This window comes from Saccharothrix tamanrassetensis (assembly GCF_014203665.1).
GTDB classification, from domain to species: domain Bacteria; phylum Actinomycetota; class Actinomycetes; order Mycobacteriales; family Pseudonocardiaceae; genus Actinosynnema; species Actinosynnema tamanrassetense.
Genome location: NZ_JACHJN010000008.1, coordinates 55,117 through 111,477, shown reverse-complemented (window position 1 = coordinate 111,477; position 56,361 = coordinate 55,117). Strand labels below are relative to the sequence as shown.

The window sequence follows — 56,361 nt, the reverse complement described above, 5'->3', positions numbered from 1 at the left end:
GGTCCGCCGTGCCCGGCGGGTACGGGCCTGGCCGGTACTGCTGATCGCCCTGGGCGCGTTCGTGGCCATCTGGGGCGGATGGGTGGAACTGGGCAAGCTCACCGGCTTCGGCGAGATCACCCCACTGCCGGGCATCGCCGACGACTGGACCATCAATTCGGCGATCACCCTGCCGCTGGGGGTGGAGGCCTACGCGGCGTTCGCGCTGCGGGTCTGGCTGTCGGAGTCCACCGGTTCGGTCCGTGCACGCGGGTTCGCCAAGTGGTCCGCCCTGGGCGCGCTGCTGCTGGGCGCGGCCGGACAGGTGGCCTACCACCTGATGAACGCCGCAGGCCTGACCGCCGCACCCTGGCAGATCACCACCGCCGTGTCCTGCCTGCCCGTAGTCGTCCTGGGCCTGGGCGCAGCCCTGACCCACCTCATGCACAACGACACCACCGAGGAGGTGACCCCATGACCACCACCGCCAACACGACACCCGATCCCGACGAGGTGCCCGACAACGTGCTGCCGTTGCGGCGCACTGGAGATCCCCCGGTGGGACCGGTCGTGCCGGACGAGGCGATCGAGGGCGAACTGCTGACGGCGGAACAGTCGGCGGAGTTGGACCGGCGGTTGGCCGCGCGGCGGATGCGGCAGGCCGCCGACAGCGTCGGACAGGTGGTGCGGGTGGTGCGCGCATCGCCCGCCACCGGCCGGGTGGCGCGCGGGGTGCGGATCGGCGCGCGGGCGGGCTGGACCGTGGCGCAGGGCCACGTGTCGTGGGCACGGCGGGCGACGCAGGCCGCCACCTACGGCCATGTCCGCGAACAGATCCGGCTGGCCCGGCTGGCCGGTGACCCGCTGGCGCTGGCGGAGTGGACCGAGCGGCTGGACATGCTCAAGAACGGTCGGGCGCAACGGTTGCGGGAGCTGCCCGGCACGCTGTGGGCGGGACTGCGGGCGGTGTTCGTCGCGGTCACCGTGCTGGCCGGGGTCGCGCTGCTGGCCGGGGTGGCAATGCAGTTCACCCCCGGCGGGTGGGACTGGGCCACCTGGTGGGGCCTGATCGGGGACGTGCTGGGCGTGGCCGGTCTGGTGGTCACGATCGCGGTGCAGGTGGTGCTGTGGGGCACCGGACCGGCGCTGCTGGTCGCGGCGTGGCGGGAAGGCCGCCGTGCCGCCGTGGTGCCCCGGTGGCTGGTGTCCGAACAGGAACGCGCCGAGATGGACTCCGAGATCACCCCGGACCTGATCACCCGCGCCCTGGCCCACGTCAAGGTCACCGCCCTGACCAAGTACCTCAAGGAAGGCGGCCAACTGGAATACCTGGTCCAGCCTCGCGAACAGGGCGGCGGCACCTACACCCAGATCCGGCTGCCGCTCGGGGTGGTCGCGGCGGACCTGCTGCCCACCGGCAAGGCGGAGCTGCTGGCGGGCAACCTGGGACGGCACAAGCACGAGGTCTGGCCGCAGCGCGACCCGGCCGCCGACGCGCGCGTGCTGGACCTGTGGATCGCGGACAAGGGCACCATGGACAAGCCCGCACCGCCGTGGCCGCTGCTGGACGACGGCGAGTTCGACGTGTTCCGTGACCGGCTGCCCTTCGGTGTGACCATGCGTCAGGAGCAGATCAGTGTCGGGATGCTGCAGAAGCACTGGCTGATCGGTGCGACTAGCAAACAGGGCAAGTCCACCGTCATGCGGCTGCTCGCGCTGGGCCTGGCCCTGGATCCGACGGTGGAACTGCTGGTGGCCGACCTCAAGGGCGACGGCGACTGGAAGATGTTCGTGCGCCGCGCCTCCCAGTACGTCGAGGGCTCCACCGACGAGCACGCCGGACGGGCCTGCGACATGCTGGAGTGGGCCGTGGGGGAGATGGAACGCCGCTACCAGGCCAAGTCCGATCAGGGCATCGTCGGGCCGATCCCGCGCGAGCTGTCACGGCGCAAGGGATCGGGGTTCCACCCCGTCTACGTGTTCGTCGACGAGTGCCAGGTGCTCTACGGCGCGCCCCACCCCGTCGGCGGCACCAAGGACGACTCCCGCGCGGTCAGGGCCGCCAAACGGCTGCACGACCAGGCCCGCGCGGTCAACATCCACCTCGCCCAGGCCACCCAACGCCCCGACGACCGGACCCTGCCCGTCCGCGTCCGCGAAGGCGCGCACGTGCGCTGCGCCCTCAACGTCCCCAACGAGGGCACCGCCCGCATGATCCTGGCCGACGCCGTCGACCGGGGCGCACGCCCCCAGGACCTGCGCCCCGGCGCCGACGCCGGCACCGTCGTGGCCACCGGTGAAGTCGAGGACATCCCCGCCGGACAGGCGTTCGTCATCACCCGCACCAACTACGTGTCCACACAGGACGCCTACCGGGTCATCGACCGCGCCATGGCCATCCTCGCCCGCCATGGCCGCACCGTCGACCCCGCTGGCGACACCACCGAACCCGCCGCGCCCGTCGACCACCTGGCCGACATCGAACGCGCCATGCGCGACGAGCCCTACACCCGCACCACCCTCGTACTGGCCCGCCTCATCGAGGACAACCCGGAGATCTACGAGGACTGGAACGCCGAACGGCTCGCCGAAGAACTGCGGCGCTGGGAGATCCCCATCCGCAAGATCAGCAACAAGGTAGTCCACTCTGACGATGTCGCCAACGCCATCACTCGGCGTGACAACGGCGAACTGACCGGCGACCCCGCCGACACCGACGAGGACGACCGGTAACACCCGCAGAACCCCTAGGGACCCGGCCAGGGACCCTCCACCGGACAAGGGACTAGTCCCTACCGGGGTCCCTGAGCCGGGTCCCTAGGCCCCACCAGCACGAACACCGCTCAAGGGACCCGGAGCGCGTCTCCGCGCGCACCAGCGGAAACACCTCCACCGGCATCACCGGCACCCCGTCACAGGGGTCCCTGGCCGCGTGCCGAGCCCACCGGCCCACAGCCCGCACGCGCAGCGCGGTTGCGCCCTCGCACACCCATTGACCACTACTCACAGTGACTGGAGATGTCGTGTCCGACGACAACCTGATCCACCTCGAAGTCTCCCGCAGCTGGTGGACCGGCAAGTCCACCACGGCCTGCGGACTGACCATTCCCGACGCCGAAGGCGTCTGGACCTGGTTCACCGACCGCAAGTGGTGCCGCGTCTGCGAAGCCGCCGACAAGGCCCGCAGGTAGCAGGCCACGAAGGGGACGTGACATGTGCCGTACCGGCGGGCGCCGCTGTAAGGGCAGCAAGGCCAGCAGCCGCGCCACCCAGACCACCCGCAAAGCAGTCTCCCGCGCACGCAAAGCCTTACGTGAGGCCAAGGCCGGCGGCGATCCCGACGCCATCGCCGACGCCCGACAGCGGCTCGCCGACGCACGCGCGGAACACGCAGCGGCCAGGACGCGGGCAACCCACGAGGACACCACCATGCGCCACAACGACCAGGACACCGCAGGTCACAACGGGGACGTGACTGACGAACCACCACGTGAGCAGCTCCGCGCGGGTGGTATCGGCCACATCGCCGCCACCACCGTGACCCACATCGACAGCCCCACCGGCCCGGTCAACCTCGGTTCCGGCAACCAGTACACCGCCGACAACGTCACCTTCGGCCCCGGCAGCACCCTCTACTTCGGACCAAGCGGAGTCACCACCACACCGCCGACGCCCCGTGAAACCCCTGGCACACCGGGGGACCTGACAGGCGAGCCCTCCTCCGGCGGACCCACCACCAACGTCGTGAGCCACGGCGGACGCATCACCCACCACACCACCACATCCGACCAGGACCCCGGCGACACCGCAGGCCACACCGGGGACGGGACCGCACCGACCGGCAACCGGTCCGTCCCGCCGCGCGATGCCGCGATCACGGCCCTGTTCGACATGCTCGAACAGCACGGCGTACCCGGCCGGTTGCCGGTCGACAGGTCGGACCCGGCAGTGCGCTACGGACTCATCCCACCCGACCTCGTACCGGGCCGACACGGGGACGTGACCGGCAGCCCACGTCGCGCCCGCCGGGACACCACCCCACCCGCCGACCCTCCCGCACCTCCCGGCCAACACCAGCGCAGCGGCAGCCGGCGGGATGCCGACCACGGGCAACGACCCGAACACACCACCACCAGAACGCCTCACATCACCGTCGTCAACACCAACATGACCAGCGGCAACGCCACCGTAGGCAGCCAACACGACGTCATGGGCGACCTGGGCCAGGTGGACGGACAGCGCGTGGCCGACCGTGTCCAGCGCGCGATCAAGCGCGCCAAGCGCGCCACCGAACAAGCCCGCACCAGCACACCTGGCACCACCCACAACACCGCCTCCGGCGATGACGACGTCAATGTCCAAATCGGATTCCGGATCGGCGACACCCACCACCACGGCGACACCGACTGACCACAGAAGCGGCAGCCCACACCGGGGACGTGACCACCCCCGTCCCCGGTGTGGCCACCGGCCGACCCTCCTTCACTGTCCAGAGGGGACAAGGAATGGACTCGAACACGATCGACCGTGACATGGCCGTCAACCGCGCGTTGGACCTGGCCGCCAAGGGGTTCCACGTCTTCCCCCTGCGGGTCGGCACCAAGAACCGTCCGGCGTTGCACGGCGCGCGGGCTTGCCCCCGTACCGGGGTGTGCCGCGACGGACACCGGGGCTGGGAACAGCGCGCCACCACCGATCCCGACCGCATCCGCGCCTGCTGGTCGGTCGCGCCCTTCAACATCGGCATCGCCTGCGGACCGTCCGGGCTGCTCGTGGTCGACCTGGACATCCCCAAGTCACCCGACGACGTGCCCCCGGAACGCTGGAGCCGGAGGGGGGCGAGGACCGGGCGGGACGTGTTCGGCCTGGTCTGCGCCGACGCCGGACACCCCGTGCCGGACACCCTGAGCGTGTCCACCCCCAGCGGCGGTGAACACCTGTACTTCCGCGCACTCGCCGGCGCGCAGCTGCGCAACACCGGGGGAGAGCTGGGCAACGGGCTGGGCTGGAAGGTCGACACCCGAGCCTGGGGCGGCTATGTCGTCGGCCCCTGGTCGACCACCGAACACGGCACCTACGAGTCCAGCGGGGACGGTCCACCGGTCGACCTGCCCACCTGGCTACACCGGCGACTGGCCCCCAAGCCGCGTACGACCCGCACAGCGCCCATCGTCAGCGCCCCTGAGCGGCTGCCCGGCTACGTGGCCGCAGCGGTCCGGGGCGAACGGCAACGCGTCGCACAGGCCGCCCCAGGGGCACACAGCAGCACGCTGTTCATCGCCGCGTTCGCGCTGGGGCAACTCGTGGGCGCAGGACTGCTCCCCTCGGCTACAGCCGAATCGGAGTTGCACGCCGCCGCCATGGGCATCATCGGCACCCCCGGATGCCTCTGCACCGACCGGGAGATCATCCGCACCATCACCAACGGCCTACGTGAAGGAGCCGGGAAGCCGCGCCGCGTGCCGGCCGCCACCAGCGGGCGGCGTGCGGCATGAACGGCCTGCGCATCGGATCGTTGTTCAGCGGCTACGGCGGCCTGGACATGGCCGTGCAGGCGGTCCTGGGCGGGGAGTTGGTCTGGTACAGCGAGATCGACCCCGGCGCCTGCGCGGTGCTGCAACGCCACCACCAGGTACCGAACCTGGGCGACGTCACCGGCGTGGACTGGTCGGCCGTGCCGCCGGTCGACGTGCTCACCGGCGGGTTCCCGTGCACCGATCTGAGCACGGCCGGCGCGGGTGCCGGACTGCGGCACGGCACCCGCTCCGGGCTGTGGTTCCACATGGCCCACGCCATCTCCGTGCTGCGTCCGCCGCTGGTCGTGATCGAGAACGTGAGAGGACTGCTCAGCCGTGAAGCCGATAGCGACCTGGAACCCTGCCCGTGGTGTCTGGGAGATCGAACAGAGGTCCCTGTTCTGCGGGCACTCGGAGCCGTACTCGGCGCCCTGGCCGACCTCGGGTACGACACACGCTGGCACGGCCTACGCGCTGCCGACATCGGCGCACCACACCCCCGATACCGCATCTTCATCACTGCTACCCACACCGACCGCGTCGGACGCGAACGGTCCGGGCCACCACGGAACCGGGTCGCTGGACCTGCGCACCACGGTGCAACTCCTGCCCACACCACAGGCACGGGACGGGGACGGCCGGGGAGCCTCACACCCGCACCGGCGCAAGGAGCTGAACCCGAAACGGTCCGGGCAGTTGGACGAAGTGGCGGTCCACCTGCTCCCTACACCGACCGCACGGGACGGCAAAGGACCCAACCAGCGCAACGACACCACCTGCCTGCACGGAGCGCTGGTGTCCAGTGGGGCCACTACGCACCCGCCGTCCACCGCTGGGAAACCGTCCTCGGACGCCCCGCACCCGCACCCACCATCCCCGGACGCACCGGCCCTGTTCTGAACCCAATGTTCGTGGAATGGCTCATGGGCCTTCCCGAAGGCCACGTCACCGCCACACCCGGACTGTCCCGCAACCAGATGCTCCGCATCCTCGGCAACGGCGTCGTCCCCCGACAAGGCACCGCCGCCATCCGCCACCTGCTCCCGGACACCGACACCGCAACCGTGACCAGGTGGGCGGCATGACCGCCCCGGCACCCCACCTCACCGACCCGGCCACACCCCTGGTCGCCCTGGAAGGCGGACTTAAACGCCGCCGGGTCTTCCATGCCGACCGGCTGACCACCCGCAGTACCGGCCATCGACACGGCCATGCGCCGGACCACCCGTACGGCTCGGATCGCCGCTACCCCCGGAGGACATCATGACCGACCCGCGTGAGCTGCTCACCGTCGGATGCGGCGCGGGAACGCAGTCCGAAGCGATCTTCTACCTGATCCGGGACGGGGTCGTCGAACGCCCCGACCACGTCATCTTCGCCGACACGGGCGGCGAGCCCGCACAGGTCTACGCCAAGCTCGCCCACCTCCGCGCCGGCTACGAGTCCCTGGGCATCCCGTTCCACGTCGTGTCCCGCTTCCAACCGGTCACCGACATCCACACCGACGTACTCGACCCCCACGTCTACGCCACCATCCCCGCCTTCACGGTCATCGAACGCACCGTGCACGTCCCGCTGTCCTGGCGACGCTGCACCTGCGACTGGGCACGCATCTTCGGCATCGCCGGACAGAAAGGCACAGCCAACCTCGCCCGCTTCGCCCCCGGCACCACCCCCGACGAGATCACCCACCACCACCGGGTGCACATCACCGACACCGACTGCCCCCTGTGCACCACCGGCGACGAGGACACCGCGCCCGCCGACACGCGCACCGCCCTGCTGCACCTGTCCGAAGCAGGCCTGCACACCGTGCCCGCACCGCACCCCGAGTGCGGCAACGCCGGACGGATCGCCACACGCCACCACACCTACACCAAACAGGAACGCGGCCGGATCACCCGCCACTGCACCGGCAAATACAAAATCGAGCCCATCGAGCGGAAGATCCGCGTACTGCTCGGGGCCCGCGAATGGAACGAGCCGTGCCGCTGGTGCCAGGCCACCGGCATCCGCGTCCCACCCTGGCAACCCGACGCCGGCGAAGGACCGTGCTCGGTCTGCCACGGCACCGGCAGCCGCCACCGCGTCGGCAAAGCCCCCAAGGGCTCCCGCGTCCGGCACATCATCGGATTCTCCGCAGACGAGTACCTCATGCGCGTGTCCGAAGTCGGATTCCCCTCCCACACCACACCCGTCTACCCCCTGGCGGAACGGAACATCACCCGCGCCGACTGCGAACGTCTCATCCGCGCCAACGGACAGAACCCGGTGCGCAGTGCCTGCAACGGCTGCCCGAACCACGGCAACGCCGAATGGCGCGACATGAAGGCCAACCGCCCCGACGAATGGGAACAGGCCTGCCGATTCGACGGAGCCATCCGCGACGTCCCCGCCATGCACGCCAAGCGCTACCTCCACCACAGCTTCACCCCACTCCGCCACGCCAACCTGACCAAACCCTCCCGCCAGGAACGCAAAACCGCCCAACACGACCTGCTCCAACTACTCGAAACCGGCATCGGCGGCTGCTCCCCCCACGGCTGCCGAAGCCACGAACTCGACAACCACTACCCCACCCTCACCACCCTGCCCACCCCCACCTTCCGGAACGCGGCATGACCACCCCACCGACACACCTCATCGACCCCGCAACACCCCTGGTCGCCCTGGAAGGCGGACCCAAACACCGCCGCTGGTTCTTCTACACCGACTGGCTGACCGCACGCCGCGCAAGCCGCCTGCACCGCTACCCGCTCAACCACCCCTGCGGCTCGGAACGCTGCTACCTGCCCACCGACCGCCACACCGACAACCCCGACGAACTCATCACCCAACGACACGGCCAAGCCCGCGTCTGGACATGGGTAACGCCGGAGCAATGGCAGCGCTGGGGACGCGAATACCTCACCCCGGAAGAGCGCATCAGTGACGCCACCGAGAGGACCACTCGATGACCGCCTCGGCACTACACGTCGTCCCACCGACGCAGTCCATGCCCGCCGCCGCCATCCTTGACCGCATCGCAGAGATGTTCAGCCGGTTCGCGGTCCTGCCCAACAAGCATTGCGCCCCGATGCTGGCCTTGTGGGCGGCCCACACGTGGGTGGTCGAGCACTTCTATGTCACGCCGAAACTGTTGTTGTCCTCCGCCGAACCCGAATCCGGCAAGACCCGCGTACTGGAGCTGCTACGTCACTTCACCCGCCAGCCGGAAATCACGGTGGGCGGCAGTGCCGCAGCCCTTGTCCGCATGATCGCAGCCGAACCTCTTACGCTGCTCATGGACGAGGTGGACACCGTCTTCGCGGCCGGCGGAAGCGGAAACGAGGACGTGCGCCAAATGCTCAACAGCGGTTACAAGCGCGGAGCCACCATCCCCAAGACGAAAGGCGACGCAAGCGGCGGTTTCGTGGTCGAACGCCTTCCCGTCTTCGCCCCTGTCGCCCTGGCGGGCCTGGCAGGGAACTTCCCGCCCACCATCACCACCCGAGCCATCACCGTACACATGCGCAAACGGCGTCACAACCAGGATGTCGAGTCCTACCGGGAACGCAAATTCGAGCTGGAAGCCGCGCCGCTGCGCGATGCCCTGATTTCCTGGCTGGACAGCATCGGTGAGGACTTCGCCACCTGCGAACCCGACATGCCACCCGGCATACGCGACCGCGCAGCCGAAGCCTGGGAATGCCTGCTCGTCATCGCCGACCATGCCGGTGATCACTGGCCCGGCACCGCCCGGAACGCGTGCACCGACTTCGTCCGTCAGGGTCGCAACACTCCGTTGTCCGACGGAACCCGACTACTGACCGACCTGCGCGACCTCTACCGGGCCTGCGGCACTGACCGGATGCACACCAGCGACATCCTCAACCACCTCAACAACCTTGACGACTCCCCCTGGGGCGAATACCGCAACGGCCGACCGCTGAACGCCCGCCAACTGTCGAGCTTGCTGGCCGCGTACTACGTGGCACCGATCTGTGTGGAGATCAACGGCAAGAACACCCGGGGATACGTCACCTTCCCGACCGCCACGCAACGCGACCAGGTGGGCCTGATCGACGCGTGGGACAGGTACCTGCCCGCAGACACGTCCGGCGACGACAAGGGGGAGAGCCGATGAACACCGAGCCCGACACCGTCATACCGGTGAGGAAGTACCTCTACAAAGTGTCCGAAGCGATGGAAATGCTCTCGCTCAGTCGGAGTGTGTTCTACGAGCAGATGCGCGCCGGACGCATCAAGTACGTGAAGCAGGGCAGGGCCACCTTCATCCCGTCGTCGGCAATCACCGCGTACGTGGAACTCCTGGAACGAGAGGCAGGGATCGGGTATGGCGAAACGGCGTAGCCGAGGGGACGGTGGTCTCCACTGGGACGAGAAGCGGCAGCGGTGGATCGCAACCGCGACGATCGGTTTCAACGCCAAGGGCAAGCGGATCACCCGCAAGGCCAGCGGCAGGACGAAGACCGAGGCCAAGGACAAGCTCAAGGAGATTCTTCGGGACCTCAACGACGGGTTGCCCGTCGCACCTCACGACTACAAGGTCAAGCAGGCCGTCACCACGTGGTTGAAATACGGCTTGCGCGGGCGTGACGAGGAGACGGTTAAAAACTACACCTACCAGGCCAACGGCCACATCATCCCTTACCTCGGTCTGCGCAACCTCCGCGAGCTGAGCGCCGATGAGGTGGACGAGTGGCTTGAGGAACTGGCGCTCACGCTGTCCACACGCACGCTGCGGCTGGTGTTCTCGATCCTCAACCGGTCGGTGCGCATGGCGCAGGCCCGGGACAAGGTGAAGCGCAACGTCGTGCAGTTGTGCGAAGTGCCTACCGGGCAGTCCGGTCGCCCGTCGAAGTCCCTCACACTCGAACAGGTGGCCGCAGTGCTGGACGCCTCCGAAGGCACCTCGATGCACGCCTACATCGTGCTATCGCTGCTGATCGGTGCCCGCACCGAGGAACTACGGGCGCTCACGTGGAAACACGTGGACTTGATCGGCAAGCCAAACGCGGAACCGGTCGTGTTGCCGTCTATCTCGGTGTGGCGGTCGGTGCGCGAAGGAGGAGACACGAAGACCCGGAAGTCACGGCGGACCCTCGCCATGCCGACACGGTGTGTCGAGGCCCTGAAAGCCCACAAGGAGCGTGAGGACGCGCGGCGGAAGCTCGCGGGCGCGCGGTGGCAGGAACACGGCCTGGTGTTTGTTTCAGAGGTCGGAACCGAGCTGGACTCCCACAACGTCCGGCGCGCGTTCAGGCGCGTACTGAAGGCCACGGATCTCAACCCCAAACAGTGGACACCACGGGAGATGCGACATAGCTTCGTGTCCGTGCTTTCGGCATCCGGGGTCAAGCTTGAGGACATCGCGCGCCTGGTTGGCCACAGCAGCACCACCGTGACCGAGACCGTCTACCGCCATCAGATCGTGCCGGTGATGGTGGAGGGAGCCACCGCAATGGATCACATCTTCCCAAAGGCTGGCTGACTCGCATCGGAGGCTGAGGTGCTGCCCTCGTGCTCACACCAGGCCAGCATCTCCGCCTTCAGTGCTTACTACCCACAAGCGTATTGAGCGTCCCCGCTACGCCGAGCGCTGTGAGCATGCCTGCGGCCATCCCAGAGAGTACGCCCACAGTAACGCCCACCCCGACGCCAGCAGCCTGCGCGGCGCCGATTCCGGCGGGTATCCCTGCCGCCAAGCACGCAAAGAAGCCGATCACCATAGCCAACGCCAGGATGGTCAGGCTTCGAACCGAGAACAGCGTCACCTGTCCTCCGCCGGAGCCAGCGTCCGGTTGGACTGATTTCGTGACGGCGCGTAAAGACTCCACAGTCATAACATCCCTTCCTCCACGACGCGTCCCCCTCACCTTCACCATCTCCACGTACCCCTTGAAGACGGAGCAGAGATGGAGGACGTGCGACATTCTCGAAGGAGTTTGCCGTACACCAGCGTTGTCGAGGATGTACCTAGTGAACGCCACAGATCCGCGACGGTCACGTCTCCTCACGCTTACTGGTGCCGTTTATGCACGTCGACAACGAGGGCTAGCAGGAGCACCTTGGGGCGCCACGTCGAGGTGCAGAGCCGACGAACGTCGCTCCCTCCCCGCCGGGTCCGCCCCGTGCTCAGCTCGCTGACACCAGCGTGGGGTGACACACCTCAACGGCAACAGTCACTCAGTTAGTCACTCAGGTCCCCAAACGGTCCCCACGAAGATCACAACCAAGATCCAAACCCGGCAATGCGAAAGAGCCGCTGACCAGGCATTACGCCTGAGCCAGCGGCTCTTTGCGACCGTCGGGACGACAGGATTTGAACCTGCGACCCCTTGACCCCCAGTCAAGTGCGCTACCAAACTGCGCCACGTCCCGGCCGCATCCCGTTGTGGGGTGCGCGGATAGCTTAGCGCACTCGCAACGGACCCCCGACACGGCCCCCTGAGGGCGTCGAACAGCGGGCTGAGCTGGGGGTTTGGCGGAGGTCCGCGCTGGGCGGACCTCCGCGTTCCCCTCGGTCGACTTGCCGCTCCCCCGAGCTTCGACGCCCTGCCACTATGCGTTGGCGGGGTTTCGTGCACTACCGCCTAAAGTCGAGTCATCTGCGTCAACTTTCGACGGACCGGAGGGTAGGTCGGCTTCGACCTCCCAGCTGCCGTCTTCGCGCGGCGTGGTCTTGAGGGTGCCGCCGACCAGGCGCACTCGTTCCGAGAGCCCGTGCAGGCCTGTGCCGCCCGGATCGGTTGACGTCGGCGGTTCCTGGGCCGGGCCGTTGACCACGGACACCCGCACTCGTCCGTCCACTTTCGACAGTCGTACCTGGACGGCTGCACCGGGCGCGTGTTTGGTCACGTTGGTCAGGGCCTCTTGGACCACCCGGAACGCTGCTCGGCTGATCGACGGGGGCAGGTCGCTCGTCCTGTCGTCCAAGCGGATCGTCAGGCCGGCTGCTTTGGCGCGTTCGACCAGGTGCGGGATGTCTTCGTGGCTTTGGGTCGGTTCGGTGTTGAGCAGGCCTAGGGCCGCTCGCATCTCGGACAGCGCGTCCTTCGCGAGTCCTCGCAGGCGTCGGGCCGTCGCCTTGACTTCCGGGTTGTCCGTGGTGGCGGCCAGCGCTGCCGACTCGACCGCGATGAGGGTGGCATGGTGCCCTACTGCATCGTGGATCTCGCGGGCGATTCTGGCTCGTTCGGACGCCCGCGCGTTGGACTCACGGGCTTCGAGTTCCGCTTCACGGGCCCGCGCCGCCTCGGACAGGCTCTCGGTGAGCTCCTGCCTGGTGGCGATTAAGGCACCCAGCGCCGTCGGAGCACCCGACATGAACAGGCAGAACGAGTACGTCAGCAGGATGCCGCCCACGGTCAGGTCCTGGGTCAGCACCACCAGCGTCGCCGGGAGCGTCGTGGTGAGGAGTACGCCGCCGATCATCACCCTGACGGATGACGTGCGGCCCAGCCGGTAGAGGGCTACCACGGTGGGCGGCCAGCCGAGACCTCCCAGCAGCGCCGGCAGGCAGGCCAGCACCGCGAGCCACGGCAACCACCGGCGCACCGGCAGCAGCGCGCAGGCGGCCAGCGCGGTCGGGATCGACCACGTGTACGGCACGCCGTCGGCCAGCAGCACCATCGCGGCCGGGACCGTGACGGCCAGGAACTCCAGCAGGATCACCACGTGCCGCCCACCTGGTGCGCCACCAGGGCCGCCTGCACGCGGTTCTCCACTCCGAGTTTCGTCAGCACGGTGGACACGTAACTCTTCACCGTCGCCTCGCTCAAGCCCAGGCCCGCCGCGATGGTGCTGTTCGACTGCCCGCTCGCGATCCGCGCGAGCACCTGCTTCTCCCGCGCGCTCAACGTGTTGAGCTGCGGGTTCTCCCGGAAACGACCCGCTTCGCGCAGTCGGGGCAGCAGCCGCGCGGTGATCCGCGGGTCCAGTACCGCGCCGCCCGCGGCCAGGTCCACGACCGCCCGGACCAGGGTCTCGGGTTCCGCGTCCTTGAGCAGGAAGCCCTGCGCGCCCAGCTCCAGGGCGGTCGCCACGTAGTCGTCCAGGTCGAACGTGGTCAGCACCGCCACGGCCGGCGGATCGGTCCACGCCAGCAGCGCGCGCAGCGCGGACAGGCCGTCCATCCCCGGCATCTGGACGTCGACCAGCGCCACGTCCGGCCGGTACCGGCGCACGGCTTCCAGCAGGGCCGCGCCGTCGGCCGCTTCGGCGACGACCCGCACGCGGCCGTCCGCTTCCAGCAGCACGCGCAGGCCCCGCCGCAGCAGGGCCTCGTCGTCCGCGAGGACCAATCGCACCGGCACGACGTCAGGCAACCGCATTCCGCCTGCCGGGGCAACCGATCACTTCTTGGCGCGCTTTTCCCTGACCCGCACCGAGATCCGCACCGGGCTGCCCGCGAAGCCGAACTCCTCGCGCAGCTTGCGCTCGATGAACCGCCGGTACCCGGCCTCCAGGAAACCGGTCGTGAACAGCACGAACGTCGGCGGGCGGGTGGACGCCTGGGTGGCGAACAGGACCTTGGGCTGCTTGCCGCCGCGCACCGGCGGCGGGGTGGCCTGGATCAGGTCGTTCAGCCACGCGTTCAGCCGTCCGGTGGGTACCCGGGTGTCCCACGACTCCAGCGCGGTCCGCAGCGCCGGGGCGAGCTTGCGCACCGCGCGACCGGTCAGCGCCGAGATGTTGACCCGCTCCGCCCACGGCACGCGCACCAGGCCGCGTTCCAGCTCACGCACCATGGCGTGGCGCCGGTCCTCGTCCACCAGGTCCCACTTGTTGAACGCCAGCACGCACGCCCGGCCCGAGTCGACGACCATCGACAGCACCCGCAGGTCCTGCTCGCTGATCGGCTCGGACGCGTCCAGCAGCACGATCGCCACCTCGGCGGACTCGATCGCGGCCTTGGTGCGCAGCGACGCGTAGTACTCGGCGCCGCTGGCGAAGTTCACCCGCTTGCGCAGCCCGGCGGTGTCCACGAACCGCCACAGGTCGTCGTCCAGCTCGACCAGCGAGTCGACCGGGTCCACGGTGGTGCCCGCCACCGCGTCGACCACCGAGCGCTCCTCGCCGGTCAGCCGGTTGAGCAGCGACGACTTGCCGACGTTCGGCCGGCCGACCAGTGCCACTCGCCGCGGGCCACCCGCGTTGGAGCCGAACGTGTCGCGGGGCGACTCGGGCAGCGCTTCGAGGATCTTGTCCAGCATGTCGCCGGACCCGCGGCCGTGCAGACCGCTGACCGGGATCGGCTCGCCCAGCCCCAGCGACCACAGCATGGCGACCTCGGCCATCAGCCGCTCGTCGTCCACCTTGTTCGCCACCACCAGCACGGGCCGCTTGGAGCGCCGCAGCACCTTCACGGCGGCCTCGTCGGTGGTGGTCGCGCCGACCGTCGCGTCGACCACGAAGACGATCGCGTCGGCGGTCGCCATGGCCAGCTCGGCCTGCGCCGCGACGGACGCCATCATGCCGGTGGCGTCGGGTTCCCAGCCCCCGGTGTCCACCACGGTGAACTTCCGGCCGTTCCACAGCGCGTCGTAGGCGACCCGGTCGCGGGTCACGCCCGGCACGTCCTGCACGACCGCCTCGCGGCGGCCGATGATGCGGTTGACCAGCGTCGACTTGCCCACGTTCGGCCGGCCGACGACGGCCAGCACCGGCTGCGGGACGGCACCGCCGTCCTCACCGCCGTCCGACTCGTCGTCGAACGCGCTCCAGTCGGACTCGTCCGCCCAGGTGCCGTCCAAGTCCGTCATCCTGCTTCTCCACTCACGCTTCGCTTGCTGTCGAGCTCGGCCACCAGCGTGGCCAAGCGGTCGCGGACCTGCTCGGTCGCCTTCTCCAGCCCCTGCCGACCCTTGTCGGCGGGCGGCTCGAACGGCTCACCCACCAGCACGTCCACCACGGGCCGGAACCGGCGCCCGGAACCGGGGGGCCGCAGGGTGCCCCGGCACGCGACCGGCACCACGACGGCCCCGGTCGTGCGGGCCAGCCACGCCGCGCCCTGCTGGGCCTGCGCCACGTCGCCCGCGCCACGCGTGCCCTCCGGGAACACGCCGACCACGCCGCCGCCGCGCAGCACCTGCTGGGCCGCGAGCAGTGGCGCCCGGTCGGGCACGCCGCGCCGGACGGGCAGCTGGCCGATCCGCCGCAGGCCCCAGCCCGCGAGGCCGCGGAACATCTCCTGCTTGATCAAGAAGACCACAGGGCGGGGCAGGACCCCGAACAGGATGGGCCCGTCCACCATCGAGCTGTGGTTCGCGACCAGCACGACCGGCCCGTCCGCGGGCAGGTTCGAACGCCCGGAAGCCCGCACCCGGAACGCCCAGGAGAACGGTCCGCGCGCGAACCACCGGCCGAAGTCCAGCAGCCGGGGCAGGGTGCCCGGGGGCAGCTGTCCGCTCACCCACCCACCGCCACGACGCGCAGCCCGCGCTGCTCCACCAGGTCCACCAGCGCCGCCAGTACGCCCGCGAGGTCCAGCGACGTGGTGTCCAGCTCCACGGCGTCCTCGGCGGGCCGCAGCGGCGACACCGCGCGCGACGAGTCGTAGGCGTCCCGCCGCTGCACGTCCGCCAACGTGGCGTCCACTGTGGACGTACGGCCGGATGCGTTGTCCTGCCTGGTGCGCCGCTGCGCGCGGGCCTGCGCGTCGGCGGTCAGGTACACCTTCAGCTCGGCGTCCGGCACGACGACCGTGCCGATGTCGCGGCCTTCCACGACGATCCCGCCCGCGTCTTCCAGCGCGGCGGCGATGATCGCCCGCTGCTGCGCCACCAGCAGCTCGCGCACCTGCGGCACGGCCGACACCGGCGACACCGCGAGCGTCACCTCGGGGCCCCGGATGTCCGTGCCGACGTCCGTGCCGTCCAGCGTGGTGGTCGAGCGCTGCGGGTCGGAGCCCTGCACCAGCCGGAGCGTGCGGGCGACCTCGGTGACGCGCTCGGCGTCCGCCGGGTCGACGCCCGCGCGCAGCACGGCCAGCGTCACCGCCCGGTACATCGCGCCGGTGTCCAGGTAGCGCGCGCCGAGCGAGGCCGCCAGCCTGCGTGCGGCGGAGGACTTGCCGGTGCCGGACGGCCCGTCGAGGGCCACCACGCCGCGCAGCTCACCGAGTCCCACCGGGGTTTCCTCCTCAACGCGACCGGACCGTCAACCTCTTATTGTGCCTGGTGTGGCCCATCACACCGGAACCGGGCGCTGGACCCGGCCGGCTGCCCGACGGCCGGCGGGCCAACCGGCTCGGGCCGGCCGGCCTTCTTCCGGCGTCGGTCTCCTTCCGGGCCGATCTGATCAGTCCAGGTCGGCCAGCAGCAGACCGCTGCGCGGCTTGGGCGTGAAGTACGTGCTCTTGCGCGGCATCCGGCCACCCGCCGCGTGCACGGCCAGCACGTCGGCCACCGGGACCGGCGCGATCTGCAGCAGGGCGTCCGCGTCCAGGGGCACACCGTTGGTGACCGGGCGCACGTGCGGGCTCTCCGGGTCCAGCCCCAGCGCCTTCTCCAGCAGGTTCGACTCGACGAACGCGTGGTCGATGCCGGACGACGGCAGCTCCACCCGCAGCGCCCGCGCGCCCGACACAGCCACCACCACACCGGGCGACGGGCGCACGGACACGTCGACCTCGTCCACCCGCAGACCGATGCCGCGCCACGCGGACGCCAACTCGTCCAGTGCCAGGCCGGTGCCGACCAGGGCGCGGTGGATCGGACCCACCCGCAGGTCCGGACCGGCCGCGACCAGCGCCAGCAACCCGGTGAGCCCGGCCGCCGCGGCCGCCGCCACCCGGTGGTTGCCGTCCGCGACCATCAGCGGGTGCGCGCCGGCGGCGGCCAGCAGGGCGTCCTGCCGGCGGCCGGGGCCGACCAGCCACAGCCAGTGCCGCCGCCCGCTCGGGTCCACCATGGACACGGCCGGCTCCTCGTCCACCTCCGCCACCAGCCGGGTCAGCTCGGACGGCGCGGCGACACCAGGCCCGGCAGCACGGACCGGCCACCCGAGGCCGTCGCCGGCGGGCACCGGGACGAGCAGCGCGGCACTGGTCACGCAGCCCAGGCCGGCCAGCACGCGGGCGCGTTCGGCCACCACGTCCGGGTAGACCTCCTCGGTGTGGCCGACCGCCGCCGGGTCGGCCAGGCACAGCAGCCCGTACGCCGTGCCGTCCGGCCCGTCCACCCGGTAGGGCGCGACGACGTCGGAGACCTGCCGGTAGGCGGTCCGGCACAGGTAGGTCAGCTCGGCCCGGGCGTCCGGTAACGCGTCGAGCAGGCTCAACCCGGCTGCCAGCGCCTTCGGCGTGCGGTGCGGGTGCTGCACCGCCAGCAAGGTGCCGTTGCGCGCCCCGGCCAGCGCCCGCACGACCCGCTCGGGCTCGGCGAACTCGTCCACGTCCGGACCCGGCACCCGGTCCCGGACCACCCACCCGCTGCGCACGGCGCGAACCCGAACAGTCATGTTGATTATCATGCAGGTATGAACGTCGAGGTCACGCCCTTGCCGGGAATCGGTACCCGTCAGGACTTCATGATCCGCGCGGGCCGCCGGATCGGGGTCATCACCCACCGCGACGGCAAGTTCGAGCTGATCGTGTCCAGTAAGGACGACCCGGACGACTGCTCGGCGTCCATAGCGCTGACCCCGGCCGAGGCGGGCACGCTGGCCGGTCTGCTCGGTTCGCCGCAGCTGGTGGCGCACCTGGAGGAGCAGCACCGGGACGTGGCGGGCATCTCGACCCGGCAGTTCCCGGTCGCGCCCGGCTCCCGGTTCGACGGCCGCACGCTCGGCGAGACGGAGCTGCGCTCCCGCACCGGCTCGTCCATCGTGGCCGTGGTGCGCGCGGGCTCCGTGCACCCGTCGCCGCGCCCGGACTTCACCTTCGCCGGCGGTGACCTGGTGGTCGTGGTCGGCACCGCGGACGGCCTGGCCAAGACATCAGACATCCTGGACGGCTGAGCCCTTGCACGACACCGCGATCGCACTCGTCCAACTCGGCGCAGTCTTCTTCGGCCTCGGTCTGCTGGGCAAGATGGCCTGGCGGATCGGCATCTCGCCGATCCCGCTCTACCTGATCGGGGGCCTGGCCTTCGGGCAGGGCGGTCTGATCCCGCTGCACGGCATCGAGGACTTCGCGCACATCTCCAGCGAGATAGGCGTGATCCTGCTGCTGCTCCTGCTGGGCCTGGAGTACTCGGCCGCGGAGCTGATGACCGGCCTCAAGCGGTCCTGGATGGCCGGTGTGGTGGACATCGTGCTCAACGCCACGCCCGGCGCGGTGGCGGCGCTGGTCCTGGGCTGGGGCCCGGTGGGCGCGCTGGCGATGGCGGGCGTCACCTACATCTCGTCGTCCGGGATCATCGCGAAGGTGCTCGGCGACCTGGGCCGGCTGGGCAACCGGGAGACGCCGGTGGTGCTGTCCGTGCTGGTCTTCGAGGACCTGGCGATGGCCGTGTACCTGCCGATCCTGACCGCCGTGCTGGCGGGCGTGAGCTTCCTGGGCGGGTTGAGCGCGGTCGGCATCTCGCTGGCCGCCATCACCGTGGTCCTGGTCGTCGCGTTGAAGTTCGGCCGGTACGTGTCGGCCGTGGTGGACAGCCCCGACCCCGAGGTGTTCCTGCTCAAGGTGCTCGGCGCGGCGCTGCTGGTGGCCGGCGTGGCCTCGCAGTTGCAGGTGTCGGCGGCGGTGGGCGCGTTCCTGCTCGGCATCGCGATCTCCGGGTCGACCGCGGAGAACGCGACCCGGATGCTGGAGCCGTTGCGCGACCTCTTCGCGGCGATGTTCTTCGTCGTTTTCGGGCTCAACACAGATCCGGCGTCGATTCCACCTGTGCTGGCATTGGCGATCGCGCTCGCCGTGGTCACCACGCTGACCAAAGTCGCCACCGGTTGGTGGGCCGCGAAACGGCAGGGCATCGGGAAACTCGGCCGGGCACGGGCGGGTGCGGCACTGGTCGCGCGCGGCGAGTTCTCCATCGTCATCGCGAGCCTCACGGTGGCCTCCGGTGCGGTCGACGGGCAGCTCGCGGCCCTGGCCACGGCCTACGTGCTGCTGATGGCGGTGCTCGGACCGGTGGCCGCGCGGGTGGTCGAACCGCTGGCGAAATTCGTCCGAAAGCGTGGTGCGCAGCCCGCGACGGCCTGACCTGTATCTCGGCGAGGACTCGATTGCTCTGAAAAGGCGAATGGGCCACGTTTGGCCGCTTGAACACCGGCGGTCACCGGGGTTACACCTGATTGCCGTCCAACCCCGAAGGGGGTCCTCATGCCAGACGCAACCGAGACCACCACCGGCCGATACCTCGTGCTCCTGGAGGACAACTCCGTCTCCGCGAACGCCCGGGAACTGAACCGCGTCGCCGGGATCCACGCGGCGGGCACCGTCGAGTCGGTCTCCACCGAACAGCTGGGGACCTCCGACGGCGTCATCTTCCAGGACCTCGGCATCGCGGTCGTCAACGCGGCCCCGGACCAGGTCAGCGCGCTGGCGCGGGCCGTGGACGAGCCCGGCCCGATCTCCGTGGTCGAGGCGGAGCGGGTCGTGCACGCGATCGCCGCGCCCGCCCGGGGGGAAACCGGGTCCGCCCTCGTGGACGAGAGCGTGTTCACCTGGGGCCTGCAAGCCGTGGGCGCCACGCTCTGCTCCGCGACCGGCGCGGGCATCCGGCTCGCCGTGCTGGACACCGGCTTCACCGTCGACCACCCGGACTACGCCGGCCGCACCGTGTTCACCAACTCGTTCGTCGAGGGCGAGACCGTGGACGACGGGCACGGCCACGGCACGCACTGCATCGGCTCCGCGGCCGGTCCCCGCAAGCCCGCCTCCGGCGGTCCCGGCTACGGCGTCGCCCACGAGGCGGAGATCTACGCGGGCAAGGTGCTGTCCGACTCCGGCACGGGCTCGGACGGCGGCATCCTCAACGGCATCGCGTGGGCGATCGCCAACGGCTGCGCGGTCGTGTCCATGTCGCTGGGCGCGGCGGTCCGGCCGGGAACGCCGTACTCGCAGATCTTCGAACAGGCCGCGCAGCGCGCGTTGGCCAGGAACACGCTGATCATCGCGGCGGCGGGCAACGAGAGCAGCCGCCCGGGCAGGACGGCACCGGTCGGGCACCCGGCCAACTGCCCGTCGGTGCTCTCCGTGGGCGCGGTGGACGACCGGCGGTCCGTCGCGCCGTTCTCCTGCGGGACCATGGACACCGTCGGCCAGGTCGACGTGGTCGGCCCCGGCGTGGACGTGTACTCCAGCTGGAACGGCAAGACCGCGGACACCCTGCACAAGCGCATCCAGGGCACCAGCATGGCCACACCGCACGTCGCGGGCGTCGCCGCGCTGATCGCCCAGCAGTACAACGCGCGCGGCTGGGAGCTGTGGGCGCGGCTGATGCAGGCCGGGCGCCGCCTGGGCTTGCCTTCCACCGATGTCGGTGCAGGATTGGTGCAAGCTCCCTAGCCCATCCCGGAGGCGCCCGTGGACCCCGTGGACAAGGTCGTGGTCTCGGTCGCCGATGAAAGCCTCGCGGACCTGCCGGCCGTGGTGGCGGCCCTGCGGGAGGCCGGGCTGGTGGTGGACGACGTGCTGGAGGCGCTGGGCATGGTCACCGGATCGGTCGCCCGGGAGGCGATCCGGTCGCTGAGGGCCGTGCCCGGCGTGTCCGACGTGGAGAAGCAACGCGCGGTGCGGTTTCCGCCGGCTGCGCCGACGCCCTGACCAGGCGGTTCAGCGCTGGAAAGTCGGGCTGGGAGGCCCGATGCGGTAGGGGGGCGCTGGAGGGAAACGCTTGCGATCGGTGCTGCAGGGCGGCGCGGGGAGATCGGCGCCGGAGGTTCGGCGCTGCAGGTCCGGCGCCGGAGGTTTGGTGGGGCGACCCGGGGTAACCGGTTTGTGAGAAGAGTCGCTCCCGAGGAGGTCGAACGATGAACGCCCTGCTCGCCGTGCAGACGGCGCAGGCCCAAGGCATCGGTGAAGCCACCGGTGACGCCCTGCGGTCCGTGGTGACATTCCTGCCCAAACTCGTCGGCTTCCTCCTCGTGCTGCTCATCGGGTGGATCGTGGCCCGACTGCTGCGCACGGCCGTGCACAAGGTGCTGGAGCGGGTGCACTTCGACCGCGCGGTGCAGCGCGGAGGCATCGGCGAGGCCATGGCGCGTTCCAAGTTCGACGCCTCGGGGCTGGTCGCGCAGATCGTGTACTACGGCATCCTGCTGATCGCCCTCCAGATCGCGTTCGGGCTGTTCGGGTCGAACCCGGTGAGCAACCTGCTGACCGAGATCGTGGCCTGGCTGCCGCGGGCGATCGTCGCCATCGTGATCATCGTGGTGGCCGCGGCCATCGCGAGTGCCGTGCGCGACCTGACCTCCCGGGCGCTGAGCGGTGTCTCCTACGGCCGCACGATCGCCAACGTGGCGTCCTGGTTCATCATCGGTCTCGGCATCATCGCCGCGCTGAACCAGATCGGTGTCGCGACCGCCGTCACCCTGCCGATCCTGATCACCATCCTGGCCACCGTGGGCGGTATCGCCGTGGTCGGTGTCGGCGGTGGTCTGGTCAAGCCGATGCAGCAGCGCTGGGAAGGCTGGCTGACGCGCGCGGAGAACGAGGTGCCGCAGGCGAAGGCCCAGGCCGAGGCGTACAAGCGGGGTCGTGAGGACGTGCGACGGATCCAGGACGCGCCCACCCAGCAGGTGCCCCCGGTGCACGCGGAGACCCCCGCGCACGCCGCCACCATGCCCACGCCGCCGGTCGGGAACCCGGTTCAGCCCCAGCCGCACCCCGGTCAGCGCCCGCCGCAGCAGTAAGGATCAGCGGGACAGCGGCGACGGCACTCCAAGTGCCGTCGCCGCTGTGTTGACGGCCGCTGTGCTCGACGGCCGCTGCGTCGTGGGCGGGTGAGGTGACCGGAGGAACTTCACGATTCCAGGGCGGGTTCCTCGGCGGTGCGGGCCAACGAGCAGACCGCCGCCAGTCTCAGCGTCGTCCAGTCCGCGTGCGCCCACTCGATGATCGACGGTGGGCTCCAGCCGTGCGTCACCGCCTCGTCCCACACGCCCTTGGCGTAGCCCGCCAAGAGGATCACCGCCGCCGCGGCCGGCGCGCCGTACGCGAGGATGTCCCGCACCGCTGCCGCGTGCTGGTCCACCGCCGCGAGGACGCCGACCGGCGCGAGTACCGCCGTTGCCATGCTGATTTCGCCACCGAGCCGGTCCAGGAACCGGCGGGCGGACAAGTCCCGCCATCCGCTCACAAGCCCGACACCCTACGCTGTGCGGGGCAATCGACCCACCATCGAACAAGTGTTCTATGATCGCGCCGGGTCGAGCCGGATCAGCGGAGAGGAAACGAGAACGTGCAGGCGGACACGCTCGTGGAGCAGGAAGACCAGGTGGACGCCGTGGCGCCCGCCGCACCCGTGCAGCAGGAGGAGCCCGACGACAAGCCTGCCGCACCGCAGCAGCAGGAGGAGGCGCCCGTGGCCAAGCCCGAAGCCAAGCCTGAAGCCAAGCCCGCGGCGAAGCCCCGTGCCCCCAAGAGCACGGCCAAGAAGACCCGCACGGTCGAGCTGACGCTGACCGTGACCGGCACCGCCGACGGCGAGTGGCAGGCCGACCTGGTGCACGGCACCAAGCGGGTCGTGCAGGGCCTGAGCATCTCCGCCGCCGCCGTGTCGAAGGCGGCCAAGGAGCTGCACGAGGACATCGCCGGCGGCATCGACGAGGTCATCGAGGCCGCCCGCGCCCAGCACCGCACCCGCATGGAGGAGCTGGAGGCCGAGCTGGCGAAGGTCAAGGCCGCGCTCGCCGAACTCAGCGAATGACGTGGCGGGGCCGCCCGCACCGACGAGGCGGCCCCTCTTCCCGTCCGGCCGGACGGGCCGCGGTCAGCGCGACGGGTCGAGCACCAGCTTCCCGGTGGTCCGGCGCGACCGCAGGTCCTCGTGCGCCCGGCGGACCTCGGACAGCCCGTACTCGCCGCCCGGCACGGCCCGCAGCTCACCGGCCTCCACCAGCCCGAACAGCTCGTTCATCGCCCGGTGCACGACCCGGCCGGGCAGTGTGAACGCGTGCGGCAGCCACATCCCCGCGACGGCCGTGGAGTGCACCAGCAGCGCGCCGGGGTCGACCGGCGTCGGCCGTTCCCGGCTGGCCATCCCGTAGAACGCGAGCCGGCCGAACGGCGCGAGCGCCGCGATGCTCTGGTCGGTCACCGCGCCGCCGGTCATGTCGAGCACGATGTCGACCCGCCGCCCGCCGTTGGCTTCGCGCAGGGCGGCGGTCATGTCCCCGGCGGTCGAGTCGACCGCGACGTCCGCGCCCAGCTCCAGCGCCAGCTCGCGCTTCTCGTCGCTGCTGGCGGTGGCGATGACCCGGCCCGCGCCCCACTTCTTGGCCAGCTGCACGGCGATCGTCCCGACCCCGCCCGCCGCCGCGTGCACCACGACGCTCTCGCCCGGTTCCATGTGCGCGCTCTTGCGCAGCAGCAGCCACGCCGTAGCGCCCTGGACGACCATGCTCAGGGCGGTCAGGTCGTCCACCCCGTCCGGAACGTCGAACGCCGTGGCTTCCGGCACCACGGCCTTCTGCGCGTACCCGCCGTGGTTCGTCAGGGCGACCACGCGGCGGCCGTCCGGCGTGCGCCCGGCAACCTCGCCGCCGGGCACCATCGGCAGTTCCATCTTCGCCAGGTAGGAGTTCTCCGCCTGGTGCGTGTCGGCGTAGTTCAGCCCGGCGCGGCTGACGTCCACGAGCAGTTCGCCCGGACCGGCCACCGGGTCGGGCAGTTCGACCTCGGTCAGCACCTCGGGTCCGCCGAATTCGGTGATCTGGATGGCACGCAACGGTTTCAGCCTTCCTGGGACGGGTCGTGCGGGGTCACGCGCGCACCGCTGCCGGTGCGCGGACCGGGCGGGTTGGGGAACTTGAACGGCTCGCTGGGCCGGCCCGCCTGCACGTACCAGCATTCACCGGTTCCGCCGGTCCGCAACACGGCGAGGTAGGCGTCCACGACCTCATCCACGGTCAGGACGGGCATCCCGGAGGACTCCAGGAACGACTTGAACCCGGAGATGATCGCGGTGTCGGCGAAGGACGGGCAGACCGCGTTGACCGTGACGCCATCGGCGGCCAGGACCGGTCCCAGCGCGCGGACCAGCGCCACGACGGCGGCCTTGTTCGCGCCGTAGAGCGGGTCGAGCGGCATCGCCATCAGCCCCGCCATGCTGGCCGTGGCGATGATGTGCCCGCCGCGCTTCTTCAACTCCGGCAGCGCTGCGTGCACGCCGTAGACGACACCGTCCAGGTTGATGCCCATGACGCTGCGGTAGCGCTCGGGGTCGAAGTCGTCGCCGAGCCCGAAGCCCGTGGCGATGCCGGCGTTGAGCACGACGATGTCCAGCCCGCCGAACGCCCGGACGGCTTCGGCCACCGCCGCTTCGCTCTGCCGCGGATCGCGCACGTCACAGGAGACGAACGCCCCGCCGATGTCGTCGGCCACGGCTTGGCCGCGCACGGCGTCCACATCCGCGACGAGGACCCGCGCACCCAGCCCGGCGAGCCGCCTGGCGACTCCTTCGCCGATCCCGTTCGCGCCTCCGGTGATCAGCGCGACCCTGCCTTCGAACTCCACCCGCACGCCTCCCGGTTGCGCCCTGAGCCTGACCGCTAGCCCACATTCCGACCAGTCGGTATGGTCATGATGGTCGTCTTGGCGGGCGATGGCGTCAAGCCGGGCCGGCCGATACTTTCCAAGCGCTCGCTCAGGTTCGTGACCGAGGAGGATTTCGTGGCCGAGACTGACGCACGGGTGGCCATCGTCACCGGCGCCGCACGCGGCATCGGCGCGGCCGTCGCGACGCGGCTCGCGCAGGACGGCTTCGCCGTGGCCCTGCTGGACCTGGACGAGGACAGCTGCGCGGACGGCGTGGACAGGATCAAGGCCGCCGGTGGCCGCGCGCTCGCGGTGGGCGCGGACGTGAGCGTCAGCCAGGCCGTCGACGCGGCCGTGCGGCGGGTGGCCGACGAGTTGGGCGCGCCGACGGTACTGGTGAACAACGCCGGCATCCTGCGGGACAACCTGCTGTTCAAGATGACCGACGACGACTGGGACGCGGTCATCGACGTGCACCTGCGCGGTGCGTTCCTGATGAGCCGGGCCGTGCAGAAGTTCCAGACCGAGGCCAGGTGGGGCCGCATCGTCAACCTGTCCAGCACGAGCGCGCTCGGCAACCGAGGCCAGGCGAACTACGCGGCGGCGAAGGCCGGCCTGCAGGGCTTCACGAAGACCTTGGCGATCGAACTCGGCAAGTTCGGCATCACCGTGAACGCCATCGCACCGGGCTTCATCGCCACCGACATGACCGCCGCCACCGCCGCGCGCGTCGGGGTCACGTTCGAGGACTTCAAGAAGGGCATGGCGGCCACGATCCCGGTCGGCAGGGTGGGCACCCCCGAGGACATCGCGCACACGGCGTCGTTCCTCGTCAGCGAGGGGGCAGGGTTCGTGTCCGGCCAGGTCGTCTACGTCGCCGGCGGGCCGAAGGACTAGCCATGAGGACTTTCGCGAACCTGGGCGAATTGGCGGCTGCCAAGGGCGAACACCTGGGCCACGGCGCCTGGCACGAGATCACCCAGCAAGAGATCGACCTCTTCGCCGATGCCACCGGTGACCACCAGTGGATCCACGTCGACTTAGAGAAGGCCAAGGCAGGCCCTTTCGGCGCGCCGGTGGCGCACGGCTACCTGACCCTTTCCCTGATCCCTCTGCTGGTTCGGGACATCTATGCCGTTGAGGGCCTGAAGATGGGCGTGAACTACGGCCTGAACAAGGTCCGCTTCCCGAGCCCCGTCACCGTGGGGTCGAGGGTGAGGGCAAGTGCGGAACTCACCGAAATCACCGAACTTGCACAGGGTATGCAAGCGATGGTCAAGGTAATCGTGGAAATCGAGGACAACCCGAAACCCGCCTGCGTAGCCGAGACCGTCGTCCTTCTGGTCGCCTGACACCCGCCAATGCCCCACCACCTGCGCCGCCCGTCGAGGGCCAGGCGCGCCAGCGCACACCTCCGGTCGGGCTGTGTGTCATCCCCGTATGGCCTGCGCGCAGCGAACCACGCTTGTCTGGGTAGTGCAAGCACGCTTTTCGCTTGCACTACCCAGACAAGCGTGGTTGTCTTTTGACCAGGACATGCGGGGATGACACACAGCCCTTGGCTGTTCAATCTTTTTAAGGCTTTGGTTTTGTGGGATCCTTGGCGGCCTGCCCGTCCGGCGAGGACTCTTTTCAGACTTGGTGCCGTGCGGATCTTTGTAGCAAGTGCTTGAAAAGCGACGCTCGCCGCTGGGCAGACCTCCGGGGAGGAAAAGCAAAGAAAGGGCGGTCGTGTTCTCCCCGTATGGCCTGTCAAAGACCACCACGCTTGTCCAGGTAGTGCAAGCGGTGAAGCGTGCTTGCACTACCTGGACAAGCGTGGTTGCCCTGCGGGCAGGCCATACGGGGAGAACACGAGGCGACCGGTCTGTGCGGCGCGCGCAGGGCGTTGAGCGGCGCGTAGGTACTTGCGTTAGAGCGGGTCTGGGTTGGGGGTGGGCGAGGGCGGGTCGGGGGTGGGAGAAGGCGGGTCGAGGCGGAGGGAGGCCAGCAGCAGGTCGGCGTAGTGGCGGGCTACCTGCTTGGCGGACAAGGTGCCTGAAGCGTGGTACCAGGCGCCCAGGTGGTGAACGGCGCCGAAGAAGAAGTGGACCGTCAGGTCGGCGGGTACGTCCGTTCGGAAGACACCGTTGGACTGGCCTTCTTCGATCAGGGAACGGAACCGTTCGTGGTAGCGGCGGCGTTCGGCGCGCATGGCCAGGCGTTGGGTTTCGGCCAGTTGGTCGGCCGAGCGGAAGTAGACCTTGGCCTGGTCGAAGTTCTCCACGGACGTGACGACGACGTCGAGCGCGGCGGCGTGCAGGCGTTCCGCGACGGGAGCGGAGCCGGAGGCGAAGCGTTCGAGGCGTTCGGTCTGCATGCGCAGCAAACTGCCGTAGATCTCGTGGAGCAGGTCGTCCTTGGAGCCGAAGTAGTGGTACATGGCACCCTTGGTGACGCCGGCCAGGTCGACGACCTCCTGCACCGCCACGCGGTCGAAGCCCTTGTCGGCGAACAACCTCGTCGCGGCCTCGATCAGGCGCTCCGGCACGGTACCCATGCGGGGAGCTTAAACGTCACTGGAACATGGCGATCGGTCGAACGACCAACTCCCGCGTGGCGGGTCGCCAGGCCTGCACCCTGCCCAGGCAGATGGCGTCGAAGGGACCGTCGCCCACGCTGGGGTCCAGGTCATCGGGCTGGCATTCGACGCGGACGCGCATACCGTCGGAGCCGACTGCGGACGTGAACACAGCCGCCTCGCCACCGTCCTCCTCAAGCTGGAATTCGCCCCGCACGGACACGTACGACTTGAGCTTGCGCAGCCGCACCACTTCCTCCTTGTGCGCGACGCGGTCCAGCGCGGAGTTCCGCACGACGGTCTGTTCCGCCAAGTCGACGTGCACGAGGCTCCCCGCAGCCTCCAGGGCATCGATCAACACCCCGACCACGGTGATGGGTTCGTACCGCTCCAGGTAGGTCTTGACGACCTCCCGGCCCGAAGACACGCCGGCGCTCAGGTCGGGCAGTCCGGGCAGCGCGATCTTGCCGTCCTTGGTCACGCCGACGCGATCGGTGACCTCCTTGACCAGCGCGTCGCCGAACCCACCGACCTGGTACAGGTCCATCACGTTCTTGGCGTTCAGGTACAGCGTCAGGCCAGGCACCTCCCGCGTCGGACCGAACCGATGCCTTGCGCGCCAGGCGAAGAACAGCACGCCCAGCGCGACGAGAATCGCGAGCGCGGTCACCATCCACACGACCGCCCACGGCCACCACACCGACCACCACAGCGCCCTATCGACAGCCACGGATCTCCTTCACCGCCTCCGCCAGCGCGCCTTCGGCCGCGTCGACCACCCGCCCGCCGGACGCATCCGCCACCCGTGCCAGCTCCACCGGATCGGCCTCGCCGAACCGCACCGCGTACGTCCGCGCGGCCGGTTTCGGCCACGCGGCGAGGAATTCGTCCACGGTGAGCCCGGCGTTGTTCTCGCCGTCGGTCATCAGCACCACGGCACCGTCGCCGACCTCCCGGTAGGCGTGTTCCAGCGCGGACCAGATCGCGGTTCCGTCGCGCAAGTCCTCTGCTGCCAACAAGTTCCGCAACGCGTCGACATCGGCCGGACCGCGGATGGTCACGGTGTCCGAGGCGAGCACCTCCCCGGCGAACCGCACCACGGTCACCGTCTCGCCGAGGTGGAACCTGTCGAAGCCGTTCAACGTCGCGAACGCCGAGCGCAGGCCGGCGATCCGTTCACCGGCCATGGACGTGGAGTAGTCGAGCACGAACACCACCCGGCTCCCCTTCCCCGCACGGTCGTACGCGGCCAGCAGCGTGTCCACGACCTGTTGCGTGCCGGGGAAGTACAGCGCGGTGCCCAACGGCTCCCGCAACGGTTCCGTCCGGGACAGCTGTGGATCGACGGGACGCCGGAAGGTGCTTTCCATGATCGACCGCTGCGCCGGCTCGGCGCGCAGCCAAGCCACCACGCGGTCGTAGGCCGCCCGCTTCTCCGGCTTGAGCAACATCAACGGGTAGTCCGCCAGCACGATCCCGTCACGCGGGTACACCACCTCCAACGGTTCCCGCACACGGCCGGAAGCGTTAAGGGACAACACGGTCGACTCGTAGGTGAGCACCGCGTCCACCTGGTCCTGCCGCCGCACGTACTCGTCGGCCAAGTCCTCGGCGGGCGACTCGGCCTTGCCGACCAGGAAACCCTGGAGCTTGTCGCACCGCACGTCCTCGGGCCGCAACGCCGCCCCGGTGCCGGCCGCCGCGGTGGCCACCCCGATCAGCGCCGCCAGCCCGGTTCCGGTGATCCGGGGATCCCCCATCAGGTACTTCAGCTCGCCTGCGGCGGCTCGCGCGGCTACGTCCGCCCACGACGGTTCCCCGCCGGCCCGCAGCGACGCCGCTTTCCCCGCCTTCACACCGATCACCACCGGCGACAGCATCACGCTGGTGGCCAACGGCAGGTCGCCGCCGCGCAGCTTGAGGTACCGGCTGGACGACAGCCACGCCAGGTCGTGCCCGGTGCTCCCGGCCGCCTCCTCACTGGCCCGCACGGTGCCCCGGTAGTCCAGCCTGAGCTCCACCCCGGTGTCGTGGCGCAGCCTCGTCAGCACCGGACCGAGGTCGGCGAGTTCGGCACTGGCCAGCACGGTGAGCGTGGTCGGCTCCACCCGCGCGGTGCAGGCCCCGAGCGCGCCCGCGAGGACGACCAGCGAGACCAGCGCGGCCGGCACCCTCACTCGCAGCCACCCACTTCCACGATCATCTTGTCGAACAGCTCGCGCGGCGGCAGCCAGGCCTCGGTGTCGCCCAGGCCGCTGGCCGGCGTCGGTAGCCCCCGCCGCCTGAGGTGGGCGGCGAGTTCGCTGTCGTCGAACGAACCGCCGCTGCCGAACACCCGGAACCCCAGCTCCAGCGCACGGCGGCGCAGGTCCGGGTTCCGGCTCACCAGCTCACCCACCCGACTGCCCGCCGGGGTGAACGCGAGCAGCTCGGGCACCGTCTCGTGCTGCGCGTCCGGGTACAGCAGCACGCGTTCCCGGTCCGGCCGCCCGGTGCGGTCCTGCTCCGCGAACTGGTGGGCCAGGTACTGGTGCTCGTAGATCACCACGACCGGCGCGAACGTCCGCCCTTCGGGCGCGAGGTACTTCGGCGCGAGCTCCTCGCCGTGCTGGCCCTCGATGGCGAACAGCGGTTTGATGTCGCGGGCCAGCCGGAGCGCCGCTTCCTCCCCCGCCGGCACCTGGTTCCCGTTCTCGGCGAACGCGACCAGCCCGAGGTAGGTGGAGCCGGAGTAGGTGCGGCACGGGTCCGGGGTCTGCGCGATGATCCGGTTGTTGTTCTTCAGCAGGCTCTGGTCCTTGCGCTTGAACTGGCTCCAGAACTTGCCTCCGCGGATGACGCCGATCAGCGCGGGCACGGACAGGTCGTAGTAGAGCCCGTCGCCGCCGGCCTGCGCCGTGACGACCTTCGCGTCCTCCAGCGCCTCCGCGTAGTCGCGGTAGGTGGCGAGCACGATCGGCGTGAAGAACGGCTTGTACGGGTTGGTGGGCTTGCCCTCCCGCCGCCGGTACACCAGTTCCGCCATCGACTGCCCGGACGGGAAGACGAAGTCGAACGTGTCCAGGTCGTCCCGGTGCACGATGTCCCGCGACCCGACCGGCGTCACGTGCACCTGGATCCGGTGCGCCATCAGGATCCGGCGCACCTCGGGGTCCTGGAAGAAGTCGCGCTTCGAGGCCAGCATCCCGCGCACCACCGTGATCCCCTGGAACGGCAGGGCCACCGTGCCGGACGCGAACAGCGCGATCACACCCGCCAGCGCGGTGGCGACGGAGATGCCGAACGGCAGGAGGAAACGTTTGCGGCGGAAGATGGACTTGGACGGGCCGACGACGGTGAAACCCGGCTCTTCGATCACGCGATCCCCCGTGTGAGCGTGGTTCTCCCACAGGTTAAGTCGTGTGACCCGGACGCCGGGTTACAGGTCGATCAGCTTCCGATGATCGTCCGCGGTCATCCGCCGATGGTCGCTCCGCCATCCACCACGAACGTCGCGCCGGTGGTGTAACCACCTGCCGCCGAAGCGAGGAACACCACTGCTGCGGCGAGCTCTTCGGGGTCGCCCACCCGGCCCATCGGCAGCCGCGCGATGTGCGAGTCCAGGTAGCCCTCCGGGTACTGGTCGGTCATCTCGGACGCGAAGTAGCCGGGCGCGAGCGCGTTGACCCGGATGCCCTTCCGCCCGGTCCACTGCTGCGCCAGGTCCCGCGTCAGCCCGAGCACGCCGGCCTTCGACGCCGAGTAGGCGGCCTGCGGCAGACCACCCGACACGATCCCCAGCACGCTGGAGACGTTGATGATCGACCCGCCGTCGGTCATCACCGCCGCGACGGCCTGCGCCATCCAGTACGCGCCGTTGAGGTTGACGTCGATGACGCGGCGGAACTGCTCGGGCGTCTCGCGCGAGGCGGGCACCGCCGACGCCACGCCCGCGTTGTTCACCAGCACACCGACCTTGCCGAACCCGGCGGCGGCGCGTGCCACCTCGCGGCAGGCGTCGGGCTGCGCCACGTCCGCCCGCACCACCAGCGCCCGCCTACCCGCGTCCCGCACCAACGCGGCGGTTTCCTCGAGCCGGTCCGCCCGCCGTGCGGCGAGCACCACGTCCGCGCCCGCCTCGGCGAGGCCCTTGGCGAACGCGACGCCGAGGCCGGAGGACGCCCCGGTGACGATCGCGACCTGCCCGTCGAGCCGGAACCTGTCCAGGATTCCCATTGCCAGCTCAGCCTTTCCGAGAGTCTTCAGCCGGTCCGGCGGACCGGGCTCCTGCGACCTTGGTGACCGGTTCGGCGAGGTGAACCCGTTGTGCCGGAACGACCCGATGGCCTGACCGAACGCCGTACTAAGCGGTTGCTTAGGTCCTGAGCGCGCGCTCAGCCTGCGATAGGCTCACCGCCGTTGTCAAGGAGGCTCGATGACCGCCGCCGACGAGTTCGAGCCGCCGGAGCTGACGTGGCGGGACGTCACCCCGGCCGCCGCCCGCCGGATGCTGATCGCCGCCGCCGCCGCGTTCGCCGGGCGCGGCTACCACGCCACCACGACCCGCGACATCGCCGCGCGGGCCGGCATGAGCCCGGCGGCGGTCTACATCCACTACCGGTCCAAGGAGGAACTGCTGTTCCAGATCTCCCGGATCGGCCACGCGATCTCGCTGGAAGTCCTCACGTCCGTCGACGGGCCCGATCCGGTGGCACGGCTGGCGGCGGCGGTGTCGGCGTTCGCCTCGTGGCACGCCGAGCACCACACGACGGCCCGCGTGGTGCAGTACGAGCTGAGCGCCTTGACTCCCCCGCACCTGGCCGAGGTGGTGGAGTTGCGGCGGCAGATCGAGGCCGCGGTGCGCGGCATGATCGAGGACGGCGTCGCGGCGGGCGTGTTCGACGTGCCCGACGTGCGCGGGGCGACGCTCGCGGTGCTGTCGCTGTGCATCGACGTGGCCCGCTGGTACCGGCCGGGCGGACGCCGCACCCCGGCCGAGATCGGCTCGCTCTACGCCGATCTGGTGTTGCGGATGCTCGGCAACTGATCGACGCCCGACCCGCGCCTGTCCCACGTCTACGACAGGCGCGAGCGTTGGCCGGCCGATACGTCTGCGCTCCGGTGTGGCCGGTCGACGTCCGATACGTCCACGGCCCGGTCAGTTCTTGCGTTCCAGCGCGGTGACGATCTCCGTGGTCAGGTCACGCACCGCCACCGGGTCGAGTTCGCGGATGCGCTGCGCGGTCACTTCCACGGTGTCCTTCCCCCTGGTGACCTTGACCTTCACCGTGCCCCGCCGGTGCCGCAGCCACACCAGCACCGCACCCGTCAGCACGGTCAGCGCGCCGCCGGGGGCCAGTGCGACCTCCACCGCCTCCACGACCGGACCGAGCGTCCCCGGCGCGGGCGGGCGTTGACGAAGCCGGACCCGACCGCGCAGCTCCGCCTCCCCGGACAACGCGCGGTGCAGGTCGCGCAGTTCGTCCGCGCCGGCGGGCTCTTCGACGGTGAGCACCAGGTCCATGCGTTCGCCTCTCGTTCGGGGCACTTGCGTGCTGCGGCACTTCCACTCCGGGCAACTTCACCCGGGGCGTCGTCATTCTGGGCAGGAAGCCCTGCGCGGCACGTCCGGGAGGAGCTGGGACCACTCCTGGTCGGTCACCCTCGTGTTGACCGTGGCGCAGACGAGTCCGGCCACCTCCTCCTCGTCGGTGTGCCACAGCTGCGCGGTGCGGTCCCACGAGCCGGTCGCGAGCAGGCCTTCGCCGAACGCGACCGCGGACACCGTGCCGCCGTGCCCGGCGAGGGTCGCCGTGACGCGGGGACGGCGGGTGTCGGCGATGTCCCAGATCTTCGCGGTCCGGTCGTCCGACGCGGTGGCCAGCGTCTTCCCGTCCGGCCCGAACGCCACCGCGTACACCGGGGCGATGTGGCCTTCCAACGTCGCCGACTCGACCGGGTCGCCCGGGTCGGACACGTCGGTCAGCTTCGCCGTCTGGTCGGCCGACACGGACGCCAACAGGTTCCCGTCCGGGCTGAACGCCACCCCGTGCACCGGCGCGCCGTACCCGCCGACGGTGGACCGCAGCACGGGCCGGCGCGGGTCCGTGACGTCCCACAGCTTCACGGTGCGGTCCTCCGACCCGGTCGCCACGGTCCGGCCGTCCGGGCTGATCGCCAAGGCGTACAGGTAGTTGTCGTGGTCGACCAGCGCCCCCAGCGGCTGGGGCTGCCTCGGGTACCGCACGTTCCACAGCTTCCCGGTGCGGTCCCCGGAGGCGGTGACCACGATCGTGCCGTCGTGGTTGAACACCGCGCCCTTCACCGTGTCGGCGTGTCCTTCGAGCACGCCGAGGAACTCCGGCTTCGTCCGGTCCGCCACGTCCCAGAGCCGGGCCGTGCGGTCGTCGGACGCGGTGACCAGCAGCCGGCCGTCCGGGCTGAACGACGCCGAGTTGACCATCCGGGTGTGCCCGACCAGTTCGCCCAGCGGCGCGGGGCGGCCGACCACGGTCACGTCCCACAGCCGCGCCACGCCGTCCTCGGAGGTGGTCGCCAGCGTCTTGCGGTCCGGGCTGAACACCACGCCCCGCACGGCGGCCTGGTGGCCGCTCAACGGCCGCACCAGGGTCGCCGGGTGGCTCGGGTCGCCGACGTCCCACAGCTTCACCGTGCGGTCCGCCGACGCGGTGGCCAGCGTGCGCCCGTCCCGCCCGAACGCCACCGCGTTGACCGCGTTGCTGTGGCCCGCGAGGTTCGCCACCACCACCGGCTGGTCGGGGTTGCGGATGTCCCACAACTTGGTGGTCTTGTCCCCGGACGCCGTCGCCACGATCGTGCCGTCCCGGCTGAACGCCACGCCGCGCACCGTGTCGCCGTGCCCGGTCAGCGTCGCCCGCAGCCGCGGACCGGTCGGGTCCGCCACGTCCCAGAGCTTCACGGTGCGGTCGTTGGACGCGGTCGCCATCAGCGTGCCTTCCCGGCTGAACGCGGCCACCCGCACCACGTCCCCGTGTCCGACCACAGTGGACAGTTCCACCGGCTCGGCCGGCTCGGCGACGTTCCACAGCTTGACCGTCCGGTCGGCGGACGTGGTGGCCAGCGTCGTCCCGCTGAACGCCACCCCGCGCACGTTCTCGGTGTGACCCCGCAGCACCGCCACCGGACGCGGGGTTTCGGTCCGCACGTCCCACAGCCGCGCGGTGCCGTCGGCGGAGGCCGTCGCCACGTAGGACCCGTCCGGGCTGAACGCGACCCCGCGCACCGCCCCGGTGTGCTCGGCCAGGGTGGCGATCGGCTTCGGCGCGCGCGGGTCGCGGATGTCCCACAACCGGGCGGTCCGGTCACCGGACGCGGTGGCCGCGATCCCGCCCCGGCTGCTCACCGCCACGTCGAAGACGTAGCCCCGGTGCCCGCTCAACGTGCCCAGCAGCCGGGGGTGACGCCGGTCGGACTCGACGTCCCACAGCTTGCCGTCGAAGTCCTCCGACCCGGTCACCAGCACCCCGCTCGACGCGTCGAACGCCGCGCCGTCCACCGCGTTCGCGTGCCCGGTCACCACGGCCGGGGCCGGGATCGTCACCGAGCTCAGCAACGCGCTGCGGGCGTCGGCGGTCCGCGCGGTCCGGTAGGCCGCGACACCCAGCTGCATGGCCAGCGTCGGGTCGGTGTGCCGGACGTCGGCCGAGGTGCGGGCGATCAGCAGGGACAGCGCCGTGTTGCGGCTGGACTCGGCGTCCCGCTGCTGTTCGGCGGCCACCCGCTGCTGCCCGGTCGCGTACACCGCCGCCGACGCCGCCAGCACCAGCATGACCGCCAGCACCGCCACGGCCGTGCGCTTGCGCCGGGACTTCACCCGCCGCCGCTGCCGACTCGCCGCGAGGAACGCCGACTCGACCTCGCCCACCGGGTCGTGCGACTGGCGTTCCCGCTGCCACGCGCTGACCTCGGCCAGCCGGTTGCTCCGGTACAGGAACTCCGAGTCGTGGCCGTGCCGCCGCCAGTTCTCCGCCGCCTCGGCCAACTGCTGGCGCACCAGCAGCCCCGCCCGGTCGGCGGTGATCCAGCCGCGCAGCCTCGGCCACGCCCGCAACAGGGCCTCGTGCGCGATCTCCGCCGCGTCCTGGTCGACGTTGACCAGCCGGGCGTGCACGAACGCGTCCAGCACCGACCGGGCCCGTTCGTCGAGCACCAGCTCGGACTGCGGCACCCGCCGGCGCAGGTCGTCGGTGTCGCCGATGCGCACCAGCCGCAGCAGCAGCCTCCGCGCCACGTCACGGCTCTCCGGCTCCAGCGAGTCGTACACGGCGTCCGCGGTGCGCGCCACGGCCTGCTGGATGCCACCGGTCTGCTGGTAGCCGGCGAGGGTCAGCCGCCGCCCTTCCCGTTTCTCCCACGTCTTGAGCAGCGCGTGGGACAGCAGCGGCAGCGCGCCCGGCCGGTCGCCCAGGTCCGTCAGCAGCCGTTCCACCAGGCCGGGTTCCAGTTCCAGACCGGCCTTGCGGGCGGGTTCGGCGATCACCTCGCGCAACTGCGCCGCGGTCAGCGGCGCGACCACCACCGGCCGGCCCAGCGCGGGCAGCAGGTCCGGGTAGCGGGCGCAGTGGCCGAAGTACCCGGCCCGCACACCCAGCACCACCGACGTCCTGGCCTCGGACGCGCGGACCAGCGCCCGCACGTAGGCGAGCCGGGTGTCCACGTCGGTGACGGTGGTGAACAGCTCCTCGAACTGGTCCACCACCAGCACGACCCGTTCACCGCTCGCCCGCGCCTCGGCGCGCAGCCGCACCGCCAGCTCGTCCGGGTTGTCCCGCAGCGCCTTCCGCAGCTCGCCGACCGGGGTCCGGCCGCGTTGGGCCAGCCACAGCGCCAACGGCCCGAACGGGTCCGGGCCCGGCGTCACCACCCGGCACGCCCAGCCGGGCAGCCGTTCCACCGAGGCCGCCAGGCCCGCGCGCAGCACCGACGACTTGCCCGCCCCGGACGGCCCGAGCACCAGCAGCGGGCCGTCGTCGCCGAGCCGTTCCACCAGGTCGCGGGACAGCTCGTCGCGGCCGAAGAAGAACTCGGCGTCCTCCCGCCGGAAGTAGGCCAGGCCCCGGTACGGCGGCCGGTCGCCGGTGGTCGGCGAGTCCGGCCCGGCGGGCGGCCCGGCAGGCGTCCGGGGCGCGCGCCACGCGGGGTTGTCCGCGATCCGCCACTGCGGCGCACGACCCGTCGCGTACCGCAGGGGGCGCGGGTAGCCGCGCTCGGTGAGCCTGCTGGACAGCTCCTCGAAGACGTGGTCCAGGGTCAGCGAGCGCGGCCCGAACGGGTCACCCTCGTCGAGCAACCGGATCAGCTCGCCGGAGAACGCGGTGTGCGGGCTGCCCACCGGGGCCCACGCCGTCTCGTCCGCGCCCGCCGACGCCAGCTGGTAGACGCCGTCCCGCACGGACTCGGCCAGCGTCCGGCGCGCCGGGTCCACACCGCCCGCGCGGCCGGAGAAGCAGCAGTCCAGCACCATCAGCACCGACCGCGCCGGGCAGCGCTCCACCACGTCCCGCAGTTCGGCGTAGCGCAGCGCCCGGTGGTGCACCAGGCCCCGTGCCGGGTCGTCGGTGGCGTGCGTCGCCAGGTACAGCTCGTTGTCCGGGCCGACCACGCCGTGCCCGACGAAGTGCACCACCAGCACCTCGGTCGCCTCGGCGGCCACCGCGAGCAGCCGTTCGCCCAGCTCGCGCGGCCCCGGCGGGTCCAGCAGCACGGTCAGCCCGCTCTCCGCCACCCCGCACCGCTCGGTGTAGACGCGGGCCAGGTCGCGGGCGGTGGACTCGGCGGCGGGCACGTCCGGCAGCAGCGATCCGCTCACGTGCCGCGCGGTGGCCACCACGACCACCCTCGTGCCCTCGACAGCCAGCAGTCGCGAGGGATCTGCCACCACGGCCCGTCCCCCCTGTCCGCGCGGAACCCGCCGACAGGATAGGGAAACACCGAAGGGCCTTCCAGCGTTTCGCCGAAAGGCCCTTCGGAGGCGGTGCCGCTACCGGACCTGTTTCTTGCTCCAGAAGCCCGCTACCAGGCTGACACCCACAGCTGCGATCACCACCTGGATGATGATCTCGATCCAGTCGATGCCCTTGGTGTCCTCCACGCCGAGCGCCCTGGCCACGAACGTGCCCAGGAAGGCCGCCACGATGCCGACCGCGATGGTCAGCCAGACGGGGATGGCCTGCTTGCCCGGTGCGACGAGCTTGCCGAGGAACCCGATGATGAGACCCACGATCAAAGCGCTGATCACGCCGCCGATGCCCACGATGCCTCCTGCGGGTTGGTCGCCTTCGAAGAAGTCCCCGAACTCGTCGAGGGCCTCGGCGACCATCATCCCACCGAACACGCCGGCCGCAGCGCCGACGACGATGCCGCCGGCGCCGATTCCCCCACCGTGGTGACCCCCGCGGCGGGCATCCGGGTGACCCTTTCAGTGCCCCCCGAGCAGGCCGTGGCCGTGCGAAGATCGCCGTCCGGCCGCCTGGTCCATCCACTGGTGGAGGATGGCCGCCCAGTCCGTGCGGATCACCTCATCGTGGGACATGGCGAAGTGCCCGAACGTGTCACCGCCCTGCCGGAACAACCCACCCCGGCGGTCCGCCTCCAGCACCACGTACAGGTGGTGCGGGTCGGTGACGAAGGTCAGTTCGAGCTGGCTGATCTTGCCCAGGAACTGCTGCGGCGGGAGGAACTCGATCTCCTGGTAGAACGGCAGCTGCTGGGGAACGCCGTGGATGCGCCCCTGCTCGGAGTCCGCTCGGGTGAACCGGAAGCCCAGGGCGCCGAACGCGTTGAGCACGTGCTCCTGGGAGCGGATCGGGTGCACGGCCACCGGGTCCAGGTCGCCGGGGTCGGCCGCGCCGCGCACTTCCAGCTCGGTGCGCAGGCCCATCGTCATGCCGCGCAGCGGGGTGCCGTGCACGACGGTCAGCGGTGTCTCCAGCGGAACGGGGAACTGGAACGGCAGGGACAACTGCTGACCGGGGCCGACCTGGAGGCGCTGGCCCACCACGATGCGGGCGAACTCGACGTTGCGGTTGTGCTCGTTGTCGCCGCTCTCCACCTCCACCCGGGTGACCAGGGACAACTTGACCTGGTCGATGTCGGCGGGGTGGTCGCCGCCGGCGATGCGCACTTCGCCGGTGAGCAGCTCGCCGGGGCGGACGTTGGGGTTGGCCAGCACGGTGTCCACCGAGGGACCACCGACCCCGAACGCGCGCAACATCCTCTTGAACACCACGGTGGCCTCCTGAAACGACGGTCCGGTTCACGTCCCGGTGCTGCGGTTGCCCCAAGGACGCCTCAGCCGGTGGATCGGTTCCCTGTGGACGAACGCTAGGTGCCGGCGTCGCTTTGTGATGGCGGACACATGGCGAGCCGTCGCTCGCCTAGCTGCGCGGGCCGCTCGCTCGCCTGCTCGCCTGCCCGCCGCCACCTGCCCGACGCCGCCTGCCCGCCGCTCGCCTGCTCACCGCCACTACTCACCGCTCGCCAACCCCTGCCGCCGGCCACGCGCCCACTCGCGACTCCGCTGTCCGCTGGCCACCAGTCCGACGTCCACGCCTCCACTGGCGACACATCCACTGGCGAATCGTCCGCCGCCTGTCCGACAGCCCGGCGTGCCCGACAGCCCGGCGTGCCCGACAGCCCGGCGTGCCCGACAGCCCGGCGTGGGCGGTGGCCACCGAGGACGGACGTGCCGGTCCTGGCTGGGGCGCAACGCGTTGCGAGCCGAAGTGGTGACTCATGTGGAGGCTCCCGGAAACCGCTCCACCGGTGGTCACGTCGGGCGTCAGACGAGTTCGATGTGGACAGTTCGGCATCGCTCCGACCGGCGCTGCTGCCTCTAGCGGTCAGCGCCTTCCGACTTGATCCGCCCTGCGGAGCCAGCCGTGCCTGCGTCACCACGCGTGACCGCGTGGCCCCACCGACCCTCGGGCGACCATGGCTTGTCCTCGGGTCGCGGTGGTGGAGCGTGTCCGCTTTGGTCTGTCCGCTTTGGTCTGTCCTCTTGGGCCTGTGGCCTGTGGCCTGCGACCTGCGGCCTGCGACCTGTGGCGCGTGCCGTCTGTCTGCCGCAGCGTCCGCCGCTGCCGTCCGTCCGCTTCGATCCGTCGCCTGCCCGCGTTCCGCCTGCACCCTCCCCGCCGCGCCGCCTCCTTCTCACCCGGCAACGAAATCGGTAAGTCGGAAGTGCCCGGAAGGCCTCGATCTTCGGCTAGTTCGCCCGATCGAGTGACCGAGGCCGGGGCGTTTCCGCAGGTCGGAGCAACAGGTTACCGCAGGCGAAGATCAGCGGCGGCGGACCAGTTTGACAAGACCCTTGAAGGTCTCCTCGAGACCGGACGAGAACGGGTTGTCGTTGACGAGGTAGGTCCAGGTCGTGTTCGGGCGTTGGATGCCCGCCTCGGCCAGGTGCGCGCCTTCCTCGTCGATCTCGACCTTCGCGAACGTCTCCTCCGCCTCGTCCCACGCGTCCGCCACGATCTTGTGGTACGCCGGGATCGCCTCGCGGTGGAACTCGTCCAGCGGGTTCTGCCGGGCCAGCGCCCTCAGGTGGATGCCCTCGCGCAGGTCCGTCAGGAACGTCAGGTGGTCGCTCCACCGCTGGTCCAGGTGGTGCAGGGCGATCAGTCGGGCGGCCTTCACCCGGACCTCGGACGGGAGGCCCGCCAGTTCCTCGGCACGTTCCGGACGGCGCTTGGCCAGTTCCTCCCACGCCGCGTCGGTCAGCAGGAGCTTGTCCCGGTGCTCCAGCATCAGGGTGCGCTGGTGCTCGATGAGCTTGTTGTACCGCCACGTGTTGCGGTGGATCTCCAGGTGCACGCCCTCGGCCACGCGCTGCGCGTGTTCGACCGTGTGCAACGTCCCGGCGTCCGTCACGCGACCGTCGTCGTCCACCTCGGCGGGCTCGTCGTGGTCCGGGACGTACTGCGTCACCAGGTCGTCCTGCAGCGACGAGAAGAACACCGAGCCGCCGGGGTCGCCCTGCCGGCCCGCGCGGCCTCGCAGCTGGTCGTCCAGGCGGGACGACGAGTGCCGGCCGGTGCCGATGACGTACAGGCCGCCGAGTTCGGCGATGCGTTCGCGGTCGGTGGAGTCGTGGCCGCCCAGGCGGATGTCGGTGCCGCGGCCTGCCATCTGGGTGGACACCGTGACCCGCTGGTACGAGCCCGCGTCGGCGATGATGGCGGCTTCCTCGGCGTCGTTCTTCGCGTTGAGCACGACGCAGTCCAGGCCGGCTTCGGCGAGCTTGCGGGACAGCCGCTCGGACTCGGCCACGTCGAGGGTGCCGACCAGGATCGGGCGGCCGGTCTCGTGGACTTCCTTGATCTCCCTGACGATGGCGGCTTCCTTCAGCTCCAGCGTCGTGTAGAGGCGGGGGGCCTCGTCTTCGCGGACGCACTCCACGTTCGACGGGATCACCAGGACTTCGAGCTGGTAGAAGTCGCGCAGCTGCTCGGCGACGGCCACCGCGGTACCGGTCATGCCGCACACCGTCGGGTAGCGGCTGAGCAGCGCCTGGACGGTGATGGAGTCCAGCACCTCGCCGGAGTCCGTGGTCTGCACGGCCTCCTTCGCCTCCACCGCGGCCTGGAGGCCGTCCGGCCAGCGCTGGAGCTTCGCGATGCGACCGCGGGTGTCGTTGATCAGGTGGACCTTGCCGTCGCGGACGATGTAGTCGACGTCGCGGTGCAGCAGGACCTGGGCGTGCAGGGCCACGTTGACCTTGCTCAGCGTGGTCGAGACGTGTTCGTCGGAGTACAGGTCGATGCCGCCGAGGGTGCGTTCGACCAGCTCGGAACCCGCCCCGGTGAGGTAGACGTTGCGCTCCTCGTCGTCCACCTCGAAGTGCAGGTCCCGGCGCAGCCGCTTGACCAGGTCGGCGAGTGCCGGGTCGACGGCGGGACCGGCGGTGGAACCCGCCAGGACGAGCGGCACGCGGGCTTCGTCGACGAGCACCGAGTCGGCCTCGTCGACCAGGGCCACCCGCGGCGCCGGGACGATGCGGTCGTCCTCGTCGACGGCGAGGCGGTCGCGCAGCACGTCGAACCCGAGTTCGGACACCGACGCGTAGGTGACCTCGGCTTCGTACGCGGCGCGGCGCTCCTCGGGCTTGCTGCTCTGGCTGAGCCAGCCGACGGACACGCCGAGCAGTTCGTAGAGCGGGCCCATCCACTCGGCGTCGCGCTGGGCGAGGTAGTCGTTGACCGACACCACGTGCACGTGGTCGCCGCGCAGTGCGAAGCCGGCGGCGGCGATCGCGCCGGACAGCGTCTTGCCCTCACCGGTGGCCATCTCCACGACGTGGCCTTCGAGCAGGCCGAGCGCGCCGAGGATCTGCACGTCGAACGGCCGCAGGCCGAGCGCGCGGTCGGCGGCCTCGCGGCCCAGGGCGCACACCTCCACCAGTTCGGGACGCCCGAAGTCGGACTTCTCCCGGAGTTTCGCCGCCGCTTCGGTGAGTTCCGCGTCGCTGAGCGCGCTCACGCGGTCCGCCTGCTCGTTCACCTCGTCGAGCAGCTTGCGGTACGGCGTGAGGTCGGCGGAGCCGGGCTTCTGCGCGAACCGGCGCAGCCGCTGCTTGAACCGTCCCAGGAGAGTGGTCACGGCACGGCAACGTACGGCACGGACCCAACGTTCCGCACGTCACCCGGTTGACTTTTCACGTTCGACCCGCGCCCGACCGCGGCCCACATCCCAGCCGGGGCGCTGACCTGCGAAAACGTCCAGCCACTGCTGGCTGACCTGCGACGACGCCGGGAGCGGCCAATTGAGATGGCGGCGGGGAGAGGGCGGGTCGGTGACGAAGTGCCGGAGCAAAAGGAAGCCGGGGACGGGCGCCGGGAGCGGGGACAGGAGCAACGGGAGCCAGGGGCAGGAGCAACAGAGGCCGGAGCCGATACGAACCAAGCGACGCGCATGAACCGACGCTGGGCGGAAGCTGTGGCGATGTGCGGAGCACAAGCCGGTGCGGGCTGGGGTGCGGTGCCCAGCCCGCGGGGCGCTACACGGCGGGGGCGGGCAGGTGGGTGTCTTCGACCGCGTCGGCCTGACGGGGCAGGCTCGTGGGTCTGCTGCCGAGTCGCGCCGCCACCGCCTGCTCGGTGAGGGCCCGGATCTCGGCCAGGATCGCCAGGTGCTCCTGGGACGGGGGCGGGCCGACCAGGTTCGAGTGGTTGAACGCGGTGCGTTCGGCGCGGTGCGCCAGGTTCTGGATGCGCCGGATCAGGTCCGATTCCTGGTCGATGGGCTTAGAGCGCCGTTGCTCAGTCACCCCGGAAGCGTTCACCTCACGCCGGGTGAACGTAAATCACCTGGGAGTGCGAACTTCGCTGGGTCATCCCAGCTACCCCCACTTGTCCGACGAAAACGCCCCTATCGTAGGACTAAAGCCGCCACCGCCGGGCGAGATGCCACGCCGCACAGGCATTGTTGTCCAACACTCGGGCCGCCTGCCTGCCGCATTGGTGGGTAGCGCCTTGCGGACTCACCGGTTGTCCGTGACCCGGAATGGTGACGATGCGGGTTTCCACCACTGGTGACCCAGCGCATCCGAGTACCACGTATGGGGGTAACCCACCAGCATGGTCACGCCCCTCGGTCGAGCCGCTGCACGATCGTGTTCACGTGGGCATGCAGCTTCCGGTGACAGGGGCGGTGCGGCCAGGAGTGCCAGACTGTGACCGGCGACACTGTTCATGGTCACCATCGCCGGGTTCGGGTCGGCCCGCAGGCCATGTCGCCAGGGCACAACCTGCGGGTATGGGGTGTGTTTAGTCAACAGTTAGCGACACGAACATCTACTTCGCCGATACCGGGTGAAGTGGACACTCGGTCGGAAGTAGTCTGCTTTGGCCCGATCGGGGGATGAACCAGACTGTGGGGGTTACCAAGTGTCACTGACGCCGATCTACGACGACCTGCTGCGCGAGTTCGAAGGCATCATCGAGGCCAGCGCGGACGTCGAGGCGGAAGCCGCCGACACCGCCGCCGCGCCCGTCGCCCCCGCCGAGGCCGGGGACTGACCCACGGCGCGGGTGGACTCGCCAGGGGGACGAGCCCACCCGCCGCTGGCGCTCCGACGCGGCGGTCAGACGCAGCCGTCGAACGCAGCCGTCGAACGCAGCCGTCAAACGCAGCCGTCAAACGCAGCCGTCAAACGCAGCCGTCGGACGCAGCGCTCCGACACAACGGTCGGACCGGAAGACTGTTCCACCGCCGAGGCAGTGCCCCGGCGGACGAAATCCCGCGAGCCGGCGGATGCGGCTCGCGGGATTTCGTGGCTTCAGAGAACTACTTCGGCTGTTCCAGCAAGTCGGTCGGCACCGCTTCGTCCTTCTCCAGCGCCCCGAACAGCCGCAGCGCGTTGGTGCGGTCCCACTGCACCACCGAGCCCGCGCCCGGCACGGTCGGCGTGCCGCCCACCGGCACGGTCACGTTGTCCACGCCACCGGCCATCCCGAACGCCATCCCGGCCAGGTTGTGCAGGTGGTCGTCGTCGTCCACGGACATCGAGTCGGTGGCGGCGAACAGCAGCGGGAACGCCCGGAACGGGTTGGCCAGGGTGCCCACGCTGGTCGCCTTGTCCGACAACGCGGACAGGAACTCCCGCTGGTTCTGCACGCGCTGCAGGTCGGCGGTGGCGAACGCCCGCGTGCGGACGAAGCCGAGCGCCTGCGCGCCGTTCAACTCCTGAGGGCAGCCCGGCTGGAGGTCCAGCCCGGCCAGCGGGTCGTTCATCGGCTCCTTGACGCAGATGTCGACGCCGCCCACCGCGTCCACGATGCCCGCGAACCCGCCGAAGCCGATCTCCATGTAGTGGTCGATCCGCAGCCCGGTCGCGCCTTCCACGGTCTGCACCAGCAACGACGGGCCGCCGAACGCGAACGCCGCGTTGATCTTGTTCTTGCCGTTGCCCGGGATGTCCACATAGGAGTCACGCGGCACGCTCACCAGCGTCGACTTCCCGGACCCGGCCGGGATGTGCAGGACCATGATGGTGTCGGTGCGCCGGCCGCCCGCGTCGCCTGTGGACAGTGCGGCCTTCTGCTCCTCGGTCAGGTCGTCGCGCGCGTCGGACCCGACCAGCAGCCAGTTGGTGCCGGGCGTGTCCGCGGGGCGGCCCTGGTAGTCCGGCAGCGCGTCGATGCGGCGCAGCGACGAGTCGACGTACACCCACAGGCCGATGGTGAACGCCAGCAGCAGGACGAGGACCACCAGGATGATGCGCCCGATCCTCGGTTTGCGGCGCTTGGGCACCGGCCGGTAGCCGGCCTTCTGCTGGTACCCGTGGTGGTAGCCGGCGCTCATGTCAAGCGACCCCGATCCCGTGTGTCGGCGAACTGCTCGCACCTATAGACGCGGTGTGCGTCGGAAGGTTGCCAGCCTAGTGCTCGGGCGGCAGCACCAGCGTCCGCAGGAGGTGCTCCAGGGACGCCACCGGGTCGTCGGTCAGCCCGGTGTGCGCGGGGGACGTCTGGATGGTGGTGCTGCGTGGCGCGGTCAGCCAGCGGAAGCGCTGACCGGGCGACGTCCTGGACACCGGGCCCGCGTGCGGGGCACCGTCGCAGGACACCCCGAGGTGCTCCAGGTTCGCCTTGAGCAGTTCGACGTCCACGAACGGGTCCAGGGCGCGCAGGCGCTGTTCGTCGACGTGCACCCGCGCGCCGAGGAAGTCCAGCGGGGCGCAGTAGACGAGCACGCCGACGTTGACGAACTCCCCCCGCTCCTGCCTGGGCACGGCGCGCAGCAGCGCGTACTCAAACACGTGCGGCACGGGCGGCCTCCAGTGCGTCCACCCAGGCGCGCGGCTGGGCGAGGCGGGTCGCGAAGAACTGCTCATAGGCTGCGCGGACCCTATCGGGCGTGCCGAAGGCCTCGTCCTGCGCGAGCCACCCGTCCGGCACCAGGGCCAGCACCTCGCGGACCAGTTCCGGGGTGACCAGCTCGGACAGCTCGGCGTCCACCTCGGCCAGCGGCCCGGCGAACGGCATCATCAGGTGGTCGGCGGCGTCGAACCGGTAGCTCGCGGCCGGGAACCGCTCCGGGTTCCACGAGTGGTGGAAGTACAGCGAGGCGCCGTGGTCGATCAGCCACAGCTCGCGGTGCCACAGCAGGGTGTTCGGGTTGCGCCAGCTGCGGTCGACGTTCAGCGTCAGCGCGTCCAGCCACAGCAGGCGGGTGGCGGTGGCCGCGGACGGTTCGCGCACCACCGGGTTGTAGTCGAACGAGCCGGGCAGGTAGTCCAGGCCCAGGTTGATGCCCCCGCTGCCGCGCAGCAGCTCCTGCACCTCCTGGTCGGGCTCGGCGACGGCCATCTTCGGGTCCAGCTCGACCAGCACGATCTCGGGCACCCGGAAGCCCAGCCGGCGGGCCAGTTCGCCGACCACGACCTCCGCGATCAGCGCCTTCACGCCCTGCCCCGCGCCGCGGAACTTGAGCACGTACATGCCGAGGTCGTCGGCTTCGACCAGGCCCGGCAGGGAACCGCCCTCGCGGAAGGGGGTGACGTAGCGGGTGGCCGCGACCGTGCGCAGCCCGTTCGTGGCGTTCACGCCGGGCATCATGGCCGGTCGTGGCCGGTCACCGCCAACGGGTTACCCGGCGACGGCGTGCCCGGCGGGGAGCAGGCTCCGGCCGGTTGCGCCGATGACGCCGCCGGCGGCCCGTCCGGGCGCGGTGGCGTGCCGGGGAATCAGCCGCCGGACCGGGTCTGCCGAGGCCGTGACGGCTCGGTGATCACGGGCGGACGGCCAAGCGGCGCCTACTCGGCGGCCTCCGTCAGCGCAGGCAGGTAGCCGCGCCGCTGGCCTTCGGCGTTGGGGTGGTAGGAGTCGTCCACCGGCAGCGTCAGGTCGTTGATCCAGGGCTCGGGGGAACACACCCCGTGCCCCTTGAACTCGTCGCGCACGTCGGCGAACACGAAGCCCGCCCCCTTGGCCTTGTCCGCCAGCACCCCGTCGAGCACGTCGGCGGCCCGGTTGAGCGCCGCGCGCTTGGTGGTGCTCAGGGTGCACCGCGCGCGTGGCGCGAACAGGTGCGGGTAGCCGAGCACCACGACCCGTGCGGAGGTCCGCTTGTCCACCTTCCGGTAGAGCTTTTCCAGCCTCAAGGGCAGCGTGCCGCGGATGAACTCCTCGGCCTCCGCGACCCGGCGTTCGCAGGTCTCGTCGTCGCCGAGCACGCAGGTGGTGATCACGTCGCCGAACCCGGCGTCGTTGCCGCCCACCGTGATGGTGACCAGTGACGTCTTCTCCTTGACCTGATCGGCCTGCGCCATCACGTCCGGGACGGTGGCCCCGCCGCACGCCGCGAACACCAGCGACATGCCGCGCGCCGAGGCGTACAGCTCGGGATAGGCGTTGGAACTTCGTCCGCAGTCGTCACGTGCGCCGACGCCCGCCGCGTAGGAGTCGCCGAGAGCGACGTACTCCGGTGCGGCGGGCGCCGGCACGAGGGCCACCATCATCACTGCTGCCACGAGGTTCATGCACTTGGCGTACCACTGTGGACGGTGATCCGCGTGAAAGTTGACCCTAGAGGGCGACACACACCGGGATCGGGGCCGGGAACGTGCTCGTCAGCTTGAGCCTCCCGGAGTCCTGGTCCACCGCGAACGTGGTCACCGTGTTCGAGTTCTGGTTGGCCGCGAACAAGAGCTTCCCGGTCGGGTCGAGCGTGATGTGCCGGGGGAACTCCCCGCCCACCGGAGTCGCCTCCAGCAGCCGCAGCGACGCCCCGTCCTCCTCCACCGCGAACACCGCCACGCTGTCGTGCCCGCGGTTGGACAGGTAGACGAACCGCCCGTCCGCCGACACCACGACCTCGGCCGGGTAGTTGCGCGGCTTGGTGGGCGCGCCGGCGGGCAGCGTGGGGAGCTTGCGGCCGGGCGTGAGCACGCCTGACGCGTAGGACGCCACCACGATCGTGGAGTCCAGTTCGTTCGCGATGTAGGCGAACCGCCCGGACGGGTGGAACGCCAGGTGCCGCGGTCCCGCGCCGGGGTGCAGCCGGGCCGCGGCGACCCGGGTCAGCTTGCCCGCGGCGCTGAGCCGGTAGCTGAACACCGCGTCCGCGCCCAGGTCGACGGCCAGCACGAACTCACCGGTCGGGTCGGCCAGCACCTGGTGCGCGTGCGGCCGGTCCTGCCGGTCCGGGTCGGGCCCGGAACCCTTGTGCTGCACCAGGTCCGTGCGCGGACCCAGACCGCCGTCGGGTCGCACCGGGTGCACCGACACGCTGCCGGAGCTGTAGTTCGCGGCCAGCACGTGCCCGCGGTGCAGCACCAGGTGGCACGGGTCGGCGCCCCCGGTGCTCTGCGCGTTGACCACCTTCGGCACGCCGTCCGCGCCCACGGCGAGCGCGGTCACCGTGCCCTTCGACTGCTCGTTGACCGCGTAGACCCGACGGCCCGCGCTGATCACGAACGACGGGTTCGGCACGCCCGCGACCACACCGGTCGACCGCAGTCGGCCGGTGGCCCCGTCGTAGGAGGCCAGCCCCAGGCCGGGGCCGCCGCCCGCCCAGGTGGTGTAGGTGCCCAGATAGACGCGGACCTCCGCGCGTGCCTCGGCGACACCTTCGGTCATCAGCAACCCCGCTCCAACGCCCACGGCCCCCAGGAACCGTCGCCTGTCCACTGCCACGCCAGACCTCCGCTCCACGTGCCCGCGGCGAGTCCCACAGTGGACTAGACCACTGCGGGAGGGCAATACGTGCAACGAAGATTGCGTCTAGCGCAACGGGTCGGCCTCCCGGAGACGAGCCAATTCGACCAGGGGATCGTACGAGGGCTCGGGGTAGACCGGGGCCACCTCCTGCAGCGTTTCCAGCAGCACCCGGGCAACGGCCCAGTTCCGGTACCACTTGCGGTCCGACGGGATGGCGAACCACGGGGCGACCGGGGTCGCGCACTTCACCAGAGCGTCCTGGTAGGCGGACCGGTACTGCGAGAACTTCGCCCGCACCTCGATGTCGTGCGGGTTGTACTTCCAGCGCTTGGCGGGGTCCTCCAGGCGCGCGACCAGCCGCTCCTTCTGCCTCTCCGGCGAGATGTGCAGGAAGCACTTCACCACCGTGACACCGCTGCCCACCAGCTCGGACTCGAACTCGTTGATCAGCTCGTAGCGGCGGCGCCACTCGGCCGCCGGCACCAACCCGTCCACCCGGGCGATCAGCACCTCCTCGTAGTGTGAACGGTCGAACACGCCGATCATGCCCGGCGCGGGCACCTGGCGTCGGATCCGCCACAGGAAGTCGTGCCGCCGCTCGGCGGCGGTCGGCTTCTTGAACGAGGCGATGTGCAGGCCCTGCGGGTTGACCAGGCCCGCCACGTGCCGGATGGTGCCGCCCTTGCCGGAGGTGTCCATGCCCTGCAGCACCAGCAGGACGCTGCGCCGCCCGCCGCCCGTGCCTTCCGCGTACAGGGCTTCCTGGAGGTCGTCGAGCTGCGCGCCGACCTCCACCATGTCCGCGGCGGCCTCCGCCTTGGACTTCGGGCCGACCGGCGCGGCGGCCGGGTCGAGCCCGGCCAGGTCGAAGCTCTCGGGCAGCACCCGAAAGGCGTCCCGAACCGACTGGACCTGCGCGGACTTCTTCGCCATCGTTGGACTCTACCGGGGTGATCACCGGCGTGCCGGGTGCGCAACGGATCTCCGCACAGACCGCCAACTGCGCAACGAATACACCCAATGCGCAACACTCCACGGATGAAATCGCTGGCACAAGCCCCTTAGCCTGGTGACATGACCGCCATCGCCGCTCCCACCGCCCGGCAGTTCATCGAGCTCGACGACCAGTGGAGCACGCACAACTACCACCCGCTGCCGGTCGTGATCTCCCACGGCGAGGGTGCGTGGGTGACCGACGTTGAGGGGCGCCGCTACCTGGACCTGCTGTCCGGGTACTCGTCCCTCAACTTCGGGCACCGCCACCCCGACCTGGTGGCCGCCGCGGTGGAGCAGCTCGGCCGCGTCACGCTGACCAGCCGCGCGTTCCACCACGACCAGTTCGGCCTGTTCTGCCGCGAACTGGCCGGGCTCACCGGCACCGAGATGGTGCTGGTGATGAACTCCGGCGCGGAGGCCGTCGAATCCGCGATCAAGGTCGCCCGCAAGTGGGCCTACCGGGTGAAGGGGGTGCCCGAGGGCACCGCCGAGATCATCGTGGCCGGCGCCAACTTCCACGGCCGCACCACCACGATCGTCTCGTTCTCCACCGACGACACCGCCCGCGCCGACTTCGGCCCGTTCACCCCCGGCTTCCGCGTGGTGGAGTACGGCGACCCGGACGCGGTCCGCGACGCGATCACCGACCGCACCGCCGCCGTGCTGATCGAGCCCGTCCAGGGCGAGGCGGGCGTCGTGGTGCCCCCGGCCGGGTACCTGGCGGGCATCCGCGCCCTGTGCGACGAGCACGACGTGCTGCTCGTCGCCGACGAGATCCAGTCCGGCCTGGGCCGCACCGGCGACCTGCTGGCGCTGGACCACGAGGGCGTGCGCGCCGACCTGTACACCCTGGGCAAGGCCCTGGGCGGCGGGATCGTGCCGGTGTCGGCGGTGGTCGGCAGCCGGGCGGTGCTCGGCGTGCTCCGGCCCGGCGAGCACGGTTCGACGTTCGGGGGCAACCCGCTGGCCTGCGCGGTCGGCCGGGCCGTGGTCCGGCTGCTGGCGACCGGCGAGTACCAGCGGCGCTCGCGCGAACTCGGCGTGCGACTGCACTCCCGGCTGGGCGAGCTGGTCGGCCGGGGCGTGGCCGAGGTGCGCGGTCGCGGCCTGTGGGCGGGCGTGGAGATCGCGCCCGGCGGGCCGCGCGGCCGGGAAGCGTCCGAAGCGCTGGCCCGGCTCGGCGTGCTGTGCAAGGAAACCCGGGACACCACCCTGCGGGTCGCGCCGCCGCTGGTGATCACCGAGGCGGAACTCGACCGGGGCGTCGACGCCATCGCCCGGGTGCTGACCCGCTGACCCCTGGCGGGGCGACGCTCCGCGACCGGTCGGCGACGGTGGGCGCGGAGCGTGCCCGAAATGCACGGTGAGCCCGATTGTGCAGGTCACAGGGTTGTTGCGCGGCGGTATCCGGGGCGCTGCCGGTGCATCATTCCCGGTATGGGTGAACACAGGCGGGCCGAGGCCGCGGTCGCGTTGGGGCGGTGGACGGAGCCGGCGGAGGTCTTCGCCGAGGGCCGTCGTCTTCAGGGCGCGGTCGGGCACGACGCGCACCGGAGGATGGTGCTCGCGCCCGACCGGCCCTCGGTCGTCGAGTTCGTCGAGGCGTCCAACGAGGGCCGGTTGGCCGACCTGGTGCCGTTGCGCATCGGGCGGATGCTGGCCTCGCCGTTCGCGTTCTTCCGGGGCAGTGCCGGGTTGATGGCGGGCGACCTCGCCGCGGGGCCGCGCAGCGGGCTGGACGCCCAGCTGTGCGGGGACGCGCACGCGGCCAACTTCGGGCTCTACGGCACCCCCGAGGGCCGGATCGTGATGGACGTCAACGACTTCGACGAGACGCTGCCCGGTCCGTGGGAGTGGGACCTCAAGCGGCTGGCCACGTCGCTGGTGCTCGCGGGCCGGGAGGGCGGGGTGTCGGAGAAGGGCTGCCGGGACGCCGCGTCCGACGCCGTGCGGGCCTACCGGGGCGCGGCGCGGCACCTGGCCGAGTTGCCGTTCCTGGAGTCGTGGACCGCGCTGGGCGACGAGTCCGTGCTGTCCGAGTCGAAGGCCGACGACCTGTTGGACGACTTCACCAAGGCGGCGTCCAAGGCGCGCAAGAACACCAGCGCGAAGGTCGCGGCCAAGTGGACCCGCCGGGAGGGCGAGCACTGGCGGTTCATCGCCGATCCTCCCGTGCTGACCCGGATCCCGGACGCCGAGGCGCAGTCCGTGGTCGACGCGCTGCCGTCCTACGTGGACACGCTGCGGGAGTCCCGGTACGACCTGATCATGCGCTACGGCGTGTCCGATGTGGCGTTCCGGGTGGTCGGCACCGGCAGCGTCGGCCTGCGCAACTACCTGGTCCTGTTGCACGGCAACGGGGACGAGGCGTTGATCCTCCAGGTCAAGGAGGCCCGGCGGTCGGCGCTCGCGCCGTTCCTGGACGTTCCCGACGCCAAGCACGAGGGCAAGCGGATCGTGCACGGCGCGCGTCTGGTGCAGGCGGAGACCGACATCCTGCTCGGGTGGACGACCATCGGCGACCGGCACTTCATCGTGCGCCAGTTCCGCAACCGCAAGGGCGGGATCGATGCGACGACGCTCAAGCGCGACGACCTGGACGACTACGGCCGGTTCGCGGGCGCGCTGCTGGCGCGGGCGCACTCGCGCTCGGTCGACCCCAGGCTGCTGGCCGGGTACTGCGAGGACGGCGAGGACCTGGACGAGGCGTTCACCCGGTACGCGGTGGACTACGCCGACCGGACCGCCGCCGACCACGAAACCCTGGCCAAGGCGGTCAAGTCCGGACGACTGCCCGCGCTCGTCGAATAGCGTCCTCCCGACCCGGGGGCAGGCGGCCGGTGGCCGCCCGGCCGCCGGGTCAGCGTGTCCGCTTCACCCGCTGCTCGTCCCACACCGGCTCGTCCACCTCCACGACCTCGCCGTCCGAGCGGAACAGCAGGAAGCGGTCGAAGGTGCGGGCGAACCAGCGGTCGTGGGTCACCGCCACCACGGTGCCGGTGAAGCCCGCCAGCGCGTCCTGCAACGCCTCGGCCGAGTTCAGGTCGAGGTTGTCGGTCGGCTCGTCGAGCAGCAGCAGCGTCGCGCCGGACAGTTCCAGCAGCAGCACCTGGAACCGGGCCTGCTGGCCACCGGACAGGGTCTCGAACCGCTGGTCGCCGCTGCGGGCCAGGCCGTACCGGTCCAGCACCGCCATCGCCGCGCCCCGGTCCTTGCCGGTACGGCCGTCGTCGCCGTGCCACAGGACGTCCACCAGCGTCCGCCCGATCCACTCCGGGTGCTGGTGGGTCTGCGCGAACAGGCCCGGCACGACCCGCGCGCCCAGCCGCCACGAACCGGTGTGCGCGACCTCGCCGCCGCCGAGCAGGCGCAGGAAGTGGCTCTTGCCCGAACCGTTCGAGCCGAGCACGGCGACCCGGTCCTCGAAGAAGATCTCGGTGTCGAACGGCTTCATCAGACCGGTCAGCTCCAGGCCGGCGCAGGTGATGGCGCGCACGCCGGTCCGGCCGCCGCGCAGCCGGGGCGAGACCCTCTCGTCGGCGGGCAGCTCCGGTGGCGGGCCGGCCGCCTCGTACCTCTCCAGCCTGGCCCGCTGCACGCGGTACTTGGCGGCCATCACCTCGGAGATCCTGGCCTGCACCTGGAGGGTCCGGACCAGCTCCTTGAGCCGTTCGTGCTCCTCGTCCCAGCGGCGGTGCAGCTCGGCGAGCCGTTCGACGCGCGCCGCCCGCGCCGCGTGCCAGGTGCCGAACGAGCCGCTGTGCGTCCACGCCGAGTGTGCCTCCACGGTGACCACGTGCGTCGCGGCCACGTTGAGCAGCTCGCGGTCGTGGCTGACCAGCAGCACGGCCTTGGCGGTCTCGGCGAGCCGTTCCTCCAGCCAGCGCTTGCCCGGCACGTCCAGGTAGTTGTCCGGCTCGTCCAGCAGCAGCACCTGCTCCGGTCCGCGCAGCAGCGCCTCCAGCACCAGCCGCTTCTGCTCGCCGCCGGACAGCGTGCGCACCTCGCGGAACCGGGCCCGGTCGAACGGCACGCCGAGCGCCGCCACGGTCACCGTGTCCCACAGCACCTCGGCGTCGTAGCCGCCAGCCTCACCCCAGTCGGTCAACGCGTCGGCGTACCGGAACTGGGTCGGCTCGTCGTCGGTCTCCATCAGCGCCAGCTCGACCGCGTCCAGCTCCAGCGCGGCGTCCCGCAGCGCCTTCGGGGACGCGGCGAGCAGCAGGTCGCGGACCGTGCTGCCGTCCCGCACCGAGCCCACGAACTGCGGCATCACGCCCAGTCCGCCCTGCACCCGCACGCTGCCCGCGGCCGGGGTCAGCTCGCCCGACAGGATGCGGAGCAGGGTCGTCTTGCCCACGCCGTTGGCGCCGACCAGGGCCACCACCGTGCCCGAGCCGACTTTGAACGACACGTCGCGGAACAGCTCGCGACCGTCCGGCAGGCGGAAGGCGAGGCCGTTCGCGTCAAGGAATCCCACACCGCGCATCGTCGCGCGAACACACACCGTGAAGCCAACGGGATTCGCGTATCAGCGGGTGCCTCACATCACTCCTAAGGGCACGGACACCATTCTGGGGGAGGGTCGATGGCGACGATCGAGTCGGCGCGGTTGGTCGCGGCGCAGCTGGGGGTGCTCACCACGGTGGGCGCGCTGCCGTTCCCCGCAGACGGTGTCCGGCTGGCCGATGAGCCGGTACCGGTGCTCGACACGGCCGGCGAGGTGGTGCTGTGGCGGTACGCCGCCGGGTCCGGGTACGTGGACGTCGCCGCCCGGCCGGGCCTGGGCGCGCCGCTGGTGGCGGTGGTGCCCGAGGGGTCGGCCGACGCGCCGTCCAGGGTGCTCGCGCGGACCGAGGTGTCCGAGGCGACGCGCATCGCGAACGAGGAGCGCTACCGGCAGCGGATCCAGGACCTGACCCACCTGGCGCAGGTGCTGAAGGTGACCGGGCCGGTGGTGCGGCGGTTCGACCGGGGGCTGGTCGAGGAGGTGCTCAGACCCAGGGTCGACACGCGTGAGCTGGCGCTGTGCGGCCGGCCGTTCCGGCAGGAGACCGACGCGTGGGCGGTCGCGGCGTGTGCGCAGGTCGTGCTGGACTACTACCGGTACCGGTACGACCAGGAACGGCTGGCGGAGGAACTGGGGCTGGGCACCGAGGACCACCCGGTCGCGCACGGCGAGCAGGACGTGGCGCTGGCGCTGGCACTGGAGACGTTGACCGGCAAGGCGTTGACCGCGGAGACGACGACCGCGCCGACGTTCGCCGAGTACCGGTCGGAGGTGCGGGAGCTGCGGCCGTCGATCGGTTTCGTGCCGGGACACGCGCGGGTGGTCACCGGGTACACGCGGATGAGTTCGTTGCGGCTGATCGGGGCCAGCTTCGCCGGGCTGCTCGTGCAGGACCCGTGGGAGGGCGGCGCGCGCTGGGAGAACTACGACGCGATGACGTGCGTGGGGACGTGCACCGCGCGGGTCAGCCTGGTCGCCTAGCGTCGGACGTGCACGACGCGGTCAACCAAGTCGCCCCGGGGCGGTACGTGTGCGGCATGGGGCAGCCCCGGTCGCCCGGCGACCGACCGGCGTCACCGCAGCGTGAACCCGCGCAGCAGCACCGTCGTCGCGGCGCAGCCGAACGACGCCAGCGCCGGCCCGACCGAGCCCAGTACCAGCAGCAGCAGCCCGAGCGCGGCGAAGGTGAGGGCCAGCGCGTGGGACCGCGCGGGATGGTGGCGAGGGCGACCGGCGACCAGCGCGTTGGCCAGTGCAGGCTCCTCCACGGCGAGTCTGTGCTCTATCTCGTTCAGCGTCCGGCGCTCCGCATCGCTCATCACGGAGCTTGGATACCCGGCGCCCACCCCGCAAAACCAGCGCCCGAAACCGTCCTGAGCTGCCTCGGAAGGGCTATCGGCGGGCCCGCCGGACTACCTCGAAAGGGCTACCAGACGGGACACCGCGCGCAGGTACTTCTTGCGGTAGCCACCGCGCAGCATCTCCTCGGTGAACAGCTCCGACAGCGCCGCGCCGGACACCGCCACCGGGATGTCGCGGTCGTAGAGCCGGTCCCCCAGCGCCACCAGCCGCAGCGCCACCGCCTGGTCCGGCGCGGGCACGACCCCCCGCAGGTGCACCGCCGTGACGCCGTCCACCAGCCGCCCGTACCGCGACGGGTGCAGCTGCGCCAGCCGCGCGCACAGGTCGGTGAAGTCGTCCAGGGTCGCGCCCGGCGTGCTGTCCGCCTTCGCGGTCAGCTCCTCGTCAGACATGGGGTCCGGCGCGTCCGGCAGGCCGCGGTGCCGGTAGTCCGGGCCGTCCACCCGCACCACGCCGAACTTCGCCGACATGGACTGGATCTCGCGCAGGAAGTCCGCCGCCGCGAACCGGCCCTCCCCCAGCTTGTCCGGCAGCGTGTTCGAGGTCGCGGCGACCGCCACGCCCGCCGCCGTGAGCTCCTTGATCAGCCGGGTCACCAGCATGGTGTCGCCGGGGTCGTCCAGTTCGAACTCGTCGATGGCCAGCAGCCTGTGGTCGGAGAGCCGCCGCACGGTCTCGGTGAAGCCCAGCGCGCCCACCAGGTTCGTCAGCTCCACGAACGTGCCGTAGGACTTCGGCCCCGGCACGGCGTGCCAGATCGAGGCCAGCAGGTGCGTCTTGCCGACGCCGAACCCGCCGTCCAGGTAGAGGCCCGGCTTGTCCTCCTCGGCCTTCCTGAACAGCGAGCCGAACCAGCCCTTGCGGTCCGCGGCCACCCGTTCGGCGAACGACCGGCACGCCTCCACGGCGGCGGCCTGGCTCGGCTCGTCCGGGTTCGGCAGGTAGGTGGCGAACCGGACGGCGTCGAAGCGCGGCGGCGGGACCATCGCCCCGACCAGTTCGTCCGCGTCGACGCGCGGGTCGCGGTCGGACAGGCGCGGGGCTGACATGCCCGAAGCCTAACGGCGTGCTGGGATGGAGACGTGCAGATGTTGTGGCCGCCACCCTCC

The 56,361-nt window shown here is 70.9% G+C and carries 55 protein-coding genes, 1 tRNA gene and 2 pseudogenes (2 of these 58 cut by a window edge); 26 read left to right on the top strand and 32 right to left on the bottom strand.

Annotated features, from left to right (window positions below; all coding sequences use genetic code 11):
- The 12 genes and pseudogenes from FHS29_RS24735 to FHS29_RS24685 all read left to right on the top strand — a co-directional run.
- Positions 1-457, top strand: partial view of an ABC transporter permease gene (locus FHS29_RS24735; protein WP_184694374.1) — the 3' portion only. 494 nt of this gene lie to the left of the window's left edge; 457 of the gene's 951 nt are visible here — the last part of the coding sequence; its start codon lies beyond the left edge, outside the window; it ends in the stop codon at positions 455-457.
- Positions 454-2,712 (top strand): P-loop NTPase family protein, encoded by a 2,259-nt coding sequence (locus FHS29_RS24730; RefSeq protein ID WP_184694371.1) that lies wholly within the window; start codon positions 454-456, stop codon positions 2,710-2,712. Before FHS29_RS24735 ends, FHS29_RS24730 begins: the two co-directional genes overlap by 4 nt.
- A 290-nt stretch (positions 2,713-3,002) precedes the next feature.
- Positions 3,003-3,170: a hypothetical protein gene (locus tag FHS29_RS24725; RefSeq protein WP_184694369.1), complete on the top strand. Its 168-nt coding sequence runs from the start codon at positions 3,003-3,005 to the stop codon at positions 3,168-3,170.
- A 22-nt stretch (positions 3,171-3,192) separates the two neighbouring features.
- Positions 3,193-4,389 carry a hypothetical protein gene (locus FHS29_RS24720; protein ID WP_184694367.1) on the top strand — a complete coding sequence of 399 codons (1,197 nt, stop codon included), beginning with the start codon at positions 3,193-3,195 and terminating at the stop codon, positions 4,387-4,389.
- A gap of 95 nt (positions 4,390-4,484) precedes the next feature.
- Positions 4,485-5,474, top strand: a complete 990-nt coding sequence (locus FHS29_RS24715; protein WP_246440788.1) for a bifunctional DNA primase/polymerase — start codon at positions 4,485-4,487, stop codon at positions 5,472-5,474.
- A pseudogene (locus FHS29_RS38530) lies at positions 5,471-5,974 on the top strand (DNA cytosine methyltransferase); the annotation flags it as partial. The gene FHS29_RS24715 and the pseudogene FHS29_RS38530, both read left to right, overlap by 4 nt.
- 444 nt (positions 5,975-6,418) lie before the next feature.
- Positions 6,419-6,580, top strand: coding sequence for a hypothetical protein (locus FHS29_RS37050; protein ID WP_246440786.1), 162 nt, complete (start codon positions 6,419-6,421; stop codon positions 6,578-6,580).
- Positions 6,581-6,758: 178 nt separating this feature from the next.
- Positions 6,759-8,117, top strand: coding sequence for a hypothetical protein (locus FHS29_RS24705; protein ID WP_184694364.1), 1,359 nt, complete (start codon positions 6,759-6,761; stop codon positions 8,115-8,117).
- Positions 8,114-8,452, top strand: a complete 339-nt coding sequence (locus tag FHS29_RS24700) for a hypothetical protein (protein WP_184694362.1) — start codon at positions 8,114-8,116, stop codon at positions 8,450-8,452. The genes FHS29_RS24705 and FHS29_RS24700 overlap by 4 nt, the downstream gene beginning before the upstream one ends.
- Positions 8,449-9,621, top strand: a complete 1,173-nt coding sequence (locus FHS29_RS24695; RefSeq protein WP_184694360.1) for a DUF3631 domain-containing protein — start codon at positions 8,449-8,451, stop codon at positions 9,619-9,621. The genes FHS29_RS24700 and FHS29_RS24695 overlap by 4 nt, the downstream gene beginning before the upstream one ends.
- Positions 9,618-9,848: a helix-turn-helix domain-containing protein gene (locus tag FHS29_RS24690; protein WP_184694358.1), complete on the top strand. Its 231-nt coding sequence runs from the start codon at positions 9,618-9,620 to the stop codon at positions 9,846-9,848. The genes FHS29_RS24695 and FHS29_RS24690 overlap by 4 nt, the downstream gene beginning before the upstream one ends.
- Complete coding sequence (locus FHS29_RS24685) at positions 9,832-10,989, top strand: site-specific integrase (RefSeq protein WP_184694357.1); 1,158 nt, start codon at positions 9,832-9,834, stop codon at positions 10,987-10,989. The genes FHS29_RS24690 and FHS29_RS24685 overlap by 17 nt, the downstream gene beginning before the upstream one ends.
- Positions 10,990-11,047: 58 nt before the next feature.
- On the opposite strand, the gene FHS29_RS24680 is transcribed toward FHS29_RS24685, so the two are convergent.
- The 8 genes from FHS29_RS24680 to FHS29_RS24645 all read right to left on the bottom strand — a co-directional run bounded on the left by FHS29_RS24680 (position 11,048) and on the right by FHS29_RS24645 (position 17,960).
- The gene (locus FHS29_RS24680; RefSeq protein WP_184694355.1) at positions 11,048-11,272 is read right to left on the bottom strand and encodes a hypothetical protein; all 225 of its coding nucleotides are present in this window, start codon (positions 11,270-11,272) and stop codon (positions 11,048-11,050) included.
- 533 nt (positions 11,273-11,805) lie between these two features.
- Positions 11,806-11,879: transfer RNA gene (locus FHS29_RS24675), tRNA-Pro, on the bottom strand.
- 180 nt (positions 11,880-12,059) lie between these two features.
- Positions 12,060-13,175, bottom strand: coding sequence for a sensor histidine kinase (locus FHS29_RS24670; protein ID WP_312865086.1), 1,116 nt, complete (start codon positions 13,173-13,175; stop codon positions 12,060-12,062).
- Positions 13,169-13,831, bottom strand: a complete 663-nt coding sequence (locus FHS29_RS24665) for a response regulator (protein WP_184694353.1) — start codon at positions 13,829-13,831, stop codon at positions 13,169-13,171. The genes FHS29_RS24670 and FHS29_RS24665 overlap by 7 nt, the downstream gene beginning before the upstream one ends.
- A gap of 21 nt (positions 13,832-13,852) precedes the next feature.
- Positions 13,853-15,262 carry a ribosome biogenesis GTPase Der gene (gene der / locus FHS29_RS24660; RefSeq protein WP_184694351.1) on the bottom strand — a complete coding sequence of 470 codons (1,410 nt, stop codon included), beginning with the start codon at positions 15,260-15,262 and terminating at the stop codon, positions 13,853-13,855.
- The gene (locus FHS29_RS24655) at positions 15,259-15,912 is read right to left on the bottom strand and encodes a lysophospholipid acyltransferase family protein (protein ID WP_184694349.1); all 654 of its coding nucleotides are present in this window, start codon (positions 15,910-15,912) and stop codon (positions 15,259-15,261) included. Before FHS29_RS24655 ends, der begins: the two co-directional genes overlap by 4 nt.
- Complete coding sequence (gene cmk / locus FHS29_RS24650) at positions 15,909-16,628, bottom strand: (d)CMP kinase (protein ID WP_184694347.1); 720 nt, start codon at positions 16,626-16,628, stop codon at positions 15,909-15,911. The genes FHS29_RS24655 and cmk overlap by 4 nt, the downstream gene beginning before the upstream one ends.
- Before the next feature lie 171 nt (positions 16,629-16,799).
- Positions 16,800-17,960, bottom strand: a complete 1,161-nt coding sequence (locus tag FHS29_RS24645) for a DUF1015 family protein (RefSeq protein WP_184694345.1) — start codon at positions 17,958-17,960, stop codon at positions 16,800-16,802.
- Positions 17,961-17,978: 18 nt separating this feature from the next.
- On the opposite strand from FHS29_RS24645, the gene FHS29_RS24640 reads away from it, so the two are divergent.
- From FHS29_RS24640 to FHS29_RS24620, 5 genes are all read left to right on the top strand, one after another.
- Positions 17,979-18,458, top strand: coding sequence for a cation:proton antiporter regulatory subunit (locus tag FHS29_RS24640; RefSeq protein ID WP_184694343.1), 480 nt, complete (start codon positions 17,979-17,981; stop codon positions 18,456-18,458).
- A gap of 4 nt (positions 18,459-18,462) precedes the next feature.
- The gene (locus FHS29_RS24635; protein ID WP_184694341.1) at positions 18,463-19,644 is read left to right on the top strand and encodes a cation:proton antiporter; all 1,182 of its coding nucleotides are present in this window, start codon (positions 18,463-18,465) and stop codon (positions 19,642-19,644) included.
- 120 nt (positions 19,645-19,764) lie between these two features.
- Positions 19,765-20,952 carry a S8 family serine peptidase gene (locus FHS29_RS24630; protein WP_184694339.1) on the top strand — a complete coding sequence of 396 codons (1,188 nt, stop codon included), beginning with the start codon at positions 19,765-19,767 and terminating at the stop codon, positions 20,950-20,952.
- Between the two features lie 18 nt (positions 20,953-20,970).
- Positions 20,971-21,210, top strand: a complete 240-nt coding sequence (locus FHS29_RS24625) for a hypothetical protein (RefSeq protein WP_312865085.1) — start codon at positions 20,971-20,973, stop codon at positions 21,208-21,210.
- Positions 21,211-21,416: 206 nt separating this feature from the next.
- The gene (locus FHS29_RS24620) at positions 21,417-22,298 is read left to right on the top strand and encodes a mechanosensitive ion channel family protein (RefSeq protein ID WP_184694337.1); all 882 of its coding nucleotides are present in this window, start codon (positions 21,417-21,419) and stop codon (positions 22,296-22,298) included.
- 110 nt (positions 22,299-22,408) lie between these two features.
- Here the strand turns inward: FHS29_RS24620 and FHS29_RS24615 are convergent, their stop codons facing one another.
- A complete protein-coding gene (locus tag FHS29_RS24615) occupies positions 22,409-22,744 on the bottom strand; it encodes a DUF6401 family natural product biosynthesis protein (protein WP_184694335.1) in 336 nt (111 codons plus the stop codon).
- A gap of 102 nt (positions 22,745-22,846) precedes the next feature.
- Between FHS29_RS24615 and FHS29_RS37045 the strand changes: the two genes are divergently transcribed.
- Positions 22,847-23,314, top strand: coding sequence for a DUF6319 family protein (locus tag FHS29_RS37045; RefSeq protein ID WP_184694334.1), 468 nt, complete (start codon positions 22,847-22,849; stop codon positions 23,312-23,314).
- A 63-nt stretch (positions 23,315-23,377) separates the two neighbouring features.
- Here FHS29_RS37045 and FHS29_RS24605 read toward each other — a convergent pair whose 3' ends face one another.
- Positions 23,378-24,334 carry a quinone oxidoreductase family protein gene (locus tag FHS29_RS24605; RefSeq protein WP_184694332.1) on the bottom strand — a complete coding sequence of 319 codons (957 nt, stop codon included), beginning with the start codon at positions 24,332-24,334 and terminating at the stop codon, positions 23,378-23,380.
- Positions 24,335-24,339: 5 nt separating this feature from the next.
- A complete protein-coding gene (locus tag FHS29_RS24600) occupies positions 24,340-25,122 on the bottom strand; it encodes an SDR family NAD(P)-dependent oxidoreductase (protein ID WP_312865084.1) in 783 nt (260 codons plus the stop codon).
- 156 nt (positions 25,123-25,278) lie between these two features.
- Between FHS29_RS24600 and fabG the strand changes: the two genes are divergently transcribed.
- Together fabG and FHS29_RS24590 are read left to right on the top strand one after the other, a co-directional pair.
- On the top strand, positions 25,279-26,040 hold the full coding sequence (gene fabG / locus FHS29_RS24595; protein WP_312865083.1) for a 3-oxoacyl-ACP reductase FabG: 762 nt from the start codon (positions 25,279-25,281) through the stop codon (positions 26,038-26,040).
- A gap of 2 nt (positions 26,041-26,042) precedes the next feature.
- The gene (locus FHS29_RS24590) at positions 26,043-26,495 is read left to right on the top strand and encodes a MaoC family dehydratase (protein WP_184694328.1); all 453 of its coding nucleotides are present in this window, start codon (positions 26,043-26,045) and stop codon (positions 26,493-26,495) included.
- 560 nt (positions 26,496-27,055) lie between these two features.
- Here the strand turns inward: FHS29_RS24590 and FHS29_RS24585 are convergent.
- The 5 genes from FHS29_RS24585 to FHS29_RS24565 all read right to left on the bottom strand — a co-directional run bounded on the left by FHS29_RS24585 (position 27,056) and on the right by FHS29_RS24565 (position 31,918).
- Positions 27,056-27,682, bottom strand: a complete 627-nt coding sequence (locus FHS29_RS24585) for a TetR/AcrR family transcriptional regulator (protein ID WP_184694327.1) — start codon at positions 27,680-27,682, stop codon at positions 27,056-27,058.
- A 16-nt stretch (positions 27,683-27,698) separates the two neighbouring features.
- Positions 27,699-28,433, bottom strand: coding sequence for a hypothetical protein (locus tag FHS29_RS24580; RefSeq protein WP_184694325.1), 735 nt, complete (start codon positions 28,431-28,433; stop codon positions 27,699-27,701).
- Positions 28,420-29,880, bottom strand: coding sequence for a substrate-binding domain-containing protein (locus FHS29_RS24575; protein ID WP_312865082.1), 1,461 nt, complete (start codon positions 29,878-29,880; stop codon positions 28,420-28,422). Before FHS29_RS24575 ends, FHS29_RS24580 begins: the two co-directional genes overlap by 14 nt.
- On the bottom strand, positions 29,877-31,061 hold the full coding sequence (locus FHS29_RS24570; protein WP_184694323.1) for a hypothetical protein: 1,185 nt from the start codon (positions 31,059-31,061) through the stop codon (positions 29,877-29,879). The genes FHS29_RS24575 and FHS29_RS24570 overlap by 4 nt, the downstream gene beginning before the upstream one ends.
- A gap of 95 nt (positions 31,062-31,156) precedes the next feature.
- The gene (locus FHS29_RS24565; protein ID WP_184694321.1) at positions 31,157-31,918 is read right to left on the bottom strand and encodes an SDR family NAD(P)-dependent oxidoreductase; all 762 of its coding nucleotides are present in this window, start codon (positions 31,916-31,918) and stop codon (positions 31,157-31,159) included.
- Positions 31,919-32,117: 199 nt separating this feature from the next.
- On the opposite strand from FHS29_RS24565, the gene FHS29_RS24560 reads away from it, so the two are divergent.
- Positions 32,118-32,729 (top strand): TetR/AcrR family transcriptional regulator, encoded by a 612-nt coding sequence (locus tag FHS29_RS24560; RefSeq protein ID WP_184694319.1) that lies wholly within the window; start codon positions 32,118-32,120, stop codon positions 32,727-32,729.
- 111 nt (positions 32,730-32,840) lie between these two features.
- On the opposite strand, the gene FHS29_RS24555 is transcribed toward FHS29_RS24560, so the two are convergent.
- From FHS29_RS24555 to FHS29_RS24530, 6 genes are all read right to left on the bottom strand, one after another.
- Positions 32,841-33,206, bottom strand: a complete 366-nt coding sequence (locus FHS29_RS24555; protein WP_184694317.1) for an effector-associated constant component EACC1 — start codon at positions 33,204-33,206, stop codon at positions 32,841-32,843.
- A 72-nt stretch (positions 33,207-33,278) separates the two neighbouring features.
- Positions 33,279-37,601 (bottom strand): caspase, EACC1-associated type, encoded by a 4,323-nt coding sequence (locus tag FHS29_RS24550; protein WP_184694316.1) that lies wholly within the window; start codon positions 37,599-37,601, stop codon positions 33,279-33,281.
- A gap of 102 nt (positions 37,602-37,703) precedes the next feature.
- Positions 37,704-37,976 carry a GlsB/YeaQ/YmgE family stress response membrane protein gene (locus FHS29_RS24545; RefSeq protein WP_184694822.1) on the bottom strand — a complete coding sequence of 91 codons (273 nt, stop codon included), beginning with the start codon at positions 37,974-37,976 and terminating at the stop codon, positions 37,704-37,706.
- Between the two features lie 165 nt (positions 37,977-38,141).
- Positions 38,142-38,951, bottom strand: a complete 810-nt coding sequence (locus FHS29_RS24540; RefSeq protein WP_184694314.1) for a sporulation protein — start codon at positions 38,949-38,951, stop codon at positions 38,142-38,144.
- A 1,052-nt stretch (positions 38,952-40,003) separates the two neighbouring features.
- A complete protein-coding gene (gene secA2 / locus FHS29_RS24535) occupies positions 40,004-42,322 on the bottom strand; it encodes an accessory Sec system translocase SecA2 (RefSeq protein WP_184694312.1) in 2,319 nt (772 codons plus the stop codon).
- Between the two features lie 397 nt (positions 42,323-42,719).
- Positions 42,720-42,989, bottom strand: a complete 270-nt coding sequence (locus FHS29_RS24530; protein WP_184694310.1) for a hypothetical protein — start codon at positions 42,987-42,989, stop codon at positions 42,720-42,722.
- A gap of 619 nt (positions 42,990-43,608) precedes the next feature.
- On the opposite strand from FHS29_RS24530, the gene FHS29_RS37800 reads away from it, so the two are divergent.
- Entirely contained in the window at positions 43,609-43,740 is a 132-nt protein-coding gene (locus FHS29_RS37800) for a hypothetical protein (protein WP_281391715.1), read from the top strand.
- Between the two features lie 268 nt (positions 43,741-44,008).
- On the opposite strand, the gene FHS29_RS24525 is transcribed toward FHS29_RS37800, so the two are convergent.
- The 6 genes from FHS29_RS24525 to FHS29_RS24500 all read right to left on the bottom strand — a co-directional run bounded on the left by FHS29_RS24525 (position 44,009) and on the right by FHS29_RS24500 (position 49,317).
- Positions 44,009-45,025 (bottom strand): LCP family protein, encoded by a 1,017-nt coding sequence (locus FHS29_RS24525; RefSeq protein WP_184694307.1) that lies wholly within the window; start codon positions 45,023-45,025, stop codon positions 44,009-44,011.
- A 76-nt stretch (positions 45,026-45,101) separates the two neighbouring features.
- Positions 45,102-45,491, bottom strand: a complete 390-nt coding sequence (locus FHS29_RS24520) for a DUF3037 domain-containing protein (RefSeq protein ID WP_184694305.1) — start codon at positions 45,489-45,491, stop codon at positions 45,102-45,104.
- Positions 45,475-46,278, bottom strand: a complete 804-nt coding sequence (locus tag FHS29_RS24515; protein WP_184694821.1) for a HipA family kinase — start codon at positions 46,276-46,278, stop codon at positions 45,475-45,477. Before FHS29_RS24515 ends, FHS29_RS24520 begins: the two co-directional genes overlap by 17 nt.
- Positions 46,279-46,478: 200 nt before the next feature.
- Positions 46,479-47,204: an SGNH/GDSL hydrolase family protein gene (locus FHS29_RS24510; RefSeq protein ID WP_184694303.1), complete on the bottom strand. Its 726-nt coding sequence runs from the start codon at positions 47,202-47,204 to the stop codon at positions 46,479-46,481.
- Positions 47,205-47,250: 46 nt separating this feature from the next.
- Positions 47,251-48,303 carry a lactonase family protein gene (locus tag FHS29_RS24505; RefSeq protein WP_221456572.1) on the bottom strand — a complete coding sequence of 351 codons (1,053 nt, stop codon included), beginning with the start codon at positions 48,301-48,303 and terminating at the stop codon, positions 47,251-47,253.
- 144 nt (positions 48,304-48,447) lie between these two features.
- The gene (locus FHS29_RS24500) at positions 48,448-49,317 is read right to left on the bottom strand and encodes a PPK2 family polyphosphate kinase (RefSeq protein WP_184694301.1); all 870 of its coding nucleotides are present in this window, start codon (positions 49,315-49,317) and stop codon (positions 48,448-48,450) included.
- A 141-nt stretch (positions 49,318-49,458) separates the two neighbouring features.
- Here FHS29_RS24500 and rocD point away from each other — a divergent pair, with 141 nt between their 5' ends.
- The gene (gene rocD / locus FHS29_RS24495; protein WP_184694299.1) at positions 49,459-50,676 is read left to right on the top strand and encodes an ornithine--oxo-acid transaminase; all 1,218 of its coding nucleotides are present in this window, start codon (positions 49,459-49,461) and stop codon (positions 50,674-50,676) included.
- A 141-nt stretch (positions 50,677-50,817) separates the two neighbouring features.
- On the top strand, positions 50,818-52,191 hold the full coding sequence (locus FHS29_RS24490; RefSeq protein WP_184694297.1) for a DUF2252 domain-containing protein: 1,374 nt from the start codon (positions 50,818-50,820) through the stop codon (positions 52,189-52,191).
- A 49-nt stretch (positions 52,192-52,240) separates the two neighbouring features.
- On the opposite strand, the gene FHS29_RS38525 is transcribed toward FHS29_RS24490, so the two are convergent.
- A complete protein-coding gene (locus FHS29_RS38525; protein ID WP_376774471.1) occupies positions 52,241-52,834 on the bottom strand; it encodes an ATP-binding cassette domain-containing protein in 594 nt (197 codons plus the stop codon).
- Between the two features lie 516 nt (positions 52,835-53,350).
- Positions 53,351-53,752 (bottom strand): annotated as a pseudogene (locus tag FHS29_RS38520) (ATP-binding cassette domain-containing protein); the annotation flags it as partial.
- Between the two features lie 216 nt (positions 53,753-53,968).
- Here FHS29_RS38520 and FHS29_RS24480 point away from each other — a divergent pair.
- Complete coding sequence (locus FHS29_RS24480; protein WP_184694293.1) at positions 53,969-54,871, top strand: hypothetical protein; 903 nt, start codon at positions 53,969-53,971, stop codon at positions 54,869-54,871.
- 92 nt (positions 54,872-54,963) lie between these two features.
- Here FHS29_RS24480 and FHS29_RS24475 read toward each other — a convergent pair whose 3' ends face one another.
- Both FHS29_RS24475 and zapE read right to left on the bottom strand, forming a co-directional pair.
- Positions 54,964-55,209 carry a DUF3040 domain-containing protein gene (locus tag FHS29_RS24475; protein ID WP_184694291.1) on the bottom strand — a complete coding sequence of 82 codons (246 nt, stop codon included), beginning with the start codon at positions 55,207-55,209 and terminating at the stop codon, positions 54,964-54,966.
- Positions 55,210-55,302: 93 nt separating this feature from the next.
- Positions 55,303-56,301, bottom strand: coding sequence for a cell division protein ZapE (zapE, locus tag FHS29_RS24470; protein WP_184694289.1), 999 nt, complete (start codon positions 56,299-56,301; stop codon positions 55,303-55,305).
- A gap of 39 nt (positions 56,302-56,340) precedes the next feature.
- Here zapE and FHS29_RS24465 point away from each other — a divergent pair, with 39 nt between their 5' ends.
- On the top strand, positions 56,341-56,361 hold the 5' portion of the coding sequence (locus FHS29_RS24465; RefSeq protein WP_184694817.1) for a pyrimidine reductase family protein. It continues 738 nt past the right edge of the window; 21 of the gene's 759 nt are visible here — the first part of the coding sequence; its start codon is at positions 56,341-56,343; the stop codon falls past the right edge of the window.

Excerpts from the sequence above, each read along its gene's own strand:
- FHS29_RS24730 (WP_184694371.1), top strand. The coding sequence starts at position 454 with ATGACCACCACCGCCAACACGACACCCGATCCCGACGAGGTGCCCGAC.
- FHS29_RS24720 (WP_184694367.1), top strand. The coding sequence starts at position 3,193 with ATGTGCCGTACCGGCGGGCGCCGCTGTAAGGGCAGCAAGGCCAGCAGC.
- FHS29_RS24715 (WP_246440788.1), top strand. The coding sequence starts at position 4,485 with ATGGACTCGAACACGATCGACCGTGACATGGCCGTCAACCGCGCGTTG.
- FHS29_RS37050 (WP_246440786.1), top strand. The coding sequence starts at position 6,419 with ATGGGCCTTCCCGAAGGCCACGTCACCGCCACACCCGGACTGTCCCGC.
- FHS29_RS24705 (WP_184694364.1), top strand. The coding sequence starts at position 6,759 with ATGACCGACCCGCGTGAGCTGCTCACCGTCGGATGCGGCGCGGGAACG.
- FHS29_RS24700 (WP_184694362.1), top strand. The coding sequence starts at position 8,114 with ATGACCACCCCACCGACACACCTCATCGACCCCGCAACACCCCTGGTC.
- FHS29_RS24695 (WP_184694360.1), top strand. The coding sequence starts at position 8,449 with ATGACCGCCTCGGCACTACACGTCGTCCCACCGACGCAGTCCATGCCC.
- FHS29_RS24690 (WP_184694358.1), top strand. The coding sequence starts at position 9,618 with ATGAACACCGAGCCCGACACCGTCATACCGGTGAGGAAGTACCTCTAC.
- FHS29_RS24685 (WP_184694357.1), top strand. The coding sequence starts at position 9,832 with ATGGCGAAACGGCGTAGCCGAGGGGACGGTGGTCTCCACTGGGACGAG.
- FHS29_RS24665 (WP_184694353.1), bottom strand. The coding sequence starts at position 13,831 with ATGCGGTTGCCTGACGTCGTGCCGGTGCGATTGGTCCTCGCGGACGAC.
- der (WP_184694351.1), bottom strand. The coding sequence starts at position 15,262 with ATGACGGACTTGGACGGCACCTGGGCGGACGAGTCCGACTGGAGCGCG.
- FHS29_RS24645 (WP_184694345.1), bottom strand. The coding sequence starts at position 17,960 with ATGACTGTTCGGGTTCGCGCCGTGCGCAGCGGGTGGGTGGTCCGGGAC.
- FHS29_RS24640 (WP_184694343.1), top strand. The coding sequence starts at position 17,979 with ATGAACGTCGAGGTCACGCCCTTGCCGGGAATCGGTACCCGTCAGGAC.
- FHS29_RS24630 (WP_184694339.1), top strand. The coding sequence starts at position 19,765 with ATGCCAGACGCAACCGAGACCACCACCGGCCGATACCTCGTGCTCCTG.
- FHS29_RS24620 (WP_184694337.1), top strand. The coding sequence starts at position 21,417 with ATGAACGCCCTGCTCGCCGTGCAGACGGCGCAGGCCCAAGGCATCGGT.
- FHS29_RS24590 (WP_184694328.1), top strand. The coding sequence starts at position 26,043 with ATGAGGACTTTCGCGAACCTGGGCGAATTGGCGGCTGCCAAGGGCGAA.
- FHS29_RS24585 (WP_184694327.1), bottom strand. The coding sequence starts at position 27,682 with ATGGGTACCGTGCCGGAGCGCCTGATCGAGGCCGCGACGAGGTTGTTC.
- FHS29_RS24565 (WP_184694321.1), bottom strand. The coding sequence starts at position 31,918 with ATGGGAATCCTGGACAGGTTCCGGCTCGACGGGCAGGTCGCGATCGTC.
- FHS29_RS24560 (WP_184694319.1), top strand. The coding sequence starts at position 32,118 with ATGACCGCCGCCGACGAGTTCGAGCCGCCGGAGCTGACGTGGCGGGAC.
- FHS29_RS24555 (WP_184694317.1), bottom strand. The coding sequence starts at position 33,206 with ATGGACCTGGTGCTCACCGTCGAAGAGCCCGCCGGCGCGGACGAACTG.
- FHS29_RS24525 (WP_184694307.1), bottom strand. The coding sequence starts at position 45,025 with ATGAGCGCCGGCTACCACCACGGGTACCAGCAGAAGGCCGGCTACCGG.
- FHS29_RS24515 (WP_184694821.1), bottom strand. The coding sequence starts at position 46,278 with ATGCCCGGCGTGAACGCCACGAACGGGCTGCGCACGGTCGCGGCCACC.
- FHS29_RS24510 (WP_184694303.1), bottom strand. The coding sequence starts at position 47,204 with ATGAACCTCGTGGCAGCAGTGATGATGGTGGCCCTCGTGCCGGCGCCC.
- FHS29_RS24505 (WP_221456572.1), bottom strand. The coding sequence starts at position 48,303 with ATGACCGAAGGTGTCGCCGAGGCACGCGCGGAGGTCCGCGTCTATCTG.
- FHS29_RS24500 (WP_184694301.1), bottom strand. The coding sequence starts at position 49,317 with ATGGCGAAGAAGTCCGCGCAGGTCCAGTCGGTTCGGGACGCCTTTCGG.
- rocD (WP_184694299.1), top strand. The coding sequence starts at position 49,459 with ATGACCGCCATCGCCGCTCCCACCGCCCGGCAGTTCATCGAGCTCGAC.
- FHS29_RS24490 (WP_184694297.1), top strand. The coding sequence starts at position 50,818 with ATGGGTGAACACAGGCGGGCCGAGGCCGCGGTCGCGTTGGGGCGGTGG.
- FHS29_RS38525 (WP_376774471.1), bottom strand. The coding sequence starts at position 52,834 with ATGAAGCCGTTCGACACCGAGATCTTCTTCGAGGACCGGGTCGCCGTG.
- FHS29_RS24480 (WP_184694293.1), top strand. The coding sequence starts at position 53,969 with ATGGCGACGATCGAGTCGGCGCGGTTGGTCGCGGCGCAGCTGGGGGTG.
- FHS29_RS24475 (WP_184694291.1), bottom strand. The coding sequence starts at position 55,209 with ATGAGCGATGCGGAGCGCCGGACGCTGAACGAGATAGAGCACAGACTC.
- zapE (WP_184694289.1), bottom strand. The coding sequence starts at position 56,301 with ATGTCAGCCCCGCGCCTGTCCGACCGCGACCCGCGCGTCGACGCGGAC.